The sequence below is a fragment of the Labrys sp. 22185 genome, assembly GCF_052045555.1.
Classification (GTDB): domain Bacteria; phylum Pseudomonadota; class Alphaproteobacteria; order Rhizobiales; family Labraceae; genus Labrys; species Labrys neptuniae.
Genome location: NZ_JBQEPH010000025.1, coordinates 1 through 55,327 on the forward strand (window position 1 = coordinate 1; position 55,327 = coordinate 55,327).

General features: G+C 63.3%; 52 protein-coding genes and 1 pseudogene. 22 read left to right on the forward strand and 31 right to left on the reverse strand.

The features are described 5' to 3' along the window. Positions 1 to 72 precede the first annotated feature (72 nt). Positions 73 to 836, forward strand: a protein-coding gene (locus tag ACTJKX_RS29890; protein ID WP_440727486.1) for an IS5 family transposase whose coding sequence is annotated in 2 segments (ribosomal slippage) — positions 73 to 408 and positions 411 to 836 — 762 coding nt in all. Because the reading frame shifts where the segments join, the coding sequence is not laid out codon by codon here. Positions 837 to 951: 115 nt separating this feature from the next. On the opposite strand, the gene ACTJKX_RS29895 is transcribed toward ACTJKX_RS29890, so the two are convergent. Beyond that, positions 952 to 2,013, reverse strand: a complete 1,062-nt coding sequence (locus ACTJKX_RS29895; RefSeq protein ID WP_440727487.1) for a calcium:proton antiporter — start codon at positions 2,011 to 2,013, stop codon at positions 952 to 954. Positions 2,014 to 2,225: 212 nt separating this feature from the next. Here ACTJKX_RS29895 and ACTJKX_RS29900 point away from each other — a divergent pair, with 212 nt between their 5' ends. Together ACTJKX_RS29900 and ACTJKX_RS29905 are read left to right on the forward strand one after the other, a co-directional pair. Then, complete coding sequence (locus ACTJKX_RS29900) at positions 2,226 to 2,873, forward strand: YiiX/YebB-like N1pC/P60 family cysteine hydrolase (RefSeq protein ID WP_440727488.1); 648 nt, start codon at positions 2,226 to 2,228, stop codon at positions 2,871 to 2,873. 103 nt (positions 2,874 to 2,976) lie between these two features. Next, positions 2,977 to 3,729, forward strand: coding sequence for an SDR family NAD(P)-dependent oxidoreductase (locus tag ACTJKX_RS29905; protein WP_311944382.1), 753 nt, complete (start codon positions 2,977 to 2,979; stop codon positions 3,727 to 3,729). A gap of 12 nt (positions 3,730 to 3,741) precedes the next feature. Here the strand turns inward: ACTJKX_RS29905 and ACTJKX_RS29910 are convergent, their stop codons facing one another. Next, complete coding sequence (locus ACTJKX_RS29910; RefSeq protein WP_311944383.1) at positions 3,742 to 4,392, reverse strand: TIGR02466 family protein; 651 nt, start codon at positions 4,390 to 4,392, stop codon at positions 3,742 to 3,744. Between the two features lie 92 nt (positions 4,393 to 4,484). Then, positions 4,485 to 4,730, reverse strand: coding sequence for a DUF1127 domain-containing protein (locus ACTJKX_RS29915; protein WP_440727489.1), 246 nt, complete (start codon positions 4,728 to 4,730; stop codon positions 4,485 to 4,487). Between the two features lie 138 nt (positions 4,731 to 4,868). Here ACTJKX_RS29915 and ACTJKX_RS29920 point away from each other — a divergent pair, with 138 nt between their 5' ends. Next, a complete protein-coding gene (locus ACTJKX_RS29920) occupies positions 4,869 to 6,377 on the forward strand; it encodes a winged helix-turn-helix domain-containing tetratricopeptide repeat protein (RefSeq protein WP_440727490.1) in 1,509 nt (502 codons plus the stop codon). A 30-nt stretch (positions 6,378 to 6,407) separates the two neighbouring features. Here the strand turns inward: ACTJKX_RS29920 and ACTJKX_RS29925 are convergent, their stop codons facing one another. The 4 genes from ACTJKX_RS29925 to ACTJKX_RS29940 form a co-directional block, all read right to left on the reverse strand. After that, positions 6,408 to 6,800, reverse strand: a complete 393-nt coding sequence (locus ACTJKX_RS29925) for a GFA family protein (protein WP_394307865.1) — start codon at positions 6,798 to 6,800, stop codon at positions 6,408 to 6,410. 1,022 nt (positions 6,801 to 7,822) lie between these two features. Beyond that, positions 7,823 to 8,713: a LysR family transcriptional regulator gene (locus ACTJKX_RS29930; protein WP_068291406.1), complete on the reverse strand. Its 891-nt coding sequence runs from the start codon at positions 8,711 to 8,713 to the stop codon at positions 7,823 to 7,825. A gap of 176 nt (positions 8,714 to 8,889) precedes the next feature. Beyond that, a complete protein-coding gene (gene trxB / locus ACTJKX_RS29935) occupies positions 8,890 to 9,852 on the reverse strand; it encodes a thioredoxin-disulfide reductase (RefSeq protein WP_440727491.1) in 963 nt (320 codons plus the stop codon). A gap of 13 nt (positions 9,853 to 9,865) precedes the next feature. Then, on the reverse strand, positions 9,866 to 10,810 hold the full coding sequence (locus ACTJKX_RS29940) for a mitochondrial fission ELM1 family protein (protein WP_440727492.1): 945 nt from the start codon (positions 10,808 to 10,810) through the stop codon (positions 9,866 to 9,868). A gap of 211 nt (positions 10,811 to 11,021) precedes the next feature. Here ACTJKX_RS29940 and ACTJKX_RS29945 point away from each other — a divergent pair, with 211 nt between their 5' ends. Further along, the gene (locus ACTJKX_RS29945) at positions 11,022 to 11,393 is read left to right on the forward strand and encodes a septal ring lytic transglycosylase RlpA family protein (RefSeq protein WP_082979910.1); all 372 of its coding nucleotides are present in this window, start codon (positions 11,022 to 11,024) and stop codon (positions 11,391 to 11,393) included. 97 nt (positions 11,394 to 11,490) lie between these two features. Here the strand turns inward: ACTJKX_RS29945 and ACTJKX_RS29950 are convergent, their stop codons facing one another. Continuing rightward, positions 11,491 to 11,949: a MarR family winged helix-turn-helix transcriptional regulator gene (locus ACTJKX_RS29950; RefSeq protein ID WP_367623339.1), complete on the reverse strand. Its 459-nt coding sequence runs from the start codon at positions 11,947 to 11,949 to the stop codon at positions 11,491 to 11,493. 78 nt (positions 11,950 to 12,027) lie between these two features. On the opposite strand from ACTJKX_RS29950, the gene ACTJKX_RS29955 reads away from it, so the two are divergent. From ACTJKX_RS29955 to ACTJKX_RS29965, 3 genes are all read left to right on the forward strand, one after another. Beyond that, the gene (locus tag ACTJKX_RS29955; RefSeq protein WP_440727493.1) at positions 12,028 to 13,644 is read left to right on the forward strand and encodes an FAD-dependent monooxygenase; all 1,617 of its coding nucleotides are present in this window, start codon (positions 12,028 to 12,030) and stop codon (positions 13,642 to 13,644) included. Continuing rightward, positions 13,641 to 13,997, forward strand: a complete 357-nt coding sequence (locus tag ACTJKX_RS29960; protein ID WP_394307855.1) for a hypothetical protein — start codon at positions 13,641 to 13,643, stop codon at positions 13,995 to 13,997. Before ACTJKX_RS29955 ends, ACTJKX_RS29960 begins: the two co-directional genes overlap by 4 nt. 174 nt (positions 13,998 to 14,171) lie before the next feature. Continuing rightward, positions 14,172 to 14,933 (forward strand): SDR family oxidoreductase, encoded by a 762-nt coding sequence (locus tag ACTJKX_RS29965; protein WP_440727494.1) that lies wholly within the window; start codon positions 14,172 to 14,174, stop codon positions 14,931 to 14,933. 88 nt (positions 14,934 to 15,021) lie between these two features. Here ACTJKX_RS29965 and ACTJKX_RS29970 read toward each other — a convergent pair whose 3' ends face one another. Beyond that, the gene (locus tag ACTJKX_RS29970; protein WP_068291391.1) at positions 15,022 to 16,224 is read right to left on the reverse strand and encodes a pyridoxal phosphate-dependent aminotransferase; all 1,203 of its coding nucleotides are present in this window, start codon (positions 16,222 to 16,224) and stop codon (positions 15,022 to 15,024) included. 437 nt (positions 16,225 to 16,661) lie between these two features. Here ACTJKX_RS29970 and ACTJKX_RS29975 point away from each other — a divergent pair, with 437 nt between their 5' ends. The 5 genes from ACTJKX_RS29975 to queC all read left to right on the forward strand — a co-directional run bounded on the left by ACTJKX_RS29975 (position 16,662) and on the right by queC (position 21,888). Then, a complete protein-coding gene (locus ACTJKX_RS29975; protein ID WP_311944394.1) occupies positions 16,662 to 16,826 on the forward strand; it encodes a hypothetical protein in 165 nt (54 codons plus the stop codon). 161 nt (positions 16,827 to 16,987) lie between these two features. Beyond that, on the forward strand, positions 16,988 to 17,731 hold the full coding sequence (locus ACTJKX_RS29980; RefSeq protein WP_440727495.1) for an NAD-dependent epimerase/dehydratase family protein: 744 nt from the start codon (positions 16,988 to 16,990) through the stop codon (positions 17,729 to 17,731). Between the two features lie 142 nt (positions 17,732 to 17,873). Continuing rightward, the gene (locus ACTJKX_RS29985; protein WP_440727496.1) at positions 17,874 to 19,931 is read left to right on the forward strand and encodes an elongation factor G; all 2,058 of its coding nucleotides are present in this window, start codon (positions 17,874 to 17,876) and stop codon (positions 19,929 to 19,931) included. Between the two features lie 184 nt (positions 19,932 to 20,115). Beyond that, positions 20,116 to 21,051 carry an oxygen-dependent tRNA uridine(34) hydroxylase TrhO gene (gene trhO / locus ACTJKX_RS29990; protein ID WP_440727497.1) on the forward strand — a complete coding sequence of 312 codons (936 nt, stop codon included), beginning with the start codon at positions 20,116 to 20,118 and terminating at the stop codon, positions 21,049 to 21,051. A gap of 132 nt (positions 21,052 to 21,183) precedes the next feature. Further along, positions 21,184 to 21,888: a 7-cyano-7-deazaguanine synthase QueC gene (queC, locus tag ACTJKX_RS29995; protein ID WP_440727498.1), complete on the forward strand. Its 705-nt coding sequence runs from the start codon at positions 21,184 to 21,186 to the stop codon at positions 21,886 to 21,888. Between the two features lie 15 nt (positions 21,889 to 21,903). Here the strand turns inward: queC and ACTJKX_RS30000 are convergent, their stop codons facing one another. Together ACTJKX_RS30000 and ACTJKX_RS30005 are read right to left on the reverse strand one after the other, a co-directional pair. Then, positions 21,904 to 22,593, reverse strand: coding sequence for a lysozyme inhibitor LprI family protein (locus ACTJKX_RS30000; protein ID WP_440727499.1), 690 nt, complete (start codon positions 22,591 to 22,593; stop codon positions 21,904 to 21,906). Further along, positions 22,590 to 23,444 (reverse strand): hypothetical protein, encoded by an 855-nt coding sequence (locus ACTJKX_RS30005; RefSeq protein ID WP_440727500.1) that lies wholly within the window; start codon positions 23,442 to 23,444, stop codon positions 22,590 to 22,592. Before ACTJKX_RS30005 ends, ACTJKX_RS30000 begins: the two co-directional genes overlap by 4 nt. A gap of 189 nt (positions 23,445 to 23,633) precedes the next feature. Here ACTJKX_RS30005 and ACTJKX_RS30010 point away from each other — a divergent pair, with 189 nt between their 5' ends. Next, positions 23,634 to 24,344 carry a GNAT family N-acetyltransferase gene (locus ACTJKX_RS30010; RefSeq protein ID WP_440727501.1) on the forward strand — a complete coding sequence of 237 codons (711 nt, stop codon included), beginning with the start codon at positions 23,634 to 23,636 and terminating at the stop codon, positions 24,342 to 24,344. Positions 24,345 to 24,560: 216 nt separating this feature from the next. Here the strand turns inward: ACTJKX_RS30010 and ACTJKX_RS30015 are convergent, their stop codons facing one another. Further along, positions 24,561 to 24,935: a lysozyme inhibitor LprI family protein gene (locus ACTJKX_RS30015; RefSeq protein ID WP_440727502.1), complete on the reverse strand. Its 375-nt coding sequence runs from the start codon at positions 24,933 to 24,935 to the stop codon at positions 24,561 to 24,563. 155 nt (positions 24,936 to 25,090) lie between these two features. Here ACTJKX_RS30015 and uvrB point away from each other — a divergent pair, with 155 nt between their 5' ends. Beyond that, positions 25,091 to 27,808 (forward strand): excinuclease ABC subunit UvrB, encoded by a 2,718-nt coding sequence (uvrB, locus tag ACTJKX_RS30020; RefSeq protein WP_440727503.1) that lies wholly within the window; start codon positions 25,091 to 25,093, stop codon positions 27,806 to 27,808. 102 nt (positions 27,809 to 27,910) lie between these two features. Further along, positions 27,911 to 29,503 (forward strand): hypothetical protein, encoded by a 1,593-nt coding sequence (locus ACTJKX_RS30025; RefSeq protein ID WP_440727504.1) that lies wholly within the window; start codon positions 27,911 to 27,913, stop codon positions 29,501 to 29,503. Between the two features lie 303 nt (positions 29,504 to 29,806). Here ACTJKX_RS30025 and ACTJKX_RS30030 read toward each other — a convergent pair whose 3' ends face one another. From ACTJKX_RS30030 to ACTJKX_RS30040, 3 genes are all read right to left on the reverse strand, one after another. Then, entirely contained in the window at positions 29,807 to 30,706 is a 900-nt protein-coding gene (locus ACTJKX_RS30030; RefSeq protein WP_440727505.1) for an AbiTii domain-containing protein, read from the reverse strand. A 140-nt stretch (positions 30,707 to 30,846) separates the two neighbouring features. Then, on the reverse strand, positions 30,847 to 31,221 hold the full coding sequence (locus ACTJKX_RS30035; RefSeq protein WP_440727506.1) for a hypothetical protein: 375 nt from the start codon (positions 31,219 to 31,221) through the stop codon (positions 30,847 to 30,849). Positions 31,222 to 31,296: 75 nt separating this feature from the next. Next, positions 31,297 to 32,427 (reverse strand): hypothetical protein, encoded by a 1,131-nt coding sequence (locus ACTJKX_RS30040; RefSeq protein ID WP_440727507.1) that lies wholly within the window; start codon positions 32,425 to 32,427, stop codon positions 31,297 to 31,299. Between the two features lie 275 nt (positions 32,428 to 32,702). Here ACTJKX_RS30040 and ACTJKX_RS30045 point away from each other — a divergent pair, with 275 nt between their 5' ends. Further along, entirely contained in the window at positions 32,703 to 33,233 is a 531-nt protein-coding gene (locus ACTJKX_RS30045) for a DUF3455 domain-containing protein (protein WP_440727508.1), read from the forward strand. A gap of 86 nt (positions 33,234 to 33,319) precedes the next feature. On the opposite strand, the gene ACTJKX_RS30050 is transcribed toward ACTJKX_RS30045, so the two are convergent. Further along, complete coding sequence (locus ACTJKX_RS30050) at positions 33,320 to 34,003, reverse strand: hypothetical protein (protein WP_440727509.1); 684 nt, start codon at positions 34,001 to 34,003, stop codon at positions 33,320 to 33,322. Between the two features lie 136 nt (positions 34,004 to 34,139). Next, positions 34,140 to 34,631 (reverse strand): hypothetical protein, encoded by a 492-nt coding sequence (locus tag ACTJKX_RS30055; RefSeq protein WP_440727510.1) that lies wholly within the window; start codon positions 34,629 to 34,631, stop codon positions 34,140 to 34,142. Positions 34,632 to 35,084: 453 nt separating this feature from the next. Between ACTJKX_RS30055 and ACTJKX_RS30060 the strand changes: the two genes are divergently transcribed. Next, a complete protein-coding gene (locus tag ACTJKX_RS30060; RefSeq protein WP_440727511.1) occupies positions 35,085 to 37,085 on the forward strand; it encodes a peptidoglycan-binding domain-containing protein in 2,001 nt (666 codons plus the stop codon). A 113-nt stretch (positions 37,086 to 37,198) separates the two neighbouring features. On the opposite strand, the gene ACTJKX_RS30065 is transcribed toward ACTJKX_RS30060, so the two are convergent. From ACTJKX_RS30065 to ACTJKX_RS30075, 3 genes are all read right to left on the reverse strand, one after another. After that, positions 37,199 to 37,438, reverse strand: a complete 240-nt coding sequence (locus ACTJKX_RS30065; RefSeq protein ID WP_394307817.1) for a hypothetical protein — start codon at positions 37,436 to 37,438, stop codon at positions 37,199 to 37,201. A gap of 139 nt (positions 37,439 to 37,577) precedes the next feature. Next, positions 37,578 to 37,811, reverse strand: coding sequence for a DUF6429 family protein (locus ACTJKX_RS30070; protein WP_394307816.1), 234 nt, complete (start codon positions 37,809 to 37,811; stop codon positions 37,578 to 37,580). Positions 37,812 to 37,846: 35 nt separating this feature from the next. Next, positions 37,847 to 38,068 carry a hypothetical protein gene (locus ACTJKX_RS30075; protein WP_440727512.1) on the reverse strand — a complete coding sequence of 74 codons (222 nt, stop codon included), beginning with the start codon at positions 38,066 to 38,068 and terminating at the stop codon, positions 37,847 to 37,849. A gap of 93 nt (positions 38,069 to 38,161) precedes the next feature. On the opposite strand from ACTJKX_RS30075, the gene ACTJKX_RS30080 reads away from it, so the two are divergent. Next, the gene (locus ACTJKX_RS30080) at positions 38,162 to 38,575 is read left to right on the forward strand and encodes a VOC family protein (RefSeq protein ID WP_440727513.1); all 414 of its coding nucleotides are present in this window, start codon (positions 38,162 to 38,164) and stop codon (positions 38,573 to 38,575) included. 182 nt (positions 38,576 to 38,757) lie between these two features. Here ACTJKX_RS30080 and ACTJKX_RS30085 read toward each other — a convergent pair whose 3' ends face one another. From ACTJKX_RS30085 to ACTJKX_RS30115, 7 genes and pseudogenes are all read right to left on the reverse strand, one after another. Continuing rightward, the gene (locus ACTJKX_RS30085; RefSeq protein WP_068291536.1) at positions 38,758 to 38,946 is read right to left on the reverse strand and encodes a DUF2171 domain-containing protein; all 189 of its coding nucleotides are present in this window, start codon (positions 38,944 to 38,946) and stop codon (positions 38,758 to 38,760) included. A 210-nt stretch (positions 38,947 to 39,156) separates the two neighbouring features. After that, positions 39,157 to 39,417 (reverse strand): annotated as a pseudogene (locus ACTJKX_RS30090) (general stress protein); the annotation flags it as partial. A 218-nt stretch (positions 39,418 to 39,635) separates the two neighbouring features. Then, on the reverse strand, positions 39,636 to 40,694 hold the full coding sequence (locus ACTJKX_RS30095; protein ID WP_394307810.1) for a methyltransferase: 1,059 nt from the start codon (positions 40,692 to 40,694) through the stop codon (positions 39,636 to 39,638). Between the two features lie 752 nt (positions 40,695 to 41,446). After that, the gene (locus ACTJKX_RS30100) at positions 41,447 to 42,670 is read right to left on the reverse strand and encodes a multidrug effflux MFS transporter (protein WP_440727514.1); all 1,224 of its coding nucleotides are present in this window, start codon (positions 42,668 to 42,670) and stop codon (positions 41,447 to 41,449) included. A 79-nt stretch (positions 42,671 to 42,749) separates the two neighbouring features. Further along, on the reverse strand, positions 42,750 to 43,040 hold the full coding sequence (locus ACTJKX_RS30105) for a hypothetical protein (protein WP_440727515.1): 291 nt from the start codon (positions 43,038 to 43,040) through the stop codon (positions 42,750 to 42,752). Further along, positions 43,037 to 45,355 carry an FdhF/YdeP family oxidoreductase gene (locus ACTJKX_RS30110; RefSeq protein ID WP_440727516.1) on the reverse strand — a complete coding sequence of 773 codons (2,319 nt, stop codon included), beginning with the start codon at positions 45,353 to 45,355 and terminating at the stop codon, positions 43,037 to 43,039. Before ACTJKX_RS30110 ends, ACTJKX_RS30105 begins: the two co-directional genes overlap by 4 nt. 665 nt (positions 45,356 to 46,020) lie before the next feature. Continuing rightward, on the reverse strand, positions 46,021 to 48,072 hold the full coding sequence (locus ACTJKX_RS30115; RefSeq protein ID WP_440727517.1) for a caspase family protein: 2,052 nt from the start codon (positions 48,070 to 48,072) through the stop codon (positions 46,021 to 46,023). A gap of 459 nt (positions 48,073 to 48,531) precedes the next feature. Here ACTJKX_RS30115 and ACTJKX_RS30120 point away from each other — a divergent pair, with 459 nt between their 5' ends. Further along, positions 48,532 to 49,818 (forward strand): aminotransferase class V-fold PLP-dependent enzyme, encoded by a 1,287-nt coding sequence (locus ACTJKX_RS30120; RefSeq protein ID WP_394307801.1) that lies wholly within the window; start codon positions 48,532 to 48,534, stop codon positions 49,816 to 49,818. 23 nt (positions 49,819 to 49,841) lie between these two features. On the opposite strand, the gene ACTJKX_RS30125 is transcribed toward ACTJKX_RS30120, so the two are convergent. Continuing rightward, positions 49,842 to 50,657, reverse strand: coding sequence for a hypothetical protein (locus ACTJKX_RS30125; RefSeq protein ID WP_440727518.1), 816 nt, complete (start codon positions 50,655 to 50,657; stop codon positions 49,842 to 49,844). 179 nt (positions 50,658 to 50,836) lie between these two features. Next, a complete protein-coding gene (locus ACTJKX_RS30130; RefSeq protein ID WP_440727528.1) occupies positions 50,837 to 52,228 on the reverse strand; it encodes a cytochrome P450 in 1,392 nt (463 codons plus the stop codon). Positions 52,229 to 52,323: 95 nt separating this feature from the next. Between ACTJKX_RS30130 and ACTJKX_RS30135 the strand changes: the two genes are divergently transcribed. After that, entirely contained in the window at positions 52,324 to 52,968 is a 645-nt protein-coding gene (locus ACTJKX_RS30135) for a TetR/AcrR family transcriptional regulator (protein ID WP_440727519.1), read from the forward strand. On the opposite strand, the gene ACTJKX_RS30140 is transcribed toward ACTJKX_RS30135, so the two are convergent. Beyond that, a complete protein-coding gene (locus ACTJKX_RS30140; protein WP_394307794.1) occupies positions 52,965 to 53,399 on the reverse strand; it encodes a class I SAM-dependent methyltransferase in 435 nt (144 codons plus the stop codon). The genes ACTJKX_RS30135 and ACTJKX_RS30140 overlap by 4 nt on opposite strands. Positions 53,400 to 53,406: 7 nt before the next feature. Beyond that, positions 53,407 to 54,642, reverse strand: a complete 1,236-nt coding sequence (agp, locus tag ACTJKX_RS30145; protein ID WP_440727520.1) for a bifunctional glucose-1-phosphatase/inositol phosphatase — start codon at positions 54,640 to 54,642, stop codon at positions 53,407 to 53,409. 198 nt (positions 54,643 to 54,840) lie between these two features. Between agp and ACTJKX_RS30150 the strand changes: the two genes are divergently transcribed. Continuing rightward, entirely contained in the window at positions 54,841 to 55,308 is a 468-nt protein-coding gene (locus ACTJKX_RS30150) for a hypothetical protein (protein WP_440727521.1), read from the forward strand. Positions 55,309 to 55,327: the final 19 nt, after the last annotated feature.

Below are 55,327 nucleotides of genomic sequence, written 5' to 3' on the forward strand. Positions count from 1 at the left end.
TAGGAGTTGTGGACTCTTGGGATTCCCAAGAGTGGGGGATATGTGATTCAAAGCTGTCTTTTGGAGGCAGCGATGGGTGTTTTGGACCGTCTGATTCTACGCGACGATCAATGGGAGCGTATTTCGGCGCATATTATCGGCGATGAACGGACGCGCGGTTCGTCTGGTCACGATAACCGGATGTTTGTGGAAGCGGTGTTGTGGATCGTGCGCACCGGTTCGCCCTGGCGTGACCTGCCCGAGGTCTTCGGTGAGTGGAACAGTGTCTTCCGTCGCTTCAGCCGTTGGAGCCATAAGGGTGTATGGTGGCGCATCTTCACGGCGATGTCGGACGATCCGGACTTCGAGTATCTGATCGTTGATTCCACCATCATCCGTGCCCATCAGCATGCTTCGGGCGCCAAAAAAGGGGGTCTGAAGATCAGGCCCTTGGCCGTTCTCGCGGCGGCCTGAGCACCAAGATCCATATGGCTGTCAGAGGTCTTGGCTGCCCGGTGCGCTTCACCCTGACCGCCGGCCACAGAGGCGATTGCCCCCAGGCCTATGCCTTGATCGACGGCTTACCCGCCAAGGTCGTGATGGCCGACGCCGCTTACGACGCCGATCGCCTGCGCCAGGCAATTGCAGACAAAGATGCTGTGGCTGTCATCCCAAGCAACCCGTCGCGGGCTCGAAAATACCCTGTCGACAAGCACCTCTACGCCCAGCGCCACCTCATCGAGTGTTGCTTCTCAAAGCTCAAGCAGTTCCGACGGGTCGCTACTCGTTTCGAGAAAACCGCTAGAAATTATCTCGCCGTCATAACCCTTGCCGCTACAGTTCTATGGATCAGATAAGTGTCCACAACTCCTAGAGCGTTTTTCAGAAAAGTTGATAGACTTTTCGATTAATAAAACGCGCCAAAACAAAGAGTTAGAGAGAAAGTGCGATTCAGAGAAATCGCACTTTACTCTAGCCCCACCAGAAAATGGCGGCGATGATGACGTAGAGGCCGACGAGCGCGGCGCCGTCCGCCATGTCGGCCCGGCCATCCGCGGTGACAACCACGCCGATGATGGCCGACAGCATCAAGGCCACGGCCAGCATCGGCGGGATCACCAGGGTGAAGGGCGTCCCGCCCATGGCATAGCTGACGAAGACCAGCACGGGGATCAGGGCGAGCGCCACCTGCAGCGAGGAGTTCAGGATCACGCTGATGGCGAGTTCGGCCTGGTTGCGCAGGGCGAATTGGATGCCCACGACATTCTCCACCGCATTGCCGACGATCGCCACGATGACGAGGCCGGCAAAGGCCTGCGATATGCCGAGCGTCTCGATGGCCGGGTTCAACGCTTCGACGAACCAGTCGGACACGAACAGGGCGGCAACGCCGGCGATCGCCAGGATCGCCAGTGACAGCCAGAGTGGCCAGCCGCCCTCCTGCTGGCCATGCGCCTCGGCCGGCACGGTGCGTTCGCTGCCGCCCAGCATGACCCTGACGGAAACCAGGAAGACCAGGAGCAGGACGCCGGCGCAGACCAGGGCCAGCTTGTCCTCATGGGCGCCAGCAGGCAGATGCATCACCGAAGCGAGCGTCGGGAGCATCAGCGCGGAAACCGCCAGCAGCAGCAGCGCCGCGATCATGCGTGGCCCGGCCGCATCGAAGACCAGCACCTTGTGGCGGGCACTGCCGGCGATGAAGGCGATACCGAGCACCAAGAGGCTGTTGCCGAGGATCGAGCCGATCAGAGACGCCTGCACCACCTCGATCAAGCCGGCCCGCAACGCGAAGATACACACGCAGAGTTCTGGCAGGTTGCCGACCGCCGATTGCACGATGCCGGTGGCGGCCGGGCTGAGATAGCGCCCGAGATGATCGGTGGCCTCGCCGATCAGCGAGGCCAGTCCGGCAAGAGCCACGGCACCGATGACGAAGACGAGGATTTGGGAAGAGCCGGTCCAGCTGGCAATACCCGTGGCAGCCGATGCCCCGCCTGCGATGGCGAGCGTCACGAAATCACGTTTCGACAGCATGGAACCTCCCGCGGAGCCGTGCGGGTTTCATAGCCCGGCGCGAAGACGCAAGGGAAGGTCAATCTTGTCCCGAAGACCAGGCTCCCCAGATTGAAGAGCCGTCGCCATTCGCCCGGAAGCAATGGAGCCATGCACGGATTTTCCATGCCACACCGGCTCGACAGGCAATGTTCCCCTGCCCTACCCTTCATGCTCGCAATGCCGGAGGGTCCATGCGCGCAACTATCCTTTTTACGATCGCGCTTGCGCTGATGGCAGCCCAGGCCCGGGCGGAGAACCTGCCGCGCCTGCGCCAGGGCGACCTCGTCTTCCAGCAATCGAAGAGCCCCCAAAGCGAGGCGATCCGCCTGGCCTCGGGCAGCACCTACACGCATATGGGCATCGTCTCCCTCACGCCCGCCGGACCAATGGTGATCGAGGCAGCCGATATCGTACGGCAAACACCGCTCAAGACCTTCCTGGCCCGCGGCACGCAACGCCGCTTCGCCATCTATCGGGTACGCGGGCTCGATCAAGCCAAGGCGGATGCCGCCATCACGGCGGCACGGACCTATCTCGGCCGACCTTACGATCTCTATTTCCGCCTCGATCCGAGCGCCATCTACTGCAGCGAGCTGCCCTATGAGGCTTTCAGGAGCGTTGGGATCTCCCTCGGACGAATCGACCGTTTCGGTGACCTGTCGGTGCGAAACCCCACGGTGAAGGCGCTGTTCGCTCAGCGCTGGGCCAGCCATCCCGATTGCAAGGGCACGGCCGGCGATGCCGCAGCCTGCTGGACCCGCATCCAGGACCAGGGGATCGTCACACCTGTCAGCATCGCCCATGACAACCGGGTCGAACGTGTCGGCGGTGATCTCTAGAGCCCCCCAAGGCTGGAAATCACCGCATTTCCGGCTTGCCCGACGGCTGCGCTGCAATAGGATGTCATAAAAGCCGTCGTCACCATCGGGAGAAAGCGCTGCCATGGCCCTCTTCGCCGATCGTTTCAAAGGCCGTAGCGCCGTCATCACCGGCGGAGCTTCCGGCATCGGCCTCGCCAGCGCCCGGCGCATCGCCGCCGAAGGTGGCCGGATCATGATCTGGGACGTCGATGCCACGCGCATCGATGCCGCGAAGGCGCAGATCGGCCCCGGCACCTTCGGCCTGGTGGTCGACGTCACCAATCCGGAGGCTGTCGAGACCGCCGCCAAGACCTCCGAACGCCATCTCGGCCAGATCGACGCCCTGATCTGCTCGGCCGGTGTCGCCGGGCGCAATGCGCCGGTGATCGACTATCCGATCGAGGAATGGAAGCGCATCTTCGAGATCAATGTGAACGGGTTGTTCTATGCCAACCGTTTCATCGCGGCGATGATGAAGAAGCGCGGCTATGGCCGCATCGTCAACCTGGCCTCGATCGCCGGCAAGGAGGGCAACCCCACCGCCTCCGCCTACTCAGCCTCGAAGGCCGCCGTGATCGGCTTCACCAAGGCGCTGGGCAAGGAACTGGCCAAAAGCGGCGTCACTGCCAACGTCATCGCGCCGGCCACGATCGACACGCCCATCCTCAAGCAGGTGGCGCAGGCCCATATCGACTACATGCTGTCCAAGATCCCAATGGGCCGCTTCGGCAAGGTTGACGAAGTCACCGCCATGATCGCCTGGCTCGCCAGCGAGGAATGCTCCTTCGCCACCGGCGCGGTCTTCGATGCTTCGGGTGGCCGCGCCACCTATTGAGCGACTGTCGCTTCAGCGCCAGCGATAGTTGAAGCTGACGCTGATTCGCTCCTCGTCCGCCTGGTTGATCGGCACCTCGTGGCGCAGCCAGCTCTCCCACAGAAGCACCGTGCCGGCCTGAGGCGCCTCATAGACGAAGGGCCGTTGTTCCTGGGCGGCCTTGGCCTTGCGCGGGGGCGCCGCCATCATCAGGCCGAGCCGCGGATCCTCCAGCTTGAGCGCGCTGGAGCCCTTGGGCGTTGCCACGTAATAAGTGCCTGATATCACCGAGCGCGGATGGATGTGCGAGGTGTGCACACCGCCTTCCGGCAGCACATTCACCCAGATGTCGTCGAGCTTGAGCTTGTCACGGCCGAGATCGAACTCGAGCTCCTTGGCAAAGGCGGCAACATGGCCGTCGAGCACCTTCACCAGCTTCTTGATGGCCGGAAAGCGCCAGGGCAGGTCGTTCAGCGATGCGTAGGAGGTATAGCCGGGATAGCCATGCTTGTGGCACCAGGCCTGCCCGGCCTCGTCATCCTCGGCAAGGGAGCGGCAAGTCGCGTCGATCTCGGCGAGCGGCGCCTGCGCCTCGTCGAGTTCAGCACGGTAGAGCTTGGTAACGAAAAGGGTCTTGATCTCGGCCATGGCGAGGAAGTGGCCGAGCCAAGCCTCGCCTGTCAAGCCGCTTGTCGCTTCGTCTCGGCTTCGGCAGCCAGGGCTCGCAAGCCCGACGACCTGCGGTGAGGCCCGTGGGCAATGCCGAAACCCTTCCCCTATCGCTGCCAGAAGGGCTTGGCGATCTCCGCCTCGACCTGCCACTTCTTCATGCCGATATCGTCGATCAAGTGAGGATTGGCTTTTGCCATTGCCTCAAGGTCCCTGCGAAAATAGATCCGCTCGCGCCAGATCGTGATCATTCTTGGCAGCATCGCCAGGCCGTAGAGCCGGCGCGATGCTTCATCTCCTCTCGACCAAGCCTGATGGCGGCAGGTCGACCCAAGGGCGGGAAAATCGTTCATGGCAACCTCCATAAAGTTCGAGGTCCAACAGGGTCCCCGATCTGATTGAGGCTGGATTCTGCAAGATATGAACGGCGCCGTACTTAAGCTCTTCCAAATAGTTCTCAAAACTTCCAAATGGGCTATAGATTGCGCCCCATGCAGGGATCGCGCTTTGCCTTCGGTTCGTTCGTGTTCGATTCAGGCGCGGGAACGCTTGTTCGGGACGACGCTCCCGTTGCCGCCGGCTATCGCGGACTGAAGCTGCTTGCGGCGCTGGTCGAAAAGCCCGGCGAGATCCTGGGCAAGGCCGTACTGATGGACGCCGCCTGGCCCGGTACGGCCGTCGAGGAAGGCAACCTCACCGTCCAGATCGCGCAACTGCGCAAGCTCCTCGGCTCGGCCCCCGATGGCGGCGAGTGGATCGTCACGGTTCCGCGCATCGGCTATCGGTTTACCGGCGCCGTCGAAGAGCTCGGGCGCGAGCAGCGAAAGCCGTTGCCGCTGCCCGGCAAGCCGTCGATAGCCGTGCTGCCCTTCGTGAATGTCAGCAACGATCCCGAGCAGGAATCCTTCGCCGATGGGCTGACCGAAGACCTGATCACCGATCTGTCGAGGATCTCGGGCTTGTTCGTCATCGCCCGCAACTCGGCCTTTGCCTATAAGGGCAAGGCGATGGATGTGCGTGGCATCGCACAGGATCTCGGCGTACGCTATCTGCTGGAGGGCAGCGCCAGACGCGCTGCCGGGCGTGTTCGTATCAATGCGCAACTGGTCGACGCCGTGAGTGGCGACCATTTATGGGCAGAGCGCTTCGACCGCAGCCTGGACGACATCTTTGCCGTCCAAGACGAGGTCACCGGCAAGATCATGGAAGCGTTGCTCGGCCGGCTGCGCACTCCATCGCCCCGCAATCCGCCCCGGAATCTCGAGGCTTACGACCTTTGCCTGCGCGCACGCCGATTGATGGACGATTCGCCGCAGACCGCGCGGGAGGCTCATCTGATGCTGACGCGCGCGACCCTGCTCGATCCGGATTATGCCGAGCCCTATCGCTGGCTTGCCATGAACCATTGGATGGGATGGGTGCATTCGGGCGGGCCGACCGAAACCTCCCGCAGCGTCGCGCTGGAGCTGGCGCGCAAGGCGGTCGCACTCGATCCAAACGATGCCGGCTGCCGCTGGGTCCTGGCCTATCTGCTGGCCTATGATCGCAGCTTCGCCGAATCGGACATGCAATTCGCCAAGGCGATCGACCTCGATCCGAATGAGGCCGACATCTGGGCTGTCCTGTCCGACATCTCGGTCCTAGCCGGCCGGGTCGAGGAAGGTCTCGAACAAATCCGCAAGGCATTCCGGCTGAACCCGTTTCCACCCAGCTGGTATTATCTGACGCTGGGCCAGGCGCAATATGCGGCCGGCGACTATGAAGCCGCCATCGAAACGCTGCGCAGGGACGAGACCTACCGCACCAGCTCACGCCGCTTCCTGGCGGCAAGCCTGGCCCAATTAGGCCGGCTCGACGAGGCGCGCGCGGAGGTCGAACTGTTCCTCGTCGGCAACCCGCATTTCACGATTCGCCACTGGGCCAGGACGGAACCCTTCCGCGATGCCGCCACGCTCGAGCATTTCGTCGATGGCTGCCGCAAGGCCGGCCTGCCAGAGTGAGAAACACGATTCCAGAAAATCGCCTCTTCTCTAATCTTCGGACCGGTCCGTAGCATCACGATCGCGTTCGTAGTGGCTCTTGAGCGGAAACGGCGGCAACCACGATTCGCGGCGGACGGTCCAGCTTTCATAGGTGGGCATCAACTGATCGGGGGCATCGAGGGTGCCCAGATGCACTTCGATTTCGTCAGCGCTGCGTGCGAAAACAGACGAGCCGCAACGGGGACAGAAAAACCGGCCGGCATAGTCGCGTGTCTGGCCCTCGATCGTCACCGCCTCCTGGGGGAACACTGCGGAGGCATAGAAGAGCGCCCCATGATGCTTGCGGCAATCGAGACAGTGACACAGGCCGACCCGGTATGGGCGCCCCGATGCCACGAGCCGGACATCACCACACAAACAGCCGCCAGTGAATCGGTCCATGCTGCGCATCCCCTGCGATCAAGCGATCAAATGGTTACAACGAACCGGCCCGTCATTGCCACGATCCCTCAGGGCGGTCCTAAGACCGATTCGCGCTTTTTGCCGATCGCCCTGTCTCGTTGCATTTTCATACGTCGAAAAGTCAGCCGGCCTTTCGAAGGGCGCCCCGGACCGCTCAAGCCCATGCTGCCTAAAACCTGATCCTGCTGCCGCCGCATTGGCCGGGTCATCGTCTTGCCGAGACCGTCCGGCGGTATATGGATGCCGTCCCGTTTTCAGGCGGCGGTATTCTCTCCTCGACATGAAGAGTCCGAGCCCACCTGGATCGGCGATCGCGGCATCCGTAATCGAGACTTAACCCGGCAACGCTGGAAGGAAAAACTTTCCCTTTCAGCGTTGTTACAAAGTTGTCATGTAGCATTGTGCCGATGAAGCAGGCTGTAGAAAACTACCGCCTTGCACTCTGGACAAAAAAAGACGGCCGGGACGAACCCGGCCGTAGCTTGGACAAAGTCCAAAAGTCACCATCCAGAGGGGAACGTCAGATGCTCCAGGTCGCCACCGGGAGGATGATGGCCCGAACGTCTGACAAGGCTGAGAGTATATTTGCCGGCTCCCTCCTGCAACGCTTTCTTTCACATGCCGGCCCTGCGTGCTGCGCATAGATGCAATTGCCGCCGAAATGGCCACCCTTTTTGCCCAATCCTTGGTCAAGACGGCGCGCAGCACACCTTTGCTGTAAAAATAGGCAAGTTGATCGGAGAACCCAGCCGGAAAGCACCGCAGTTCACGGAAAGGAATGCCCCGGTTCCGATCCGGTTGGCTGGGAGCTGCGCCTGCCGTCGGATAGACGCTGGGTGTCCAGGCCATGCCTGGTCAGATCATGCAAGCTTGCGGGTGCCTGGATAAATCGCGCGGGATCTGCGGCACCCGACCCGATTTCGGAATCCGGCCCGGTGCCCACAGTCATTGTTGCCGCAGCGTTTTGCCGAAAACCGGCATCGTCTTCTTGGCACGAGGTTTTAGAAGGCCCAGCGCTGGGCCTTGCTGACCAGGAAATCCCTGAGAACCTGGATACGGGCCAGATTCTTCATCTCCTCGGGATAAACGAAATAGGTCTCGAGCTGCGGCATTTCCGCATCGGGCAGCACCTGAACCAGGGTCGACTCACGGCCGACGAGATAATCGGGCAGCACGGCGAGGCCCACGCCCCTCTCCACCGCCGTCTTGACGCCGCCGAGATTGTTGACCTCGAACACCGGCTCACGCGGGTCCTTGGGATCGCGCCCGACCGTATTCAGCCAGTTGATCGCCTGAAGGAAGCTGCCGGCCGTGCCACCGAAGCTGATGATGCGATGGCGGTCGATCTCCTCGATGCTGCGCGGCTGGCCGAAACGCTTGATATATTCAGGCGCAGCATAGGCATGAAAATGCACCGTGAACAGCCGGCGCTGGATGAGGTCTCCCTGCTCGGGCTGGCGCATGCGCAGCGCGACATCGGCTTCACGCATACCCAGGTCGAGCTCCTGCTCGGTCAGCAGGAGCTTGAGTCGCATATCGGGATAAAGATCGAGAAACTCGCCGATGCGCGGCGTCAGCCAATAGGTGCCGAGCCCCACCGTGGTGGTCAGGCGCAATTCCCCGTTCGGCTTTTCCCGGCTGTCGCTGAGGGCGCCCATCGCCGCTTCCAGCTTGAGCATGACATCCTGGGTGGTGCGGAACAGCATTTCGCCCTGTTCGGTCAGGATCAGCCCGCGCGCATGACGATGGAACAGCGGCGTGCGCAGATCCCCTTCCAAAGCGGAGACCTGCCGGCTGACGGCCGACTGCGACAATCCGAGCACGTCGCCCGCATGCGTGAAGCTGCCGGCCTCCGCAGCCGCGTGAAAGACCTTGAGCTTATCCCAATCCATGAAGCACCCAGTTCAGCCCCGCTCCAGATTCTGCGCTTCGACCCTTGCTTTGCTTCGGTTCAACGTCGGCCAAGTTCAACGCGTATTCGGCGACGCGCGAAGATCTGATTTGCGCAGAGTATATGATGATTGCCTAAAAGTTTGAAACGGGTGGCAAATTTAGGGCGGAAATCGATTTATTCCGCAGCTTCCCTGTGGACTTCCTCAGTCGCCAGCCATTTCTCCGCCTCAAGCGCCGCCATGCAGCCCATGCCGGCCGCGGTGACGGCCTGGCGATAGACGTCGTCGGCGACGTCGCCGGCGGCATAGACGCCCGGAACGCTGGTCGCCGTCGTGCCCGCAACGGTCTGAATATAACCGCCATTCTTGAAGGTGAGCTGTCCGGCAAAGAGTTCGGAGGCGGGCTTGTGCCCGATGGCAATGAAGACGCCATCGGTATCATGCTTGGTCACGACGCCGGTTTCGACATTGCGCAGATTGACGTGGGTGACACCCAGCGGGATCTCGTTGCCGCCGATCTCGTCGAGCACGCTGTTCCAGACCACCTCGATATTGGGATGCTTGAACAGGCGATCCTGCAGGATCTTTTCGGCACGGAAATGGTCGCGCCGGTGCACGACCGTCACCTTGGCGGCGATATTGGCCAGATAGAGCGCCTCTTCCACCGCCGTGTTGCCGCCGCCGACCACGGTGACGTTGCGGTTGCGGAAGAAGAAGCCGTCGCAGGTGGCGCAAGCCGAGACGCCGAAGCCGCGGAACTTCTCCTCCGACGGCATGTCCAGCCATTTGGCCTGGGCACCGGTGGCAATGATCAGGGCATCGGCGAAATAGACGTCCCCGGTATCCCCTTCCAGGCGGAAGGGACGCTGCGACAGGTCGACCTTGGCGATATGGTCGGACACCATGCCCGCGCCCATATGCTCGGCCTGCTTGCGCATTTCCTCCATCAGCCAGGGCCCCTGGATCACCGAGGAGAAGCCGGGATAGTTCTCGACATCGGTGGTGATGGTGAGCTGGCCGCCGGGCTGAATGCCGGAGATCAGCAGGGGCGACAAATTGGCGCGCGCTGCATAGATTGCCGCGGTATAGCCCGCCGGGCCCGAGCCGAGGATGATGAGCTTGGAGTGACGGGTAGCCATGCCTAGGTTCCAATCAGGATGCCGCCCGAAGGCGCGCGAGGATTTCTTGAGCAATCAAAGGGGTTGAATCTAGGGGTTCATAGGGGTGGTTTTCAAGATGCCCGTCGAACTTCACCACAGCCCCGTGCGCAATCAGGCCGTCGACGAGGCGCATGATCTTGGCTGGCACGCCCTTGGGCAGGTAGACATGGACAGTCTTGCCGGTCGCCGCCGCCTCGCTGACCATGTTGGCTGAATCGGCGGTCACCACGAAAGCATCCGCCAGCCCCAGCATCTGCGCATAGGGGTTGGCCCCCTGCCCATCCCAGATCCATGCCGGCCTGCCCTCCAGAGCCCGCGCGATCGCCTGCGCCATCGCGGGCGGCGTGCGGCGCGACGGGGTGACCATCAGCCCTGCGCCGCTATCGGCCAGCCGCGACAATGCCGATACGAAACCCTCGACATCATCGGGGGTGAAGGCGACGTCCTTGGAGGGACCGCCCGCCAACACGGCGACACGCGGCTGCGGCAAAGCGGTGAGTTCGGCGCGGGCGTCCACGCGCGCCGCCGCCAGCACGGCCGGCGTCTGCCGGTGCGGCGAGGTCAGTGTGGCCAGCACATTGGCCCCGCGCAGACGGTCATGCGCCGGCACCCAGATGAAATCCGCCGCCTTGGTTCCGGTGCGAGGATCCTTGAGAAATACGGTCAGCGTGGCGGGCGAGCGCCGCTTCAGCCAGGACAGGTAGCTCACGGCGCGACGGCCCGAGGCGATCGCCAGGTCGGGCCAGGGTGGCGCCAGCTTGCGCAGGTCGGCCGGGTCGGGCGGCCCCCAGGGCATGGCAAGGGCATAGAGGCGCCGCGGCGACACCTTGTGTTCCACGATGTTGCCGCCGGTCTGCGCCAGCACCGCCTCGGCAACGCCGAGGCACTGCAGAGCGTCGCCCGCCTTGCCGTCCGTGAGGGTCCAAATCAGAGCCATGACGGCGGTCTTAACACGTCCTTTCGCCAGCACGCCACCGGGGTTCAAATCAGATGCGTTTTTTGTTTGGAAATCCAGTCCAGATTAGCTCCTCAGAGCGTTGACAACAGGCCTAAGTCCTTGAGTTCATCGGGGCTTTTTTGTCAATCATATTGAGAACACAATTCACCTTATAACCCGGCGCATCCCCAACTATTGAGAGCTTGACTGAATGACGTCTAAAACGACGAACGCTACATTTTTTGCCGCAGCAATTACTCTACTAACGATGACGGGAACTAGCTATGCTGACTCCGTCGGTGTGGCCTCCTACTACGGCAAGGAATTTAGCGGTCGCCGCACTGCCAATGGCGAACGTTTCAACCCGGGTGGTCTGACTGCCGCGCATCGCTCCCTGCCCTTCGGAACCAAGCTGCAGGTGACGAACCTGCGCAATGGCAAGAAGGTTGTGGTGCGCATCACCGACCGGGGCCCCTTCGCCAAAGGCCGTGTCCTCGATCTCTCCTATGGCGCCGCCCGCGCCGTCGGCATGGTGTCTTCGGGCACTGCCAAGGTGAAGATGGAGCGGCTCGCAGCCCGCTGAGCGAGACAATAAAGAGAAGACGAGCGAATAGGGGCGGCCTCCGGGCTGCCCTTTTTCTTTGCGCCCGCCAGCCTTTGGAGCCGGTGGCGACGCCCTTTCATTCCACGCCTTGGTTCAATTTGGAGAAGATGCGGACCAGTTCCGCCAGATCGACCGGAGCAAGGGCCGCGACTTCGCGCGGCGTGCGATAATATTCTTCCATCAACTCCTTGCGGGTGGCCTCCCCCTTTTCGGTGAGCCGCACCAGCTTCACCCGGCGGTCACCAGGCGCAGGGGAGCGCTCGGCGAGGCCCGCCCGCTCCAGCCGGTCGACCAGCCAGGTGGCCGTCGAGGGATCGGCGCCCCATTGCCGCGCCAGCGTACCGATCGGACGCGCCTCTTCCCGATCCAGCGTGAACAGGACCCTGGAGTCATTGGGCGTGAGGCCGCGGCTTTGCAGGCTCTCCAGGCGCTGCGGCGAGGAGCGCATCAGATAATCGAACATCAGCCGCCAGGCCGCAGAAGCGGGGTCGGGGCTGCGATCCGGCGGCGTCATCAGGGCATCCTCGGCAGACACGAAAATTCGTTCGCTAAAAATATTTGACTATTAAAATATTTTAGTCAATCAAAATAATAGCGAACGGAGGCGATAGCCATGGAAACGATCTCGCAAACCAGAACCTCGGTGCTCATCGTCGGGGGCGGTCTCACCGGCCTGACGGCGGCCGCGCTGCTCGCCCATCGGGGCATAGGCTGCCTCGTGGTGGAGCGGCACGCCGGCACCTCGATCCAATACAAATTCACCGGCATCTCGCCACGCAGCATGGAGATCTTCCGCAGCATCGGGCTGGAGGACGAAATCCGCGCCGAGCGGACCGGCGATCAGCGGGGCGGCGGTATCGCACGGGCGAAGAACCTCGCCGATCCCGACATCCAGTGGAGCGATCTCGGCTGGCCGGACGCCTCCCCGTTCAGCCCCACCCAGCCTGCCACCTGCGACCAGCACGTGTTGGAACCGATCCTGCAGCGCCACGCGATGCAGCACGGCGCCGATATCCGTTTCGACCGCCAGTTTGAGGGCTTCGAGGAAGACGCCACCGGAGCCCGCGCCCGCATCCGCAACCTCGTCAACGGAGAAGAGGAGGTCGTGCTCGCCGACTATGTGATCGCTGCCGACGGGGCCAATGGCGGCATGCGCGAGCGGCTCGGCATCGGTCGCAGCGGTCCCGGCCCCCTGCAGCACTGGGTCAGCATCATCTTCGACACCGATCTGCCGCCAATCCTGCAGGGCCGGCGTTTCACCTCCTGCTTCATCACCGATCTCAACGGCACCGTCACGCCGCGCGCCGGCGGTCGCTGGCTGCTGGCGCTGCAATATTTTCCGCAGAAAGGCGAACGCCCGGCGGACTTCGACGCAGTCCGCTGCCGCGAACTGGCGATCTGTGCGGCCGGCCGCCCCGACATCAAGGCGGAACCGGTCGACATCAGGGCATGGGAGGTCGCCGCCGCCATCGCCGACCGCTTTCGCGAGGGCCGGGCCTTCCTCATCGGCGACGCCGCCCATCTGATGCCGCCGACCGGCGCCTTCGGTGGCAATACCGGCATTCACGACGCCCACAACCTTGCCTGGAAGCTGGCCATGGTGCTGAAGGGTGAGGCCGATCCGCGTCTGCTCGACAGCTATGACGCCGAGCGCCGCCCCATCGTGCAGGCGACATTGGCCCAGGCCCTCGCCCGGCTGCAAAGCTGGTTCAAGGACCCCTCCAAGCGCCTGCCGCCGGCAGTTCCTATCGTGCCGGATTACGACGTCGTGCTCGGCCAGCGCCTCGAAGCCGGCGCCTTCCCGCCGGCCGGCCTCATGTCGAGCACGCCCTTCGAGTCTCATGCCACGCTGGCGGCGAAGCCCGGCACCCGCGCCCCGCATCTTTGGCTCGAACGCGATGGCCAGCGCCTGTCCAGTCTCGATCTCTTCGGCAAAGGTCTCGTGCTGCTGGCAAGCAAGACCGACTGGCGCCAGGCAGCCGAGGAGGCTCGTCGGCGGCTCGACCTGCCGCTCGCCTGCGAGATCATCGGCGCCGAGGGCGATATCGTCGACATCGACGACCGCTGGCCGGCTGCCTATCGCCTCGATCCGGATGGAGCCGTGCTGGTACGGCCGGACGGCTTCGTCGCCTGGCGTTTTTCCCCGGATGAAAGCAAACCAGACACCCTGTATGCCGCCCTGCGTCGCCTTGGCATGGGCACGACCGGAAACGCGGACCAAGTATCATGACCGCTCCGATCGCACGCCTGCTCGCCCCCGAAATTGCGCTTTTTGCCTGTGCCTCCCTGGTGCATGCGGGACTGCTGCCTTTTGGAGAGCCCCATTCGAGAGCTGCCACTGCGGAAGCGATCATCGCCGTCATCCTGGCGCTGGGCTTCGTCACCGGCCTTGTCCGTCCGTCCCTGGCGCGACATGCCGCCCTTGTCGCACAAGGCCTTGCCCTTCTCGGGACGCTGGTCGGCGCCTTCACGATCGCCATCGGCATCGGACCACAGACAGGTGGCGACACGATATTCCATGTCGTCCTGGTGGCCGTGCTGGTGTTCGGCCTGTGGCTCGCCGCCCGAAGCTGGCAACGCTGAAGGGGCTTTTGCCGTTGGGCAGGATCTTCGGCTTTCGTACGGCGATTGCCCCGAGCGACTAGCACCCGGACAAAGTCGCAACAGGCACGCTTTGCGTCGCTTCCCGCCCCCTGCTCGAGGCGTCGACAAGCGTAGCCTCCACAAACTATGGCGGGCGAACCAGGGGGCATCACCATGGACAAGCGCGTTCTGATCACGGCGGGAGGCAGCGGCAGCGGCCGGGCCATAGCCGAGGCGTTTCACAAGGCGGGTGCGCATGTATGGGTCGCGGACGTCGATGCAGGCGCCCTGGCCTCCTGTCCGCCGACCTGGGAACGCGAACAGCTGGACGTCTGCGATGAAGCGGCAGTCGAAGCCTTGTTCGCCCGGCTCCGCGCCGCCTGGGGCGGGCTGGACACCCTGTGTGCCAATGCCGGCATCGCCGGTCCCACGGCTCCGATCGAGACTATCGAGGTCGCGGCTTGGCGGCACTGCCTGGCGGTCAATCTCGAGGGCGCTTTCCTGTTCGCCAAGCATGCGACGCCCCTCATGAAGGCACAGCGCTCCGGCGCCATCATCTTGACGTCCTCGACCGCCGGAATTTTCGGCTATCCGAACCGGGCTCCCTACAGTGCCTCGAAATGGGCCACCAACGGCCTGATGAAGACGCTGGCAATGGAACTCGGCCCCTATGGCATCCGGGCGAATTCGATCTGCCCAGGCGCCGTCGAAGGCCCCCGCATGGAAGCCGTCATGGCCAGGGAAGCTGCGGCCAAGGGCACGACGCGCGATGCGATCTATGCAGGCTATGCCGGCGGAACCTCGATGCGTTCCTTCGTCAGCGCCGAGGACATCGCGGCCATGGCCGTGTTCCTGGCCTCCGACGCCGCCAGGTTGGTGTCGGGCCAGATCATTGCCGTCGACGGGCATACGGAAAATCCGGATCCGAAAGCGTAACCGCGCAAGGCCTGAAAATGCCGGTCACGCCTCAATAAAAAGCCCGCCCCATCTGGGGCGGGCCGAATGAGATCCCGATCCTAGACGATCAGACCAGCGTGTTGCAGAAGCGCTGGATGCGGCGGCCGGCCTCTTCCAGGGCCTCGGTGGAGGTCGCATAGGAGATGCGGAAATTCGGGCCGAGACCGAAGGCCGAGCCATGCACCACCGCCACGCCCTCGGCCTGCAGCAGTTCGGAGACGAAATCCTCGTCCGTCTCGATCACCTTGCCGCTGGGCGTCTTCTTGCCGATCGTTCCGGCGCAGGAGGGATAGACATAGAAGGCCCCTTCCGGCGTCGGACACTGGATGCCCTTGGCCTGGTTGAGCATGCCGACGATCAGGTCGCGGCGGCCCTCGAAGATCTTGCGGCGCTCGGGGATGAAGTCCTGCGTGCCATTGAGCGCTTCGACCGCCGCCCATTGCGCGATTGTGCAGGCGCCCGAAGTCTGCTGGCCCTGGATCATGTCCATCGCCTTGATCAGCTTCTCGGGGCCGGCAGCATAGCCGATACGCCAGCCGGTCATCGAATAGGCCTTGGAGACACCGTTGATGGTGAGGGTGCGGTCATAGAGCTTGGGCTCGACCTGGGCCGGCGAGTAATAGACGAAATCGCCATAGACGAGATGCTCATACATGTCGTCGGTCATCACCCAGACATGGGGATGGCGCAGCAGCACGTCGGTCAGTGCCTTCAGCTCGTCACGGCTATAGGCCGCGCCGGACGGGTTGGAGGGCGAGTTGAAGATGAACCACTTGGTCTTGGGCGTGATCGCCTTTTCCAGCGCCTCGGGCGACAGCTTGAAATTGGTGGCCAGCGTGGTTTCGGCGAAGACCGGCGTGCCGCCGCACAGGGCCACCATCTCCGGATAGGACACCCAGTAGGGCGTGGGGATGACGACCTCGTCTCCCGTGTTGAGCGTCGCCATCAGACCGTTAAACAGGATCTGCTTGCCGCCAGTGCCGACGATGGTCTGCGAGGGCTTGTAGTCGAGGCCGTTCTCGCGCTTGAACTTGGCAGCGATGGCTTCGCGCAGCTGCGGAATGCCGGAGACCGGCGGATATTTCGTCTCCCCGCGCATGATGGCGTCGACGGCGGCCTTCTTGATGTTGTCGGGCGTGTCCATGTCGGGCTCGCCGGCACCAAGGCCGATGATGTCGCGTCCCGCCGCTTTCAGTTCGCGCGCTTTCTGGCTCACCGCGATAGTCGCGGAAGGCTTGATGCGCGAGAGGGCGTCGGCGAGAAAAGCCATGGCTGGGAACTCCTGTAAGCCGTGGGAAATGCGAGTTGAAGCGGAACCTAGCGGCCGCCGCGCGGGCGGCCCCCTGCCCGCCCCGCAGGGCGCGCCTCTGCTTAGGCGCCGCCCGGCCTGCATTCAAGCGCAAAGATTACGTCCAATGCACAACTTGCCGGAGAGGTCGCGCGAGTTCATTGCTTGGTGACATCGACACAACAATGCCGCGAAACTTCCTCACCGCCGCCCGAGAACGTGCAAAAGCCCGCCGTGATCGGCAGCGATGCTTTGATCGTAGCCGATGCGCTTCATGGCCACGCGAGTTCCGGTGGTGTGAGGCGGAGTACCGAGTAACCGAGTTGAGTGCCGCGTGCGTTTTCGCACTTCGTCCCGCCGGGCGAAGGTCTAGACGGAAGGACGTTAGAGGTTTTCCAGTCGAGTGTTTCGAGGAGATCATGATGGCCGTCAATCAAGCAACCGCACGCATGTTCAAGGCCGACACCCGCGCCATGCGCGTTTCGGCGGCCGAGGCGGAACGTCAGCTGACCTTGGCGCTCTGGCTCGTCGGACTCCTCGCGACCGCAACAGTAGTAACAGCGACCATTGGGTTCTTCGCCTAGTCCCCCCGCAAGCGAATTGAACGGGTCGCTTAACGCGCCGGATGGTCCCCCCGCCATCCGGCGCATTTTTTTGGTACAGTCCTTCATACAATTCTTGGCACTTTTCGCTGACCTCATAGCGAGGCTATTTCAGAACCGATCATTCTGAGACGAGGCCAGCCATGTCCCAAACCACTTCACCTCGAACCATCTTTCTGGCCGGTGCGACCGGTGCCATCGGCGCGCCGCTCACGCGCCTGCTTCGTCAGGCCGGCCACCGCGTCGTCGGCACCACGCGTACGCCCGCCAAAGCCGACGCCTTGCGAGAACTGGGGGCCGAGCCGGTCGTGGTCGATGTCTTCGACCGTGACGCGCTGGTCGCCGCGGTAACCGCCGCCAGGCCTGAAATCGTCATCCATCAGCTCACCGATCTGCCCCCAGCCCTCGACCCGGCCCGCATGGCCGATTTCGTGCCGCGCAATGCCCGCATTCGCCGGGAAGGCACTGCCAATCTGGTGGCGGCCGCTCTCGCGGCCGGAGCCCGGCGGATCATCGCCCAGAGCATTGCCTGGGTCTACGCGCCCGGGCCGCTGCCACATGCCGAGACGGCTCTCCTCAACCATGGCGCCGAGGGTCCGGGCGCCGTCAGCGTGCAGGGGGTGATCGCCCTGGAGGACGCCGTGCTCCAGGCGCCGGCCGAAGGCGTGGTCCTGCGCTACGGCTATCTCTACGGTCCCGGTACTGGCAGCGACAGTCCGCGACGGCCAATGTCGGTGCATGTCGATGCCGCGGCATTGGCGGCGCTGCTCGCGATCGATCACGGCAAGCCCGGCGCCTACAATGTCGCCGAGGCGAGCGCCGAACTATCAACCGCCAGGGCTTTGGACGAGCTTGGCTGGCGGGCCGATTTCCGCCTCCCGGCTTGAGCCGGGCATAGTTTGCCGGGCGGCATAGGCTTTGCCGCCTTCGGCAATTCATGTCACTTTTCCCTTGCCTCGACCTGCAATCGGCGCGACGCTTCCCCCAGCCGCCCAGAAGAGCGGCGGCCAGAACAGGAGGGACGCGACAATGACGCAGAACACTCCATCCGGCAGACGATCCAGCGGGCCGCGCTGCATCGCCCTGGTCGGCCCGTTCCAAAGCGGCAAGACGACCCTTCTGGAAGCCATCCTCGCACGCATGGGCGCCTTGCAGCGCCAGGGCACCGTGGCGGCCGGCTCCACCATCGGCGATGCCAGCGCCGAGGCGCGTGCCCATACCATGAGCGTGGAGGCCAACATCGCCTCCGTGGATTTCATGGGCGAGACCTTCACTTTCATCGATTGCCCCGGCTCGATCGAGTTCCTGGCCGAGATGCGCCCCGTCCTGCCGGCGGTCGATGCCGCGGTGGTGGTCTGCGAGGCCGACGAGAAGAAGGTTCCGGCCCTGCAGCTGATCCTGCGAGAACTCGAAGACCAGAAGATTCCGCGCTTCCTCTTCCTCAACAAGATCGACAATTCGCACCAGAGCGTGCGCGAGGCCCTGCCGCTGCTGCAGCCGGCCTCCCGGCTGCCGCTGCTGCTGCGCCAGATCCCGATCTGGAAGAACGGCGTCGCCGTCGGCTATGTCGACCTCGCGCTCGAGCGCGCCTTCATCTACCAGGAGCATGCCGCCTCGCAGGTGGTCGAGATCCCGCCGGACGAACGCGATGAAAGCAAGGATGCCCGCTATTCCATGCTGGAACGGCTGTCGGATCATGACGACGCGCTGATGGAACAACTCCTCGAAGAGGTCGAGCCGCCCCGCGACCGGGTGTTCGACGACCTCGCCCATGAGCTACGCGATGGCCTGGCCGTGCCGGTCCTGATGGGTTCGGCGGCCAATGGCAACGGCATGCTGCGGCTGATGAAGGCGCTGCGCCATGAGGCGCCCTGCATCCATGAGACCGCCGCACGGCTCGGCATCACGCCGGGATCGGAGCCCCTGGGCTATGTGATGAAGACCTTCCATACCGCCCATGCCGGCAAGCTCTCGTTGACGCGCGTACTGAGCGGCGCCTTCCAGGAAGGCATGACGGTCACGACCTCTTCCGGCGAGACCGGCCGCATCGCCGGCTGTGCCCGGCTGCTGGGCCAGACCACCCAGAAGACGACGCAGGCGCAGGCCGGCGATACCGTCGCGCTCGGCAAGGTCGATGCCGCCCATACCGGCGACATGCTGGCTGTCGGCAAGGCCGTGCCCCGGCCGGCCGAGATCGAGGCGCCCCAACCGGTGATGTCGCTCGCCGTCCGGGCCCGCGACCGCAAGGACGACGTCAAGCTCTCGGCCGCCCTGCAGCGCCTCACCGACGAGGACCAGGCGCTCGCCATGGAGCAGAATGCCGAGCTCGGCGACACCATCCTGCGCGGCCAGGGTGAGATGCATCTGCGCGTGGCCGTGGAGAAGCTCGCCTCGAAATTCGGCGTCGCCGTCGACTCCAGCCAGCCGCAGATCGGCTATCGCGAGACCATCCGCAAGCCGGTGACGGGCGTGCGCGGTCGCCACAAGAAGCAATCGGGCGGCCATGGCCAGTTCGGCGACGTGGTGATCGACGTCATGCCCCTGCCCCGCGGCGAGGGCTTCGCCTTCATCGACAAGATCACCGGCGGCGTGGTGCCGCGCAACTACATTCCCTCCGTCGAGGAGGGCGTGAAGCACTATCTCAAGCGTGGCCCGCTCGGCTTCCCGGTGGTGGATGTCGGCGTATCGCTGACGGACGGCTCCTATCACACGGTGGATTCCTCCGACATGGCTTTCCAGACGGCGGCGCGGATCGGCATGAGCGAGGCGATGCCGCAATGCAATCCCGTGCTGCTGGAGCCGGTGCTGGCGGTGGAGATCTCGGTGCCCTCGGATGCCACGGCGAAGGCCAACGCCATCGTCTCCTCCCGGCGCGGCCAGATCCTCGGCTTCGATGCCCGCGACGGCTGGGAAGGCTGGGACGTGGTGCAGGCGCTGATCCCGGAAGCCGAGATCACCGACCTGATCATCGAGCTGCGTTCGGCGACGGCAGGCGTCGGCACGTTCCGGTCCAAATTCGACCATCTGGCCGAACTCTCGGGGCGGCAGGCCGACACCATCGTCGCTTCGCGACAGGCGGCGCAATAGGGAGGGGTCATCCCGGACGAACTGCGGCACATCGTGCCGCGGCGCAGATCCGGGACCGCGTAGGGAGCCAAGCGCCCGTGCCGAAGAACGGTCCCGCATCTGCGGAGCAGCATTGCATGCTGCACCGCGTGCGGGATGACATGAGGAATTTGCCCCCCGCCTCCATTGGCGCTAAAGAGCGGCGATGCCGACCATCGAAATCGCCGCCTTCTATCATTTTGCCCGCCTGCCCGGGTTCGCCGAGCTGCGCGAGCCGCTGGCCAAGCTTACCTGCTCGCTCGGCATCAAGGGCATCATCCTGCTGGCGCATGAAGGCATCAACGGCACGGTGGCCGGTACGCCCGAGGCGATGGCGAGCTTCCATCCGCGCCTGCGCGCGATCACCGGCCTCGATCGCATCGAGAACAAGACCTCCTTCGCCGAGGAGATGCCCTTCCTGCGCATGAAGGTGCGGCTGAAGGAAGAAATCGTCACCATCGGCGACAAGAGCGTCGACCCGCTGGAGCGCGTCGGCACCTATGTCGAGCCCAAGGACTGGAATGCCCTGATTTCCAATCCGGACGTGCTGGTCATCGACACGCGCAACGATTTCGAGGTGCGCATCGGCAGCTTCAAGGGTGCACTCGATCCGAAGACCGAGAGCTTCGGCGACTTCCCTGCTTATGTCAGGGACAATCTCGATCCTGCCAGGCACAAGAAGGTGGCGATGTTCTGCACCGGCGGCATACGCTGCGAGAAGGCGACCAGCCTGATGCTGCGCGAGGGCTTCGAGGAGGTCTATCACCTCAAGGGCGGCGTGCTGCGCTATCTGGAAGAGATTCCGCCCGCTGAGAGCCTGTGGGAGGGCGCCTGCTTCGTCTTCGACAAGCGCGTGGCGGTCGGCCACGGCCTGAGGCCAGAGGATTTCAGCCTCTGCCATGGCTGCCTGTCGCCCCTCTCGGCAACGGACCGGCAATCGCCCGACTACGAGGAAGGGGTGAGCTGCCCCTATTGCGCCGCAACGCTCACCGAGACACAGAAAGCCTCCTCGCGCGAACGCCATCGCCAGGAGACGCTCGCGCGCCGGCGCGGCCACGCCCATCTCGGCCCGCGCCTCGCCACGGCGGTTGAGGAAGGCTGAATAGCTCCGCTATTCCGCGGGCCTATGCCAACTAGTCTTGCGACCAACGCATTAGCGAAAGATAGACCGTGTCATCCCCGGCGCCACCGCAGTGGCGGGGATGACAATTCAAAGTTCAGGATGGAGAGAACCATGTCCAATAAAGCCCTGGTCCTGTTCTCGGCCGGCCAGGATTCCACCACCTGCCTGGCCTGGGCGCTCGAGCGTTTCGACAGCGTCGAGACCGTCGGCTTCGATTATGGCCAGCGCCACGGCATCGAGCTGGCGATGCGTCCCGTGGTTCTCGCCGCCTTTCGCGACGCCTTCCCCGCCTGGGCCGCGCGCCTCGGTGAAGATCATCTGGTCGACCTCGGCATACTCGGCCGCATCAGCGAAACTTCCCTGACGCGCGACGTCGAGATCGCCATGCAGGAGAACGGCCTGCCCAACAGCTTCGTGCCCGGGCGCAATCTGCTCTTCCTGACCTTCGCCGCCACCCTCGCCTATCGGCGCGGCGCCCGCCATCTCGTCACCGGCGTGTGCGAGACCGATTTCTCCGGTTATCCGGACTGCCGCGACGACACCATGAAGGCGATGCAGCTGGCGCTCAATCTCGGCATGGAAAGCCGTTTCGTCATCCACACGCCCCTGATGTGGATCGACAAGGCGCAGACCTGGGCGCTGGCTCGGGAACTCGGCGGCGACCGGCTGGTGGACCTCGTCCGCGAACAGACCCACACCTGCTACAATGGCGATCGCAGCCATCGGCACGATTGGGGCTATGGCTGCGGCACCTGCCCGGCCTGCGAACTGCGGTCCAGCGGCTACCAGCGCTTCATGGCCGAGAGCGTTTCCTGACGTGAATGCCCATCCTCATTTGCTGCGTGATGGTACCTGGAAATAGCTGCCGTCCATCGAGCCGTTCTGGCCGCAATATTCGACCCGGTGCTCGCTCGCATCATCAGGAAACACGGTCTCGACCTTGAGGCTGGCGCCCTCGCGGGTGAGCTTGAGGAAGGAGGCGTCGCCTTCCTGCCTGGCCTCGAAGACGCCGCCGGCCTCCCGGCCGCTGGCATTGATCTCGCAGACCCAGCGCCCCATCACCGGTTCGACGGTATCGCCGGAGACGATCAGGCTGCCATCCGGCTTGGCCTCGATGTCGAACCCACCCGTATTGTTGTGCCAACTGCCCACGAAGCCGTCCTGCGGCTTCGTCCTGATCCCCTTCAGGAAACGCGCCCGCTCCATAAGACGCTCCTTCAGCGTGCGAAAGGCGCCAACACCTTCCTTGCTGGTGCCCGCATCGTCCCGTGCGCCCACGAACCAGCGCTGGTCAGCGGCAAGCGCGGCGGCGGCCTGGGGATCGAGGGTCTTACGCAAGCGGTCATAGGCGATTGCGATCTCGGCATCGGCTTTCGACAGGGCCGGACTGGCGCAGATCGCCTTCTCCACCTCGGTCGAGGCCTTGCGGCAATCGAAGGAGGGCTTGCCGGCGGCCTGGGCGATCGCGGGCATGGCGATGGCCGGCAGGAGGCAGGCGACGGCCAGACCACGCCCGATCATGGCTTTGCCCCGATCTCGATGGTGGAGAACAGGTCCGTCTCGATATCGCCCTTCTCGCCGTGCGGCTTGACACCGGCGGCCGGACGATAATGGCCGTTGTCGTAGATCAGCTCGAACCGCGCCGGCTTGCGGGGCCGCTTGTCGAAGCGGCACTCGCCGGCGACCTTCTTCGAAGTTCCGTGCGTGACGGCCTGCTCGACCGTGAGGTCGCGATAGCCCAGCTCGACCTTGGGCCCGAGCTTGACGGTCCGCGTGACCGAGGTCGACTCGCCCTCGCAATCGCCATTGTTCTCGCCATTGCTGCGCTCGACGATCAGCCCGTCCAGCACGCGCTCGATACGTCCCTTGTCGAAGGTGTACATCCAGAGTGCCTGCTCCTCATAGGGATTGACGCGCGAACTGCCGGATTGCGAGGTGCGCAGGCCAAAGGCGCGCAGCCCGTCGCCGACGTCGTAACGGGCGGTATCGAGGCTCATCGAGCCGAACTGGATGGCGTCCGAGAACGCCATGCCCTTCTCCAGCCGCCGCGCCACGGGATTGCCGGTGGCGACATCGGCGATGATGATCTCGACATCGCCCTTGTTCTCGCCCTCGACCGGCGGCTTGGCCTCGATCAGCGGCACCGCCGCCAGCATCAACTCGGAGCGATAGGGCCACACCTTGCAGACCACGTCGTCCGGGTTGATCGAGCGATCATAATCACCGCCCTTGACCAGCAAGCCGTTCTCGCCCTGCTGGGCGTCGGGATAGGCCTGCTTGAGCAGGGCGTCGGTGATGTCGCAATCGGCCAGGGCCTGGCCGGGCAGCATCAGGACCAGGACAGCGGCGCCGAGGGCAAGCTGAAGCTTCATGTCGCGGTGATTCCATTCCGGAGGGACGAGTCGAGATCTAGCATGAGCCGGAGCCAAGACAATCCAGGCAGGGACGATCCAGGCAGGGACGATCTCTTGCATGGTCTGGCCTGGGGCCTCAGTTTCAGCGGATACAGGACGCTCGCCCCCGCGATTGCCTGTGCGGCGCGGCATCGATAGGCTCGGGCCATGCCTCTCGACACAGATTCCCAGCGGGCCGTGCTGAACCGCCGTCTCGACACGCTCTATGCCACCGACGCCCGCGGGCGCCTGCTGCACAGCAATGAGTGGGATTCCCGCCCGGCACCCCGCTTCCATCTGATGCGCACGCCGGCCGGGCCATTGTTTCGCTGCCGCGCCGACATGCCGGATACCCTGGTCGCCCGCCTCGGCGAGCTCTGCCGCGACGAGGCGCTGGGCGAGGTGCCGAGGGAGCGTCCGGCCCGGGAGGAAGCCTATCTCGATTTGCTCGGCCACCAGGCTGCGGTGACGCAGATCTGGGCCGGGCCGGTCTACCGGGCGGATGCCGTCCCGCCGCCGCCACGGCCGCCCGTCGCCATCCATGAGGGCAATGCCGACCTGCTGCGGTCGCTCTTTCCCGACTGGCTGCCGGACGTGCCGCACAGGCGGCCCTTCCTCGCCGTGGTCGAGGGCGACCGCGCCGTGGCGATCTGCGCCAGCGTGCGCATCTCCGACGCGGTGCATTGCGCCGGGGTCGAAACCCATGCCGATTACTGCCGCCGGGGCCATGCCTCCGCGGTCGTCGCCGGCTGGGCACAGGCCGTGCGGGCGCTGGGGGCCGTGCCCTTCTACAGCACCTCCTGGGACAACCTGGCCTCCCGCGCCGTCGCCGCCCGTCTCGGCTTGCCTTTGGTCGCTACGGACTTCCATGTCCGTTGAGGCGGCGCGAAACCCGGCCACAAATGGCGACAGGTGATCCGGACTAGATGCTCTGTCATCCCCGGCCGAGCGCCTCGCGAGCGTAGCGAGAGAAGGCGAGGGTATCGTCACAAGCTTTGCTTGTGACTGGGATCCAGGGGCTGAATGGCTCGCCCTATGGCCCCTGGATCCCCTTCCCTCGGCCTACGGGCCTCGCCGGGGACGACAGCGTTTTTCTTACTGCCCCTCGCCCAGGGCCGAGGCCCAGTCCTTCTTGACCTGGGCGATGCGCGCCGCATAGGCGCGCTCGATGCAGGGGGCGTCGGTGCAGATGTCGCGCACCGTCTCGCGCCAGCGGGTCTGGTCCTTGCCGAAGGGATCGCTGACCGCGCCGGTCTCGCCGTCGACCCCGCGGGTCTCGCCTTCGATGGCCTGGTAGAGCCGGTTCATCTCGTCATCGAGGCGGGACAGTTTCGGATGGGCGCAGATCAGCTTCTCGACGGCGGTATGCGCCTTGCGGCAGTCGAAGCCGGCGGCCTGGGCCGGGCCTTGCAAAGCAAGGGTCGCGACCGCCAAGGCCGCTGCCATGATAAAACGTGCAGGACGGATCATCCGAAACTCCGAAGGCAATGATCCCCCGTCGCTAGCACAACAGGACCGGCCTTGTCGTGCCGCGGGGAACTTCGCCACCCTGCTGACAGGACGTTGTCAGCAAGTTTCCGACGACGGCTCTTCCCCCCGCGCGTGACTCACCCCATTATCAGGGCATGTCCGATACACCCAAAGTCCCCTCCTCGAGCAAGGCCCCTGCTCCGAAGAAACTCCGCACGCCGAAATCCAAGGCATCGCGGCCGGCCCTGCCCTCGCTCGACGAGCATCTGAAGGCCCTGCTCAATCCCGGCCTGCTCAAGGAAGCCAAGAGCAGCCTGCGCGACGACGAGAAGCCGGGCTTCGGCGAGGGGCCGCAGAGCGGCTTCGACACCGGCGCCGTCACCGGCCTCGACCCCGAGCTTGCCGCCAAATTGGGCGTGCCCAATGACGGCGCACCAGTCGCCGGCGGGGGCGCCGAGATGGAAGGCCGTACGGTCAAGCGCAAGGGGCCCGACAAGAAGGCACGCGCCAAGGATGGCGGCGAGCTCGATCCCGACGGGCTCGACAAGCTCGGCGGTTCGGCCGGCACCATCAAGGCACTCTCCGAGTTGCTGGAGAGCGGCGACCCGCGCATGGTCGGCAAGCCGGTGTGGACACCGCACCGCCCCTCGCGCCCCGACAAGAGCGAGGGTGGCATCCGCCTGGAGCTCGTCTCGGAATATCAGCCGGCCGGCGACCAGCCCACCGCCATCGCCGATCTGGTCGAGGGCCTGCAGAGCCATGAGCGCGACCAGGTGCTGCTCGGGGTCACCGGCTCGGGCAAGACCTTCACCATGGCGCAGGTGATCTCCCGCACCCAGCGCCCCGCTTTGATCCTGGCACCCAACAAGACGCTGGCGGCCCAGCTCTATGGCGAGTTCAAGTCGTTCTTCCCCAACAATGCGGTGGAATACTTCGTCTCCTATTACGACTACTACCAGCCCGAGGCCTATGTGCCGCGCACGGACACCTATATCGAGAAGGAGTCCTCGATCAACGAGCAGATCGACCGCATGCGCCACTCGGCCACGCGCGCGCTGCTCGAACGCGACGACGTCATCATCGTCGCCTCGGTCTCCTGCATCTACGGTATCGGCTCGGTCGAGACCTACACCGCCATGACCTTCGGCATGAGCGTGGGCGAGCGCGTCGAGCAGAAGCAGCTGATCGCCGACCTCGTCGCCCTGCAATACAAGCGCATCAATGCCGATTTCGCCCGCGGCACCTTCCGGGTGCGCGGCGACACCATCGAGCTGTTCCCGGCCCATTACGAGGACCGCGCCTGGCGCATCAATTTGTTCGGCGACGAGATCGAGAGCATTGCCGAATTCGATCCGCTCACCGGCCAGAAGATCCAGGACCTGCAATTCGTCAAGGTCTACGCCAATTCGCATTACGTCACGCCGCGCCCCACGCTGAACCAGGCGATCAAGGGCATCAAGGACGAGCTCAAGGTCCGTCTGCAGCAGCTCTATACCGGCGGCCGCCTGCTGGAGGCCCAGCGCCTCGACCAGCGCACCACCTTCGACCTGGAGATGATGGAGGCCACCGGCTCCTGCGCCGGCATCGAGAACTATTCGCGCTGGCTGACGGGACGCCAGCCCGGCGAGCCGCCGCCGACCTTGTTCGAATATCTGCCGGACAACGCCATCGTCTTCACCGACGAGAGCCACGTCACCGTGCCGCAGATCGGCGCCATGTACAAAGGCGACTTCCGGCGCAAGGCGACTTTGGCCGAATATGGCTTCCGCCTGCCCTCCTGCCTCGACAACCGTCCCTTGCGCTTCGAGGAATGGGACGCCATGCGCCCGCAGACCGTGCATGTCTCGGCCACCCCCGGCAAATGGGAGCTGGAGCATACCGGCGGCGTCTTCGCCGAGCAGGTCATCCGCCCAACCGGACTGATCGATCCGGAATGCGAGATCCGCCCGGCCCGAACCCAGGTCGACGATCTCCTCGGCGAAGTTCAGCAGGTGGCGAAACAGGGCTACCGCACCCTCGTCACCGTGCTGACCAAGCGCATGGCCGAGGACCTCACCGAATACATGCACGACCACGGCATCCGCGTGCGCTACATGCATTCGGACATCGACACCATCGAGCGCATCGAGATCATCCGCGACCTCCGCCTTGGCGCCTTCGACGTGCTGATTGGTATCAACCTGCTGCGCGAGGGCCTCGACATTCCCGAATGCGCCCTGGTCGCCATCCTCGACGCCGACAAGGAGGGCTTCCTGCGCTCCGAGACCTCGCTGGTACAGACCATCGGCCGCGCCGCCCGCAATGTCGACGGCCGCGTGTTGCTCTATGCCGACAACATGACCGGCTCGCTGGAGCGCGCCATCGCCGAGACCAACCGCCGCCGCGAGAAACAGATGGCCTGGAACCAGGCCAACGGCATCACGCCGGAAAGCGTCAAGCGCTCGATCGCCGACATCACCAATTCGGTCTATGAGCGCGACCGCGTTACCGTCGACAAGGGCCTTGCCGACAATGTCGCCACCGTCGGCCACAATTTCGAGGCCGTCACCGCCGACCTCGAAAAGCGCATGCGCGACGCCGCCGCCGACCTCCGCTTCGAGGAAGCCGCCCGCCTGCGCGACGAACTCAAGCGCCTGCGCGAAACCGAAATGGCCGTGGCCGACGACGGCTCGGCCCGCCAGGTCAACGTGCGCGAAAAGGCCGGCGCCTATAAGGGCCCGAAGGCCTATGGCGACGCCGCCAACCTGCCGAAGACGCGCGCGGCCAAGCCGGGGCTGGACAGCATGGGCCCGGGCACGGATCGGGAGGTGCCGCTGGGGGCGGAGGCACGGAAGAAGGGTGGCGGGAAACCTGGGCGAGGGTGGAGGCGGTGATTGCTAAAGCACATCTTAGTGGCACTGGCAGATTAAAATTTTTCGCTGTAATTCTGTTACTGTGGTTCCGATGAAGTTTACCAATTACAAAGATATCCAGCAGTGGCAAACACCAGCGAGCGTACGAACGATCCAAGCAAAATCACACATGAACCAGCAAGGCCAGCGGTTGTTCGCAACGTGGGTTCAACCGAGTCAGAAAAGTATCTCGCTCACCTGGGCGAAAGAAGCTTTTTGAATTTGTGGTCCTATCCTAGCCCATTCATCGATAAGAAGGCCGATGGGAAGGGAGACGGAAAAGAACTTTGCGACCTGCTGGTCGTGTGTGGCGATCATGTCTTGATATTTAGTGATAAGACTATTGCGTGGCCTGACGGCAACGACGAGCAATTATCCTGGAAGCGTTGGTATAAAAGGGCGATAGCGAAATCCGCTGATCAAATTCGAGGAGCAGAGCGGTGGATAAATACTTACCCAAATCGAATTTTCCTTGATCGCCTTTGCACACAACCCCTTCCGGTAAAGATACCACCCCCTTCTCAACGTAAGGTTCATGGCATTGTCGTAGCGCTTGGCGCAGGAGAAGCTTGCAAAGCTTTTTTCGACGAGGGCATCGGCAGCTTGATGATCGCCCCCTCAATTAAGGGCGATGCACATTGGAAGACAGATAGCGTCCTACCCTTTGCAATTGGTGATATTGATCCCACCGGTAGTTTCATCCATGTGCTGGACGACGCTTCATTGGATATTACACTTCGCGAACTCGATACCATCACTGACTTTACCTCGTATCTAGCAAAGAAAGAGACTTTAATCCGATCAGGTAAATTGTATGTAGCGAGCGGCGAGGAAGATCTCGTGGCGTATTACATGACACATATGAATGTGCAGGGTGAACATGACTTCACTAAACCTGACGGTTCTAGCCTTGGACCAGACGACGCAATTGGCCTGCAACCCGGCTTTTATGAAGAGTTTATTCACAATCCGCAGTACCTAGCCAAGAAGAAAGCTGACGGGAATTCTTATGTTTGGGATCGTCTGATCGAGACGTTTACGACTCACATGCTGGCAGGGACAACGATAGTTCCTAATGGGAAGAGCCTTGAGTTGTCGGAACATGAGCGGAGCGTCCGCCAAATGGCTCTCGTTCCTCGTCATATGCGTCGAATGCTCGGTAATGCGCTTCTAGAGGCAATGGAGAAAGGAACTACCACCGATCGATTTACTAGGGCTTTTCTGCCAGGTCCTACAGAACTGGATCAAAGTACCGGCTATTTCTTCATGACTCTCTCGCCGCCAAAATTTGAATTAGACGGTGGCTATGAACAGTATCGGCATGTTCGTCGAAACATGCTGGAAGCATATGCGCTGGTATTTTTGAGGCGATATCCGAAGCTTGAACGGATTGTCGGGATTGCGACCGAACCGCCTGGTGGGCGTGGCAAAACGGGCTCTTCAGAAGACTTGATTTATGTAGAGGTTCCAGAATGGACACCTGAGATACTGGCTGACCTGGAAGAGAGAAAAACGGCATTCGAAATAGCTCAACCAGGCAACTATACTGAATATGCCATACAAGGGAATGAGTTTCCCGATGTGCCGGTGCAACGAGAGCAAAAGCATTACGGAAACCTGAATCGGAAACAACGTCGTGCTAAGCGCTCCGAAGAACGACGAAAGAGTCGAAAATAATATATAAAGCCGCCCGTGAGGTAGGTAAAAAACCGAAATCGGATAAGCCGCTAAGCACTTGTACGGCGTCCCCAAAGGATGCATGCGCCCAAGCCGCAGGCCCGCCATCCGAGGATTACGGTGATGGTGTGAACGGCGCCTTTACGGCATCTTTCTCACGGAGTGGGCCGTGCTAGGATGGCCGATGTCAAACAAACCATCAAAGAGACGCCGTCCGTGGGCGAGTCTATCAGCGATTTATTGGTTTGTGGGTGCGACGATAGTTGAATGCACCGTCATCATGGCTAGTCTCACTAACCTGGGTCAGGCGCCCATAATGGTCCTCAGCGCCGTAACAACACCCTGAATCATCGCGGAGCCGCTGGCCACAAGTAGAGAATCCTTTAGCTTGATCAGAGAACCCTTCAAAATTCCGGCCTTCTCTTCTGGGCTATTGGTTGCTGCCTCTATGGTATCAAGCGCATCTTTTACCTCTTCTATATTTACACCCGCCGCCAATAGCGCCGATTCATTCTGACGCAATTCCGCGATGAGCGCAGAAAGGGCTTTCAAGTCTATGTTATCTAGACGAATATCACCGGATAACTTACCAACACCCAACGCCCCCACACTTCCGCCGATAGAACCGATATTGATGTGATTGTTCACTGTCATGTTAGTTGCCACCGCCGCTTCAACTTCTTTCGGTGAAAAGTCTAAACCGTCCCCTCGGACTCCAGCTTTATGCATGTCGAGCGACCATTCGAGAATAAGGTCCCTAACCCTTGCGCACAACGCCTCAATACTTGTTATATTGAGATGAACTCCCATTCGGGGAAGTTTTATATCAGCACCTTCATTGATTCGTTCGACCATTTCAGGATTATAAGGAAAATAGAAAAATTTGTTTTCTTTATCTTTTAGAGAGCTTTCGATCGAAGGAATTGAGTTATTAATGGGAGCCAAGGATATGTTTCTTATGAACTCAGATGGTCCTGAGATATCGATCCACCCGCGATAGGGGTTGAAAACCTTCGGTTCGCCCCATATTTTTCGATACTCAGGAACCTCGTCGTCATAGCCAACGAGTTCGTTATTTATCCATGCCGCTAGTGGGTGGAGGTTAAGTTTTGCCGCAGCAACCTTCATTTTTCGCAGCAAGGAAGAAACTGACTGACTTTCGTCGAGGCAGCCCATTTCGATAATTTCTATAAGACCCGCCAAATGAGATTCTCCTTAGGCCAATTACTTTAATCAACAGCAACCAAGCGATTCATCAAGCGGAATCCGCGTAAGACTCGTTTAAGTTGATTTGGAATTACAATGACGGCTTAGTGTTACGGTGACAGTGCACTCTATTAATCTCATGGAATCTGGCTCTTGTGGGCCATGATCCAGCGATGACCCTCCGGTTCCTTGGCCGTGGCGCATAAAACAGCTCTTTTACCGCCCGCAACGCCGCCACATTGACGCCAAGCCTCGGTGTATTTGGCTATCTGAGTAGCGCATCTATCCACTTGGTCGGGTGCAGCGTTCTTGAGGCAGTCCTCTCTGGAATCGATGGCATCCCGCTGCATATTCATGCAGCGTCGTTGTGCTGGCGTGAACGGTACCCATGGCGTTGCGCCACATGCCTGAAAGGCATGTTTCGCTTGTGCCTCCGTCACCTGGTTCGGACCTTGCCCAGCGCAGCCAGCCAGCCCCAACACTCCGAAAATCACTGGAATCATCAGACGCATTCTGTTCCCCCTCTATCGCTCCCCATTCATGAGCGCCGTCCGTACCATTACTCCACAGCACTCGTCATTCACCTTTCACGGCGTCTCCAACGGTTGCATGTGCTCGAGCCGCAGCCCGGCCAGATCTGAGGCCTGGGAGAATTCGTCGAGGTCGACGCTGAGCGTCCCCGGCTGCCTGAGGCGATAGAGACCGAGCTTGACATGTTGCGTCCCCGGATCGGCCTGGGGATCGATGGGCGGCCGGGTGCCGAAATCGCCGCTGACACGCACGATCTTCCGGCCGTCGGCCCAGACTTCGAGCAAAGCGCCGACAGGCCTGCCGGACGGGTCATAATGCGAACCCCTGATATGATAGACCATGTCGACCCAGGCATCCCTCGGCGTCGGCAGCGGCCGGTTCGACACCGGCTCGATACGGACCAGGCGACAGCCGAGATAATTTTCGGGAGCGGACAGGAAGGCGAGCCCCTGCAGGTAATCGGCGGCACGGTTCTCCCCGCTGCGCCGGTCCTCCAGTTCCCTGCCCGGCAACGGCGCCGGCAGGGGGGCGTTGGCCGGCAACACGCCGGTCAGAACCTCCGCCTGCCGCTGCTGCCCGATTGTGCCCCGCATCAGCGCGACAGCCTGCTCGCGCACCCGATCGTCGGACGCGTCCAGGGAAGCGAGAAGGCCCTGGGCCTGGAGCACCTCGGCCACGTTGTTGCGATCCGTCGCGACGAGGCAGCGCCCGTTGGCCGTCTCCACGGTAATATGAAAAATGCCGTCATCGTAGCGCTGCGCCACGAACGGGCTGTCATTGCCAGGCCCCTTCCATTGGCCGATGACCGTGCGGTGGCTGCCTGAGACGGCGACCTGCCCCCGGATGCGGAAGCTGAACGCATACCAGCTGTCAGCGCCGTAAGGCAGCGCTGCGCTCTTCGCGACCTGCAATTCGGCCCGCTGGCAGCCGCCCGCCGGCATTTCCTCCAGCGGGCAATCATTGCCGCCATCGGCGTCCGTCGTGACGATCGAGATCGCGCCTGCGGTTCCGCCACTGCCGGGGAAGAGCGGTTGCACCTGCCTGGACGGATAGCCGCCGACGAACTTGCCGAAGCTCCACGACGCCCGGTCGGCGCTGCCGTTGTCGAAACCGTCATGGAGATCGCCGGCCCGGCAGCCTCCGGCCAGACTCGACAAGATCAGCAAGCCGGCAACCAACCACCGCATGCGGTGCCCCCCAATTCCGCGAACATCAGGCAAAGCCAAGGCGGAGTCAAAACAAGGGACCGGAATTACGGTGGCGGTTTACTGATTTTGCTGCCTCCTACACTCCATCGTTCTTGCTGGTCATGGTGAAATTGCGCGTTACGACGACAGTGCGCTCAACTCCGGCCCTGTCGGCGTGGACTGCCTCGCACGGCATATTGCCGGGCCCATGATACCCGTGCCATGTTACCCCGGCCGCGACAGACACCAGCCCGGGATCGGGCCAGGAGATCGGAATGCCCACGCAGAGAACCTATGCATTCGTCGCCGCGGCGATGGTGCTTGCCGGAGCAACGCAGGCTGCAAAAGCGGCGGAGGCCGTGCCGGCCGCGCTGCAGCCGCCGGCCGGCTACACGCTCGCCTTCACCGCCAAGGCCAGGGGTCTGCAGGTCTATACCAGCACTGCGGAAGCCGGCGCGGCGCCCAAATGGGTGCTCGAGGCCCCCGTGGCCGAGCTGGCGGCGAAGCCAGGCGCCGTCCATCATTATGCCGGCCCCTCCTGGGAGGCCACCGATGGCAGCAAGATCGTCCGCGACAAGGATACGGCCGTGGTGACGGTGCCGGCAAAAAAAGCCAGCGCCGACATCCCCTGGCTGCTCGTCAAGGTCACTGCCGATCCGGCGGCCGGCGTGCTGGACAAAATCGGCTATGTGCAGCGCATCGCCACCCATGGCGGCGTCGCCCCCACCGCGCCGCCCGTGCGCACCGGGACGAAAGTCGGCGTGCCCTACACCGCGACCTATGCGTTCTACGCCAAGGCTGACTGAGCCACCACGGGAAGCGGGAGCGCCAATGGCCGACAGACAGGCGCTACCTGCCTCTTCCAGCGCAGTTGCCGACACTACGGTGAAGGTTACCTGATTTCATAGCCTCCCTTCACCAAACGTTCGTGGCGCGTTTGTGAAAAATGAAGATTATCAAGAACAAAGCTATCCTCTTCCGGAAAGTCCTTCCTGATATCCTGGATCTTTTCCTTCAATCGAATGCGGCGAGCTATATCCAGCCCCCTCATTGCCCGTTTGAGGTCTGCTTCATTCCAGAAGTCATTGCTAAGCGGATTTCGAAATGTTGGCTTGCGACTGCCAACGCCTGAGTTGACCAATTGGGAGAACGCTTCGAATGCTTCATCGGATGCATGAACCGCCCACTTGATGGTCGTGACCCGGACATAAAGATCCAGGTCGTGCAGGCATTTTGCCAGGCCGGCTCCAATCGCTTCGTCGTAGCATCCTAAGTTCGTTGCATACCCAACGAAGGCACGTCGGCAGTCGGAAAGAGGGTCATCTGCCAGCGGCATTATGGATACTTTCAAGCCGTCGATCGCCTCACCGAGCTCACCAAGATAGTATGCACCTCGGAGGCGGTCTTGAGAGCGCTCGGACTGGATGAGTTCCACAAGAAAGCTCAGGTCAAACCCCAGCCGCCATCTCTTGAGTAGATCTTGCTCGGCTCTATATCTCAAATCTCCATCCAGATCGTTGCGTATGAGATTTTTGATAATGTCTTCGGTCGAGTATTCGGGCACCTTTTCAGCCATGATATCACTTATTGAAATTACTCTTTATCGTAATTCTATTTAACTTAACTCTTTCGCCTTGACGACAAAAAGCCGATCCGCAATGCACTTGTCAGGTCTCGTCAGCTGCACCATCGCCGCAACCCAACATTGCCGGCTAGGAACGCCGTTTCAGCAGTTCCGCGAAGGTCGTGCGCTGCCGTGGCAGCACGAAAGGCACGGCCCCGCGCTTGTCCAGGCCGAAAGGATCGCCCGCCACGCGCTCGACGACATGCCCCTGATAGAGGGCGATCCCCTCGCATTCCCAGTTGCCGCCATAGTTGAGCGTCAGCGGATTATAGGTGTTGGCGCCGTATTGGAAGCAGATGTTGTCCTGGAAACCGGTGGTCGGATCGGCGCCGACGAGACGCCAGCGACCCGGCAGCACGATACCGTTGCCGGGATACCAGAGGGCGGTGCGGCCGTCCTTGCTGAGGAACTCGACCTGCGTGCCATGGGCGTCGAACGACATGTTGGTCGTGCCGCCCTGGAATGTCTTCCTGGTTTCCGTACTCGGCGGCGTCGTGCTGTTGGCATTGACGCCGACCAAGGGCGCGCAGCCGGCCAGCAAGACCGACATCCCCAATGCCACCATGAAGTTCCGCAACATCGTTACCTCTGCTGTTGAAAATTACTTAATTCTTGTGGTGCTCTGTTTTGACCGGCCAACGGTTCCATTCCGTATAACAGTAAAATGCGCTCGCAATGACAGCCGGCCGTCTTGCTGGAATCCAAGCCAAGCAACCATGAAGGCCGCAACCGTGACAGCCCCGTGAAAACCGGCTCTGGAGCACCAAAACAGTCGTTGAAAACATCGCCCGGCGGTGCGTTACTTATCGGCGAACTATCCATGCCTGAAATACCCGAGTTCGCAGCAGAAAGCCTCGCTCTGCACCGCATCCCTGCGCTTCTATTGTGACTATCGATTTCGGCCAGCAGCCCTTTTCCCGTCGTGAATTCTTGAATCCTTTTCACGCCGCGACGCCGTGCGAGGTCACGGAAGTAAAAACCGCGCGACCATACCTATCCGCCTGAGATCTGCTGTCCAAATGGAGGGGCTGCCATGGCTGATTGCATCGTGATTTCGCAGGCATCGCTTTTTCCGGATCCCGACGATACGTCCGCGGCGCTCGTCAGCCTGGCGGCGGGCGACCGGGTTTCGCAGCTGCGGGCGCTGTCGAACTGGGCCAAGGTCTCGTTCACCGACAAGGCGGTGCAGACCTATCTCGGCTGGCTCCACGCCGACATGCTGAAGGTCGCGCAGGCGACCGCTTTCAAGCTCTATGACGAGCCGCTGGGCACGCCGCGGCCTGTAACCGGCAGCATCATCGAGCAACGCGCCCAGCTGCCGCCCTGGAAGAAGGTGCGGATCCGGCTGGAGGATGGCAGCGCGGCCGAAGGCTGGATCGACACCGGCGACCTGCCGGCCGGCGGCGGCGACGGCACCGACGAACAGGAAGCCGAGGGGCCGGGTTCCGAGGCCGCCGACGAGCTCAGCCTGGGGCCGAACGAGGTCTATCGCGCGCCCCTCCTGAAGGCCCACGGCATCACCGATATCGATGCCGCCGCCATCGCCGCCCTCATCGATGCCGAGGCGGCCAAATTGCCGAGCGGCCAGTGGAACGCCAACTCCAAGGCCGGCACCAGCAGCGCAGCCGGGCTCACGCAGTTCCTCGACAGCACCTGGACCTCGCACGCCACCAACAAGAAGACGCTGCTGAACCAGGTCTGCAAGGCCAAGGGATTCATCGACGCCGGCAACGACATCATGGCCGCGCGCAGGCAGGCCGTGCTCGACCTGCGTTTCGATCCCGAGCTCGCGATCGTCTCGGCGGCCGAATACGGCCTGTTCAACCTGAGCGCCCTGATCGCCGAGGGGCTGGTCGACGACCAGATCGGCGACGACGAGAAGGCCCGCTTCATCTATATCGCCCACCATGAAGGGCTCGGCGGCGCGCAGGCCTTCCTCAAGCAGACGCGATCCTACACCTTCAGCGACCTGGTGACCCAGATCGGGCGCAGCAAGGCGCAGACCTATGTCGATGCCGCCGGCGGCGACACCACGCGGGCCTATCGGGCCTGGCTGAACGACTATGTCGACAGCCATATCGTGCCCGCCAAGTTCCGCAGGAACGGCAGCGCCGCCGCAGCGGCGGGCGGCGGCACGATCGCCCTGTCGCAATTCGACGGCGCCGCCATCCCGGTGGCCGAGCTCGGCGGCAAGACCGGCCTGGTCAAGGCGATCCAGTGGCGGCTGTCGGAGCTGGGCTTCCTCGATCCGCCCGCCGACGGCAAGTTCGGCCCGGTCTCGCTCTGGGCCCTCAGCGAATTCTGCGACCTCAACGGCATCTCGCTCGGCGGCGGCTTCACCGGCGCCCTCGCCCGGCGGCTGCTCGAACCGACGGCGCTCCTGCCCGAGATCACCGCGACCGGAACCTGGTTCGACAAGGTCATCGCCTATATGAAGGCGCAAAAATACTTCATCTGCCGCCATCCCGACTGCAAGAACATCGCCTATCTCGAAGGGGTGAACCCGGACGGCACGCTCAACGACGACAGGCACAACGTCTTCAACGACCTGAGGATCGTCTTCGCCATCGACCGGAGCGGCCGCCCGAATTTCGGGGACTCGCTCTGGGAAGGCACCACCGAGCCGGGCGATTTCTGGACCATCCATCCGATGAACCCCAAGGGGGCGGCCAGGATCGCCTTCAACCAGTACAAGGCCTGGGTGGTCGGTACCCACCATGCCGGCTCGCCGTCGGCCCATGAGGCCCTCGTCCAGGCCGAGCCCCTCAGCGTCTTCCGGGACCTCAACAAGGACTTCCAGCGCACCGGCGACCGGCTCGATACCGGCCTGTTCGCCATCAACCAGCATTGGGGCTATGACGCGCCGCAGGACGATCTCGGCCGCACCAGCGCCGGCTGCCTCGTCGGCCGCACCAAGAACGGCCACCGCCAGTTCATGACGCTGATCAAGGCCGATCCGCGCTATGGCGTGAACCGCGGCTACAAATTCCTGTCAGCCATCATGCCGGGCGACAAGGTGCTGCAAGGCGGGTGAAGCCGGATTCGGTCAGTGAGCCCAACCGAACATCCCGATCCTTGCTCGCCCTGCCCTCAATGCTCGCGTTTGAACTCACCCGATAGCGGCCGGCTCATTGGTCGCAACTGCCCTCAATCGATCGCATGGGCTCGGTGCGCCACCGTGGTGGCAAAGGCGCGGGCGCTGGCGGCGTACCATTCGGGCGGGTGCTTGGCAGCCAGCCCGGCGACCGAATGCACCGTGTCGGACAGCACACGCTTGCCCGCGGCGTTCTTCGCCACGCTGAACCTATAGGAATGCCCCTCCTCATGATGGGCGATCACCACCTCCAGGCGGGATTTCGAGACGATGTCGAAGGCATGAGCTGACATGAGCGCTTTCCCGGGACGATTGTGGTTACGGCGACAGGCTTCTCAATTGGGGTTCTTGTTCGCTTGGGAGGCCTGATCGTCAGCGCCAGTATGGCACCAAGCTGCCCATTAAGCGAACGATCACCTCAGACCTCACCGCTTACGTCTCCGGTCGCGCGAACAAGGTGAGGAAGAACTCCTCGGAACGCCGCAAACCTTCGTCGGTCAGCACCAAGGATTTGTTGCGGTTGACCGGGGCGTCGAACAGGCCCTTTCTGTGCAACCGATCCAGCGCAACCCAGTCGAAGCCTTTCCAGGCGCGGCGACCGTCATGCAAGGTCAGCCATATCAAGCCGAGTACCGCGGCATCGACCTTGTCATCATCGGCTTGCATTTAGGCCTCCCCGTCCGGCGAGGCGTGATATCCCGTCACCTGTATAGATGCACTTGCCATGGCCTCCACCAGGATTGCTTCGCCGCGCGAGGCTTGACGACGCCCTCGATCCCAGCGCTGCGCTGCTGCGCGTCGAAGGCAAGCCTGATCTCCGCGCCATCCATGTCCCGCGTCGCCGAGAGCAGCGCGAACTCCGCCTTCACCGCAAAGCCTCGCAGGCGCAGGAAATTCACGGTCTGAGAGAACATGGCGCCCATCAGCGCGCGTCTGACATTCGCTGCATCGGGCCGCCGGCGTTGAATCGCCGCCCGCTTTTCAGCTACCCTGGCCCGGTCAATGCGGAGACTGCCATGCGCTCGCTGTTCCACCTTGCCTATCACGTCACCGATCTCGACCAGGCCCGCCGCTTCTATGGCGAGGTGCTGGGGTGCGAGGAGGGGCGCAGCACGCAGAGCTGGGTCGATTTCGACTTCTTCGGCCACCAGATCTCGCTGCATCTGGGCACGCCCTTCGCCACCAGCCGCACCGGCAAGGTCGGCGATCACCTGGTGCCGATGCCGCATCTCGGCGTGATCCTGCCGCTCGACGCCTGGCTGGCGCTGGCTGCCCGGCTGGAAAAGGCCGGCATCGCCTTCGAGATCCCGCCGGTGATCCGCTTCGAGGGCGAACCCGGCGAGCAGCGCACCATGTTCTTCCGGGACCCGAGCGGCAACCCGATCGAAATCAAGGGCTTCAAGGATTTCGACGGCGTGTTCGCGCGCTAAAGCGTTTTGTGATTTGAATGAATCACTTCAAATCGCAAAGACGCGTCGAACCAAAGAGTTAGAGCAAAGCGCGTTCGCGCCTGGACGCGCTTTGCTCCAAAGCATTTTCCATAGCTGGCACCGTTCACAAACAACAGGCGCCCTCTCGGGCGCCCGTCGTCAGCAGCCGGTGCCGAACGATTCTACCAGACGGCCTGCACCTCCGGCGCCTTGCGCTTGAGATGCACCTGTTCGTCGACATGGTCGACCCAGTCCAGCGGCACGAAATGATGCACGCCATCGGGCGAGGTATTCTTGGCGAGCCGGATCTGGTCGTCGCCGAGATCGTCGACCGTGCCGATATTGACGCCATCGGAGGTGATGACCTCCATGTTCTCGCGGATGTCGCCCCCGGCGGCGTGTTCGGGAGCAAGCAGCGCGCCATCCGGGGCCACGGCGGCGTAGCCCGGCCAGCCGCTCTTGCGCCAGCTCTCGGCCCGCGCCGGCAGGTCGATCGAGCCATATTCCTCCATGATCATCCGGGCGGTTTCGATCTGGTGGCTTTCGGCCTCGACGGTGAGCAGCGTGCCGCCGCGGCTCAGGCCCTCGCTGTAGAGGTAACGCCGCTCATCGGGAAAGAAGAAGTGCTTGAGCATCGCCCAGAAGCCGCCCTCGTCGCGCTGGTGATCATAGGAGGCGGTGTCTTCGCCGCGCACATAGTCGGAATTCTCGTCCTTCGCATTGAGCGTGATCTGGTCGCGGGCAAACCCGGCTGACAGCAATTGCTCGAGGGCGGCTTGGGCATCGGATCGATTGTCGTAGAAGCCGGTGATGATCTCGGTCATGGCAGTCTTCCTTTGCATCCGACCGTGGAGGCCACGGGTCTTGGGTGAGAGGACATTCCACCATGACAATCCCCGAACGGCCTCTGCGTTCCATCGAAAACGCAAATCGATGCCGGAAAAGACCGGGCGAACAGCCTGAACCCCCGCTCCAAATGGCTGATTTGGCGCGCAGGAGCGCGTTCTGGGCGTGCCGGTCCGCAGCCCGATTTTCGGTTCCGGCGAGAGCCCGCCAGCCCCTATTCCCGCACCGCCTCCACCACGCTGACGGCGGACTCGGTCGGCACCACCTGCGTCAGGCGGAAACCGGCCTTGGCGAGAAGCTGGCGGTATTCCTCTTCCGTGCGCTCCTGGCCGCCGGGCAGCGTCAGCATCACCATGTCGAGCAGCTTGCCGGGATGGGGCGCATCGCCGGCCGGCAGCACCATCTCGACCAGCAGGAGCCGCCCATCGGGCTGCATCGCCTTGCGGACATGGGCGAGGATGGCTAGGCACTGCGCCTCGCTCCAGTCATGGATGACATGGGACAGCACATAGGCATCGCCCCCGGCCGGAACCGTCTGGAAGAAATCGCCGGGCTCGATCGTCACGCGCTCCCGCACGCCGCGCGCCTCGAGCAGGGCAGGCGCCTCGGCCACCACATAGGGCCGGTCGAACAGGACACCGCGCGGTTCCGGATGCCGGGCCAGGATCGCGGCGAGCAGATTGCCGGTGGCTCCGCCTACATCGACAACGCTGCGGAAAGGCGAGAAGTCATAGGCCGCAGCGACGGCCTCCGGCTCCTGGCCATGCACGCCGACCATGGTCTCGCTGAACAGGGAAGCTTCCTCGGGGTGCTGGCCGAGATAGTCGAAGACCGGCATGCCGTGCACCTTCTCGAAGGCGGTCTTGCCGGTCTGCAGCGAATAAATGATCTCGTCGAGGGGGCCGCAGAACCAGGAACTGCCGAAGGTCAGCACCGTGGCCCGCGCCGCGCCCGGCGCGCCGGTCCTGAGCGCCTCGCCCATCTCCGTCAGGGCGAAGCGTCGGCCGGGGCGCTCGCCGAGGATACCCAGGCTCGCCAGGCAGCGCATGAAACGGTGCAGCGAGGGCGCATGCAGGCCGAGCGGGCCGGCCAGTTCCTCGGCGCCGCGCGGACCGGCGGTGAGCTGATCAGCCAGGCCCAGCTTGGCCGCCGCCCAGACCATGCGCGCGACCCAGCTGCCGGTTGCGATCTGGATCAGCTTGACATGCGGGGGAGGTTCCTGGATTGCCGAAGGCATGGGCTGGGCTGAGGCCGCGCGAGTCTTGTCGTCCATGGCACCTCTCCCGGGTGGCTTGTGATGGACCATATCTGCAACCTAAAATAGCATGACCGCTGATGCCTCGCACGCAATTACAGGGTTGAATCCTACCGCTCCGAAGCAAACCTCTTCCCCCGGTTCATGGGCGGGCAAGCGCCGCGAGCCGCGTTTCGACCTAGCCAAAGCCTTGCATTATCTCGGGATTCTCTACGGCAATCGCGGCGAAAAGCCTTGCCTATCCGCGAGACCATCCTGCTTCAAAGTGAGCTCGAAGCTCTGGCAACGAATAGGCCAGGACTGATCCTGCCTCCAGCCAAAAAATGCTCCCGAGCAAACGTTAGCATACGAACGAACATTATTGAGACGTCCTTATGAAATGTTATTTCCTGCAATACTACTTGGATGTACTCCCTTGACCCAGTTGACATTGCAAAAAGTGGGTATAATCTTCCCCACCAACAGCCCTATTACAGGGAAGAATGGAAGTTGGGGATGTCAATCGTCAGCGTCATTGCCGCCCCAGGCAGAGACCAGCGCGACTTTCGACCTTGATGACCGGATAAAACTGAAATCTGAGGGAGGTTTTCGGACCTCCCTTTTTTATTGCCGTAGCGTTATCGCAGAGCATCGCGCAAAAAGTGGCTGGTTCCTGCCAGGAAGAATACGGCAATAGTAACCGGCAGCATTGACCTCTGAGCCTTTCCCAACCAGCGAAAGAGCCTCGCCTTGCTTTTGGCGGCAGCGTTGACGCGGCCGACGTCACCAGGTCAGCCCGTGACGCGTCCCCTCCCCGCCATCAGCGTTACGCAGACTGCCGTCAGGGCGACCATGGCGACATAGCCGATGGCGAGCGGGATCACGGTACCGTTGAACACCTGGCCGATCAGGATGCCGATGGCCGCGCCCGGCACCATCTGCAGGAAACCCTGGGTCGAGGCCGCGGTGCCGGCCACCTCGCCGAGAGGCTCCATGGCCAGGGCGCCGTAATTCGACAGGATCATGCTGAACACCAGGAACTGCACCGCGCTGAGCCCGAAAAACAGCCAGAGCGGCAGGGCCTGCAGCAAGGCAGCGACCAGGATGGCCAAGGCTGCCGCGCCGAACACACCGAGCGCCAGCCAGGACAGGAGCCGCATGCCATAGCGGTTGACCAGCTGCGCATTGACCATGCCGCCCAGCGCAGAGCAGGCCGCGCCGCCGGCGAAGAACAGCGGAAACATCGTCTCGACGCCGAAGACGTCGCGATAGATCTGCTGGGAGGAATTGAGGAAGCCCATCAGCGCCCCGAACAGCGCCGCCATGCCGATGATATAGGCGAGCGAGACCCGGTTGGCGAAGACGATGCCGAAGCCCTCGATCACGGCCTTGAGGCTGAGAGGACGCTTGTGCTCGGGCTGCAGCGTCTCGGGCAGGCGCCACCAGACCCAGCCGATCACGATCGCCCCCCAGCCCGCCATGAAGCCGAACAGGCCGCGCCAGTCCATCACCGTCATCAGGCCCTGGCCGAGCGAGGGCGCAAGGATGGGCGAGAGCATCAGCACGGTGAATACCAGCGACATGATCTTGGCCATCTGGTTGCCGGCGAAGACATCGCGCACCAGGGCAGTGGCGATCACGGCGGAAGCGGCTGCGCCACCGCCCTGGACCAGACGCAGGGCCACCAGGGCATTGAAGTCCGTGGTAAAGAAGGCGCACAAGGCCGCCAGGCAATAGATGCCGAGCCCGACCAGCAGCGGTCCGCGCCGGCCGAAGCGATCGGACAGCGGCCCGAACACCAACTGCAGCAGGCCGAAACCCAGCAGATAGGCCGGGATCACCAATTGCCGCCGATTGGGATCGGGCTCGCCGAGACTGGCGCCGATCTGCTGCAGGCCCGGCAGCATGATGTCGATCGCGAAGGCATTGACGGCAACGAGGCTGGCCACCAGCACGATGAATTCCGTGCGCCCGAGCTTGCCCACCACGGGCGAGTGGCTTGTCGTATCGGTCATGATGGGATTCCTATGAGGCGCTTTCATAGGATGATTCCAGGGGTTGCCGATAGGGTTTGGCCGCGATTCGCCGGCGTCCCTACAGGTCGGCCAGCCGTGCCCTGCCTGCCTCGCTGATCGCCACCTTGGTGCGCTGCGTGCGCGCCTGGCGTTCGACCACGTCGAGCCAGCGCCCCTGCTCGGTGAGCTCATGGGCAGCGCGGATCACCAGGGCATGCTCCACCTCGAACAGCCTGGCGAAGCTGCGGGTATCGTCGGCAATATCCAGGGTCACGGCGGCAAGGATGACGCCGTCGAGCGGCGAAAGGCGCGAATCGAGCCGCCGGATCGCCTCGATCGTCGCCAGCAGATCTTCTTCTTCCGCGCTCATGCGGCCACCGCCACCCGGCGCCGGAGAGAAACCAGCACCGATTTGGAGGTCGGCGTGTCGCTTTCCTCGCCGGCGCTCGACAACGGCACCAGCACATTCGCCTCGGGGTAATAGCCCGCAATGCAGCCGCGCGGGATGTCATAGGAAACCAGCCGGAAATTCTCGGCGATGCGGGTGATGCCGTCGTCATGCTCGCCGACGAGATCGATATGCTCGCCGGGCATGGCGCCGATGGCGGCGATGTCGTCGGGATGGATGAAGATCACCCGGCGCTCACCCTTGATACCGCGATAGCGGTCGTCATGGCCGTAGATCGTGGTGTTGTACTGGTCGTGCGAGCGGAAAGTCTGCAGCACGAAGACGTCCTTGCGTCCGCGGGCCTGCTGGAAGGCGGTCGCCTCCGGCAGCGGCACGGCCGCGAAATTGGCACGGCCGGTCGGCGTGTTCCATTCGCGCTCGGCAGCGGCGTTACGCAGATGGAAGCCACGCGGCTTGCGCACCCGCGCATTATAGTCCTCGAAGCCGGGAATGGTGCGGGCGATGCTGTCGCGGATCAAATCGTGATTGTCGGCAAGCGCCGCCCAGTCGACCTTGTCCGAGCCGACGGTCGCGGCGGCGATGCCGGCAATGATCGCGACTTCCGAGCGCAGCTCCTTGGAAGCCGGCGGATTGATGCCGCCCGAGCCATGCACCATGCTCATCGAATCCTCGACCGTGACGATCTGGATCTTGCCGGCGCTGTTGCGGTCAACCTCGGTACGGCCGAGGCAAGGCAGCAGATAGGCAGCACGCCCGGGCATCAGATGCGAATGGTTGAGCTTGGTGGCGATGTGGACGGTGAGGTCGCAGGCCCGGAGCGCCTTTTCCACCAGGGGTGAGTCCGGCGTGGCGCGGGCGAAATTGCCGCCGAGCCCGATGAAGGCCTTGGCGCTGCCGTCGAGCATGGCGCCGATGGCAGCGAGCACGTTGTGGCCGTCGGCACGCGGCGGCTCGAAGTCGAACTCGCGGGCCAGCGCGTCGAGAAAGGCCGCCGGCGGCTTTTCGCTGATGCCGACGGTGCGGTCACCCTGCACGTTGGAGTGTCCGCGCACCGGGCACAGCCCGGCGCCGGGACGACCGACATGGCCGCGCAGCAGCAGGAGATTGGCGATCTCGCGGATGGTGGCCACCGAATGGAGATGCTGCGTCACGCCCATCGCCCAGGTGCAGATCACCTTCTCGGCCGACAGATAGATGTCGGCGGCCGTCTCGATCTCCACCTGCGTCAGGCCAGACTGGTCCTCGATCTCCTCCCAGCTCGTGGCCTCGACGGCAGCGCGATAGGCGGTGAGCCCGTGGGTGTGCTCGGCCAGGAAGGTTTCGTCCAGCAGGGTCGGCCGGCCGGCGGCGCGCTCGGCGTCGTCGCGGGCGAAGACCGTCTTGGCCATGCCGCGGAAGGCAGCCATGTCGCCGCCCAGGCGTGGCTGAAAATAGTCGCTGGCGACGGGCTTGGAGCCGCCGCGCAGCATTTCGAGCTTGTCCTGCGGATCGGCAAAACGTTCGAGACCGCGCTCGCGCACCGGGTTGAACACGACCACGCGGGCACCGCGCATCGCTGCACGCCTGAGGTCGCCGAGCATGCGGGGATGGTTGGTGCCGGGGTTCTGGCCGACGACGAAGATGGCGTCCGCCTCCTCGAAATCCTCCAGCAGCACCGTACCCTTGCCGACGCCGATGGCCTGGCGCAGGGCAACGCCGCTGGCCTCGTGGCACATGTTCGAGCAGTCCGGGAAATTGTTGGTGCCATAGAGCCGCACGAAGAGCTGGTAGAGGAAGGCCGCCTCGTTGCTGGCCCGGCCCGACGTGTAGAACTCGGCCTGGTTGGGATCGGCCAACGCGTTGAGATGGGTGCCGATCTCGCGGAAGGCCTCGTCCCAGCCGATCGCCTCGTAGCGGTCGCTGGCCCGGTCATAGCGCATCGGATGGGTCAGCCGGCCCTGGGCTTCCAGTTCGTAGTCGCTCCAGCCGCTCAGCTCGGCGAGCGTATGCTCGCGAAAGAACACCGGCGTGGTGCGCTTGTCGGTCGCCTCCCAGGCCACGGCCTTGACACCGTTCTCGCAGAATTCGAAGGAGGAGCCATGCTCGGGGTCACCCCAGGCGCAACCTGGACAGTCGAAGCCATCGGGCTGGTTCGCCTTCAGCATGGTGCGGGCGCCCGTCAGGGGCGAGCCGCTCGCCAACAGATGCCGGCCGCAGCTCTTGAGCGCTCCCCAGCCACCGGCGGCCGCCTTGCGAAGCCCGGTCTTGCTGGCTTCGGTCTTCGTGGTCTCGGTCATGGAGGGCTCGCGACGATCTGAAAAACTGCCCCTGCGACATATGGACGACAGCCAGCTTTATCAAATCGAAATATTCTATCACGCGATAGGATATTGCCTTCATTCAGTATTTATATGCATCCATGTTCATATTTATATGAATTACAAACTGGGTACGCGGTCCATTTCCAGTCATACTGCGCAATAACATGTCGCTATAGACGTATCTGTGGCACGAAAGCGAGCTTCCTGCCTATTTCAAAGGCATCAACTCTCACTCGAAAAGCAGATCTGCATGTATTGCATGGCGCATCAGCGCCGGGGTCATATCGAGCAAACCGTTTGCCCGAAAACCTGCAAGGGGATGCGCTACTTGGAGCGCCCTCCCTTTCGGAGCCTTCGCAAGGTGCTTGAAAGTGAATGAATTTGTAGGCGGTGGTGCTGCCCCTCACCTTACCTCTCCCCGTAAGAACGGGGCGAGGAGGCGCAACGTTGCGATTGATCCTCGAAACTTTCATCTCGCCCGACCGTTGGGCGAGATGAAGGGTTTTCGACATAAAACTCGACATGAAAGTCCCCTCGCCCCGTTCTTACGGGGAGAGGTAAGGTGAGGGGCTCCGCGACCTCAACAACGAGGGAGTGCAATTCCGATTCGATGGCCTGCCAAGACCTTGAAAGGGATACGCTTAAGGCGTAGCCGCCACCGGTGCCGTCGGCATCGGAGCGAGCTTGCGCAGCTCTTCCGTCATGCCGGGCGAGAGTTCGCCATCGGCCTTGCCTTCGATGAGGTTGCGCTTGAGCAGTTCCTGCTGCAGCACGACCCGGTATTCCCTGGGCCATTTGCCGAAATTGGCTAGGATGTCGTCGACGCTGCGCGGATCGCCGCCGACAGCGGCATCGCCCATCATGCGGGCGGCAGCGGCATAGTTCTGCGGCACGCCAAGGCCATCGAGATACATCAGGGCGAGCTGATAGGTGGCGTAGCTGTTATCAGCCTTCTGCGCCTTGCCGAACTCCTCCAAGGCATCCTTGACGTCCTGCCGGACGCCGTAGCCGGTCTTCAGCATCAAGGCGAGATGGATGCCGGTATCTTCCGGGCGCGGCAGGCGAGCCTTGTCGAGCGCCGCCATGCCCTTGGCATAGTCCTTCGGCACGTTGAAGCCGAAGAGATACATGTAGCCGATCCAGGCATTGGCCGCCTGGTCGCCGGCCGCGGCCGCCTTGCTCAGTTCGCGCGTGACGCCGGCCTTGCCGCGCAGGCGCTCGAAGGGCTCGACGAAGCCGCGCTTAAAGAAGAAGGAACCGAGCGGCTGCTGCCAGGCCATGGTGAGGGAGATGGAGCTGTTGCCATCCGGATTGCTGGCTCCTCCGGCTCTTGCCTTGAACAGGCGGCCGGAGCTGATCCAGCCGCCCTGGCTGCCGGCGATGCCGGCGCGCAGGTTCATGCCCAGGGCCTTGTCGTTCTGGCCCGCATCGGCGAGTGCATCGCCGAGCTGGTGCATGAAGCGCCGCTCGCGCGGATATTGCTTGAGCGCCGCCTCGCAGGCCGCAACGATCTCCTTGGGCGAGGCCGCACGGGTACGGCGCATCACGGTGTCGGGATCGAGCGGTGCCGCTCCGATCCGATCGCATTCGGTTTCGGGCGCCGGGATGCGCTCGCCGGCCGGCGGCGGCAGCGGATCGAGTTCACTGACACCCAGGAGTTGCTTGAGCCGTTCTTCCGCCGCGCCGGCATCCCGGGAATCGCGATAGCGGTCGCGGAATTCCTCGATCACATCCGGCATGTCGACATCCTTGACCACCTGCCAGACACGCGGATCGGTCATGCGCAACATCGCACCACTGCCGGCCCCGCCATTCTGGAACAGCGAGGGTGGCACCGCCAGCGGCGTGAACTTGGTCTGCTTGCGCGGCGGCGGCTCGACGGGCGGCGGCGGTTCGGCCGGCGGCACCATGGCCACCTGCCCGCCGCCTGCCGCTGCCAGGGTAATGACGTCGCCGCCCAGCGATCCGTTGAAGAAGGGTGTCTGCTGGCGATCGGTGGCGCTGAGCACGTCGTCGCGCACCTTGCCGAGGGCGAGGCGGATGTCGAGGCCGGGCTGGGTGAGATAGCGGGCCAGAGCCTGTGCATAGGGGCTGTTGATGCCGTTGCCATCCAGCGCCACGCTGCCCTCGCGGGCGGCATAGGCGACGAGCACATTGTCCCCCTCCGGCTCCACCCGTGCCAGGCCCTTGCCGACGGAGCGCGTGCCGCGCGTGCGCGCCATCCTGGCGAGGAAGGGATTGTTGCGGCAGGCATCGAGGATCACCAGCTTGAGCTGGCCGGCGCCGTCGGTCGACTCGACCACGCGCGACAGAGCCAGGGTCTCGTCCTGGACATCGCGATCGCTGGACAAATGCGCATCGGTCGGTACCAGATAGTTTTCGCCGCCGATCTCGATGCCGTGCCCCGAAAAATAGATCACGGCGATGTCGGCGCCCGAGGCGCTCGCCTGGAAGCGGCGCAGAGCCGCGATCATGCCGGCCCGGTCGGCGTCGACGACGGTGTCGACCGCATCGAAACCAGCCTTCTGCAGCGTCTGCTTCAGCAACCCGACGTCACGCCCGGGATTGGCGAGGCGCGGCACCTTGGCATAGTCGCTATTGCCGATCAGCAGCGCCACGCGCCGGCCGGCAAGCGCGACCTCCGGCACGAAGGCGACGGCAAGGAAGAGCAACAGGGCAAGGCAGCGTTTCATCGAGCAATCGAACCGTTCTGGAGACTCCATGGCCGCCAACGGGCGGCTCGCCTATCTCCGATGGAACAAGTGAGCACGAATGTCCATGGGCTGCGAACAACAAAGCCTCACCTGAACCTTTCGAAAACGCCTGGCGCGGAAGTCGTCAGCCAGCATGGCTACCCGTGTAAAATTCGTCCATATTGAGTCTGCCGAAGCCGTTGTGGAATTTAGAGAGATGACTACTCGCGCTGTTCGCATAATGTATCCAATCGAGACTATGAAGTTTGGCGTGCGCGAGTTCGGACTGCTTGACGACAATGGCTATCAATTGTCCTTCGCTCAACATGTTGCAGTGGGCTGACCTTAACTCGAGCGAGCCAGGAATCGACTTCCAATAATGCCCTCGCTCTTCATTCCCCCGTCATACCCCGGCCCTATCCACGCCGGCAGTTCGACATGCAACATTCGGGGGCTACCATGATCCAGCGTCGCAATTTCCTGATCAGCGGGCTGCTGACCACCGTTATGGCCGCGACGCGGCCGGCGCAGGCGGCCGAAAGCGTTGCCCTGCCGGCGCCGGACCCGAGCAAGCTCGCCACCGATGCCGGCTTCTGGTCCGGTGTCCGCGACCTCTATGACGTCGACCGCTCCACCGCCAATCTCGAAAACGGCTATTGGGGCATCATGGCCCGGCCGGTGCTGGAGACCTATGTCGAGAACATCCAGCGCGTGAACCGCCAGAACACGGTCTATGCCCGCAAGTCCTTCGATGCCGACTTCGCCGCCGTGCGCGACCGCGTCGCCGGCGCGCTCGGCGTCTCGCCCGAGGAGATCGCCCTCACCCGCGGCGCCACCGAGGCGCTGCAGACGCTGATCGCCGGATACAACAAGCTTCAGCCCGGCGACACCGTGCTCTATGCCGACCTCGACTATGATTCCATGCAATATGCCATGGGCATGCTCGAGAGCCGCCGCGCCGTCACGGTCAAGAGCTTCGCCATCCCCGAGCCGGCCACGCGCGAGGCCGTGCTGGAGACCTATCGCAAGGTCCTGGAGGAAACGCCCAAGGCCAGGCTCCTGCTCCTCACCCATCTGTCGCATCGCACCGGGCTGGTGATGCCGGTGCGCGAGATCACGGCGATGGCGCGCGCCAAGGGTGTCGACGTCATCCTCGATGCCGCCCATAGCTGGGGCCAGTTGCCGCTCGACATGACCGATCTCGGCGTCGATTTCGCCGGCTTCAACCTTCATAAATGGATCGGTGCGCCTGTCGGCCTCGGCTTTCTCTATATCCGTAAGGGCCGCCTCGCCGACATCGACACCCATATGGGCGACAAGGACTGGCCGGCCGAGGACATCCGCTCGCGCATCCACACCGGCACGCTCAATTTCGCCGCCGCGCTCACCATCCCGGCGGCGCTCGATTTGCACCAGGCGATCGGCGTCGCGGCCAAGCATGCCCGGGTCAGCCATCTGCGCAATTACTGGGTCGAGCGCGTCGCCGGCATCGGCGCCATCGAGATCCTGACGCCGAACGATCCGGCCCTGCACGCCGGCATCACCTCGTTCCGGATCAAGGGCAAGGTGAGCAAGGACGACAATACCGCCATCGTCACCCGGCTCAGGGACGAGTTCAAGGTGCTCACCGTGCGCCGCGCCGGTGTCGCCGCCGGCCAGTGCATCCGTGTCTCCCCGGCCGTCTACACCACCGAGGCCGAGCTCGACCGCCTCGTCGTCGCCCTGACGGCCGTGGCCGCGGCCTGAAGCAAAACGCTCCGGTCCGGCCCTCACCAGCGCATGCTGCGGTCGAGCCGGATGTCATCCTGGACCGGCGAGACCGCAGCATGGACGGCGGCGCGTTCCTCGTCGGTAAGATCGAGCATTTCGAGCCCGGCATCGAGCAGGATCGGCGTCGAGGTCGTCTGGGGCACAACTGCCAGCACCTGGCGCTCCTCGGTGTCGAGGAAGAACGGTATCTCGTTCTTCTTCAAGATGCTGGTCGCCTTGCGGGTCTTCCCATCGAGCGAATATTCATACTTGATCGTGTGGTTCAGCCAAGTCCGGGTCTGCGTCAGGACCTTGGCCACGACGGGCCTCATGACAACCGGTTTTGCCACGGCCCGCCTGAGCCTCGATGCCTTGAACAGCATCGCAAGGCCTGCGATGCCCAGGACGGCAAAGCCACCGACAAATGCGAGAAAGGTGAGGATGCGATCGCTGATCTTCTCGACGCCCAGTTCCAGGGTGAGCAGCCGTGGATCCTCGCGCGAGCGTACAACCCCCGTTTCATAGCCTCCGGTCTGCATATCCACGAACATCATCTCGACCCTGCTGCTGGCGCCGTCGGCAGCGATGATGGTGGCCGAGCAATCGGTGAAGATGAGCTTGCGGGTCTTGCACTCGCCATTTGAAATCCGCGCATCGTCGGCGATCTCGTAACTGCGGCTGATCTTGTAATCGCGCCACAGATCCTCGGCCTGCCACCAGGCCATGCCGCCGGCGAAGGCGAAGCCGACCAGGACGACGAAACACCCCGTGAGGCGGCTGATGCCGATACGGTTCGCCCGCAGGGGGCGGGTGGGAAATGCGTCGAGCACACTCATGGGGCCGCTTGATCCGGATTGACGATGGGCTCGTCTTATCGCCGGGCAGCGAGCGTGTCATCAGATCAAGCCGGTTTCTTCTTGAGAAATTACAGTCGAGTTTCGCTGGTTACACCGACATGACTTCGGCAAGCCGCGATCATCACCGCGCGCGGCCCAGAAACGCTTTCGTTACCGCGTTATCGCCGCTGCACACCCTTCATCCGCAATTTGCGATCCGGCCGCAGTGTGATGCGCAACTTCGGCTTGGGTTCGGACATATCGACGGAACGCAGCGAGAAGCCCTTCAGCAATACGGCGAGAATGGCTACCGCCTCCAGCATGGCGAAGGCGCTGCCGATGCAGGTGCGCGGTCCGGCGCCGAACGGCATATAGGCATAGCGATGGCGCCCTTTCGCCTGCTCCGGCGCGAAGCGATCGGGATCGAAGCGCTCCGGCTCCTCCCACAGGCTGGCATGACGGTGCACGGCATAGATCGGCACATAGATCGCAGCGCCGGCGGGAATGGTATGTTGGCCGAGCTTGAAGTCGACCAACGCCACGCGCGGAATGATCGCCGCCGGTGGGTAGAGCCGCATCGCCTCCTGGAACACCTGGCGCGTATAGGCCAGGCTGGCAACATGTTCCGGCAGGACAGCGCCGGCCTCCCCGGTGACGGCCTCGATTTCCGCCAGGACGCGCGCCTCAACGTCGGGATGGGCAGCAAGGAGATGGAAAGTCCAGGCAAGGCCGAGCGCCGTGGTTTCATGGCCGGCCATGACGAAGGTCAGGAGGTTGTCGACCACCTGCTCATCGCTCATGCGGCGCCCGCTTTCCGGATCGGCGGCCGACAGCAGCAGGCCGAGCAGATCCTGCCTTTGCTCGGACGACTCGCGGCGGTCGGCCACGACGCGCGACAGCGTGGTGCGCAGATAGCCGGCCGATCGCGTGATGCCGCTGCGCCCGGGATAAGGCAGCCATTCCGGCGCCTTGAGCAGGCCCATGGCGAAGGTCCAGCCCGACCCTTCAAGGTAGCGCGTGACGCTGCGCTCCACCGCCTCGGCATCGATGGCCCCTTGCCCGGACATCATGGTCTCGACGATGATGTCGAAGGTGGTGTGCATCATCTCGTGGCCGATATCGAGTTCAGCACCGGGAGGCGTTTCGAGCCAACGAGCGCCGGTGCGCTCTGCGGCAGCGATCATGGTGGGCAGGAAGGCGAGCAGTTTCTCGTGGCGAAAGCCCTGCGCCACCGACTGGCGCTGCCATTTCCAGTGCTCGCCATCGGCCGTGAGCAGCCCCTCCCCGAGCGCCGGGCCAAGACCGCGCCTTGTGTCCTCGCCCTTGCCAAGAGCAGCGCTGTTGGTGGTCAGCGCCTCGTGGATCAGCACGGGATCGGTGAGGAAGATCCTCAGCTTGCCGCCGCTGCGCGTGACCACCAGCGGCTCCCTGAAGGCCTCAGGCGGAATGACCTTGAGCGGATTGGTGATCATGGCCGAGAACACCGCCAGCAGGGAACTGCGACTGACGGCGACGCCTTCGCTCGCTTCGGAAATCACGGGATCGACTGCAATGTTCACGCCGGCCTCCATCGCTTGGATTGTACCCACACCAGCAATCGACTTAAGGTAATGACCTTAGAGTTGGGCAGCATTAAGGTGAACACCTTAAATCTGGACGGAGACGCATGGCGATCGGGACGAAGCGAAGTACGGCAGCAACCAGCAAGGGCGGCGAAACGCGCGGGCGCATCGTCACGCTCGCGCTCGGCCTGTTCAACGAGAACGGGCCCGATCGCGTCACCACGGCGCAGATCGCCGCCACCGCCGGCATCAACGAAGGCAATCTCTATTACCATTTCCGCACCAAGGAAGCGCTGGTCGCGGCCGTGCTCGACCGTTTCGAGGCCGATGCCATGGCGTTGCTGGCGGAAGGAACCGCTGATGTGGCCGATCCGGCGGCGTCCTTCGGGTTGCTGGAGCGCTGGTTTGCCCTGATCTGGGACTATCGCTTCCTGCTGCGCGACATGATCGGCCTGCTGGCGCTCTCCCCGGAGCTGCGTCTGCGCGTGCGGGGTCTGAGCACGCATCTGCGCGAGGCGGTCGAGGCGCTGGCCCAGCGCTTGCGCGAGCGGGACCTGCTGATCGTGCCCGACGAGCAGTTCCAGCCATTGCTCGCCAATCTATGGATCGTGGCGACGTACTGGGCTCTTTATCTCGACCTTCACGAGGGTATCGACGCCCTCACACCGGACCATCTGGCCTGGGGCCTCGGCCAGGTCCGCAGCCTGCTGCGCCCCTATCTCGCTGCCTCCCTCCAGGCCCTGATCTAGGCCGAATCGAGCCGAACTTCCCGCAGCGGATCGCCACCATCGATGAAAAGCCGGCCCTGTGGCGTCAGTGCAGCCGCGAGGCGCAACCGCACCTTCTCGCCGGCCGCCGGATGCCGCCCGTCGAGCGCACCGACGCGAATGGCCACGGCCAGGTCATAGGGCATCTCGCCCCGTTCCAGCACGAAGGCCTCGGCGGCGGCCTGCCGGAAGCTCAGCCATCCCGCTGCGATCTCGGCCTTGGAGCCCACGACCGCCTGGGCGATCGCACGGGCCGAACGGTCGATTGCCAGGACATGGCCCCCGCCGATACGCGCCGCCATCGCCCGCGCCAACGCGCCCGGGCCACACCCGATCTCCAGCACCCGCAGGCCCGGGCGCAGCGGCAGGGCCTCGAGGATAGCGCGCAGCCGATCGGACAACTCGCCTGTCATTGCCGAGCTAGGGCATCGTCTTGGCGAAATCGCTCCAGGCACAAAAGCCATCCTTGTCGGCGGGACAGCCCTTGAGCTTCAGCGTCACCCGGCGCGGCGGGTTCTTCGGCGTGAGCTTGGTGCCTTGGCGCAATTGCTCCTTGGTCTGATAGACATAGTCGAGCCGGAACAGGTCGCGATTGCCCTTGGTGTCGCGCCAGCGCTGGAACTGGATGACGCCGCCGATAGGCGTCTTCTCGTCCTGCCCCGACAGCGCATAGGGCTCGGCCTCGAGCGCAGCGAGGACGGAGGCGACATTGGAATCATGGCCGAACAGCACCGTCACCGGCACGGCCTTGCCGGCCTCCGGCTTCACCAGGGCACCGGCAATATAGGCCAGCATCGGCCCGGCAACGTCACGGGCCACGGCGGGCGAGGTGAACAGGGCTTCCTGGTAGCCGTTCTTGATGGCGGCGAGCGAACGCCACTGCCCTTCGTTGCGGATCTTGCCCCAGGCGACGTCACCGGATGGAAAGCCCTCGTAATATTGCAGGGTGAAGGCGTCGACCACGGCATTGCCGAGCTTGAGCGGCCCCTTGGTGCCCGGCTCCTCGCCGGCCTTGGCGGTGAAGCTGTCCTCGCCCTTGGTCAGATCGCACAGCTTGTCCTGCGTGCAGCTTTGCGAGGCTTTGAAACCGAGAATGCCGTCGAGCAGCCGATAGCCCGATGCCAGTGGCGTGGCCTTGGCCTTCTCGGCCATCGCCGCGACTGCCTGATCCCTGAAGCCATCCTGGTTGTCGCGGATGGCGGGATTAAAGGTGGGATCCATCGTGCCCATCTTGTCCTGGTGGTGCACGGCGACATCACAGCCGGCAAAGGCACCGGCGACGAAGAACTGCGCCGTCGCCACCGTGCGCTGCAGGCTGTTGGCATAGATGTGCACGCTGCCGGATGCCGGGCAGGCATCCTTGGGGACCAGGCCGTTCTCCGCCAGCCAGCCGCCGATCGAGCGGCCCATATAGGTCTCGAGAATGCCGCCCTTGACCGTGAGATTGCCGCCCGGCACCTCCCATTCCGGCCATTTCTTCTCGGTGACCTTGGCGAGCGCACTGCCGCTATTGGCCAGCGGGGCGCGCAGATTGTGCCTGCTGAGCATCAGCACCTGCTCGAGCTTGTAGCCTTCTGGCACAGATCCAGCCGACGCCTGCGTCGCCGGAAAGGCGCAGGCTGCCGCGGCCAGCAATACGGCATATCGTGCGATCATAGCGATTCCTCCCCCTTGCCTGCCCCAATCAGTGGCACAGGCGGAGGATGTTGTCGCCCCCGGTTGTGCGCTGATCGCACATCGCTGCGATGCTGGCGGAACGACACGCCGTACGGAACCCTGTAACAACGGGGATAGGGATTGCCTGCACGTACGATAGGATGGCGTGACGACATCAGTCCTCGGAATGTTTCGACCATGACCACCACCCGCAGAACCGCAATGGCCCTGCTGCTGACGGGAGCGATGGCCGCAGTCGGCCTCCCGGCGCTCGCCGCGATCCCCGACATGTCCCCGGCCACCCTCACCGCCGAGGCGGATCTCATTCTCACCGGCCGCCTGGTGGCCGTCACCACCACCAGGAAGGTGCCGGAATGGGTGAAGAGGCGCGATGACATTTCCTTCTTCGAACGAGGCGCGTTCGTCGACGAGGTCTTCACCCTGGCGATCGAGGTCGGCACGGTCGAGAAGGGGTCGCGCGGGCTTGCCGGCAAGACCATCGCGGCGCATGGCTGGCGCGCCCATGGGCGCCCACCGGGCTGGGCCGGCCCGGGCGGCACCATCCGCGACCTGCCGGCCGAGGGCACACGGATCAAGGTCTGGCTGCGTCGCGAGCAGGATGGCTGGGATTTGATGTCGCCTTCCGGCCTTGTACCCGCGCCATGATCGGATGGGCAGGCGGCAC

Excerpts from the sequence above, each read along its gene's own strand:
- ACTJKX_RS30065 (WP_394307817.1), bottom strand. The coding sequence starts at position 37,438 with ATGTCAGCTCATGCCTTCGACATCGTCTCGAAATCCCGCCTGGAGGTG.
- ACTJKX_RS29970 (WP_068291391.1), bottom strand. The coding sequence starts at position 16,224 with ATGGCTTTTCTCGCCGACGCCCTCTCGCGCATCAAGCCTTCCGCGACT.
- ACTJKX_RS30130 (WP_440727528.1), bottom strand. The coding sequence starts at position 52,228 with ATGGAGGCCGGCGTGAACATTGCAGTCGATCCCGTGATTTCCGAAGCG.
- agp (WP_440727520.1), bottom strand. The coding sequence starts at position 54,642 with ATGATCGCACGATATGCCGTATTGCTGGCCGCGGCAGCCTGCGCCTTT.
- ACTJKX_RS30080 (WP_440727513.1), top strand. The coding sequence starts at position 38,162 with ATGCGCTCGCTGTTCCACCTTGCCTATCACGTCACCGATCTCGACCAG.
- ACTJKX_RS30070 (WP_394307816.1), bottom strand. The coding sequence starts at position 37,811 with ATGCAAGCCGATGATGACAAGGTCGATGCCGCGGTACTCGGCTTGATA.
- ACTJKX_RS29925 (WP_394307865.1), bottom strand. The coding sequence starts at position 6,800 with ATGGACCGATTCACTGGCGGCTGTTTGTGTGGTGATGTCCGGCTCGTG.
- ACTJKX_RS30125 (WP_440727518.1), bottom strand. The coding sequence starts at position 50,657 with ATGAGTGTGCTCGACGCATTTCCCACCCGCCCCCTGCGGGCGAACCGT.
- ACTJKX_RS30000 (WP_440727499.1), bottom strand. The coding sequence starts at position 22,593 with ATGATCGGGCGTGGTCTGGCCGTCGCCTGCCTCCTGCCGGCCATCGCC.
- ACTJKX_RS30045 (WP_440727508.1), top strand. The coding sequence starts at position 32,703 with ATGCCCACGCAGAGAACCTATGCATTCGTCGCCGCGGCGATGGTGCTT.
- ACTJKX_RS30100 (WP_440727514.1), bottom strand. The coding sequence starts at position 42,670 with ATGACCGATACGACAAGCCACTCGCCCGTGGTGGGCAAGCTCGGGCGC.
- ACTJKX_RS29985 (WP_440727496.1), top strand. The coding sequence starts at position 17,874 with ATGACGCAGAACACTCCATCCGGCAGACGATCCAGCGGGCCGCGCTGC.
- trxB (WP_440727491.1), bottom strand. The coding sequence starts at position 9,852 with ATGGCTACCCGTCACTCCAAGCTCATCATCCTCGGCTCGGGCCCGGCG.
- ACTJKX_RS30105 (WP_440727515.1), bottom strand. The coding sequence starts at position 43,040 with ATGAGCGCGGAAGAAGAAGATCTGCTGGCGACGATCGAGGCGATCCGG.
- ACTJKX_RS29915 (WP_440727489.1), bottom strand. The coding sequence starts at position 4,730 with ATGAACGATTTTCCCGCCCTTGGGTCGACCTGCCGCCATCAGGCTTGG.
- ACTJKX_RS29975 (WP_311944394.1), top strand. The coding sequence starts at position 16,662 with ATGATGGCCGTCAATCAAGCAACCGCACGCATGTTCAAGGCCGACACC.
- ACTJKX_RS29980 (WP_440727495.1), top strand. The coding sequence starts at position 16,988 with ATGTCCCAAACCACTTCACCTCGAACCATCTTTCTGGCCGGTGCGACC.
- ACTJKX_RS30015 (WP_440727502.1), bottom strand. The coding sequence starts at position 24,935 with ATGATCCGTCCTGCACGTTTTATCATGGCAGCGGCCTTGGCGGTCGCG.
- ACTJKX_RS30005 (WP_440727500.1), bottom strand. The coding sequence starts at position 23,444 with ATGAAGCTTCAGCTTGCCCTCGGCGCCGCTGTCCTGGTCCTGATGCTG.
- ACTJKX_RS29900 (WP_440727488.1), top strand. The coding sequence starts at position 2,226 with ATGCGCGCAACTATCCTTTTTACGATCGCGCTTGCGCTGATGGCAGCC.
- ACTJKX_RS30135 (WP_440727519.1), top strand. The coding sequence starts at position 52,324 with ATGGCGATCGGGACGAAGCGAAGTACGGCAGCAACCAGCAAGGGCGGC.
- ACTJKX_RS29920 (WP_440727490.1), top strand. The coding sequence starts at position 4,869 with ATGCAGGGATCGCGCTTTGCCTTCGGTTCGTTCGTGTTCGATTCAGGC.
- ACTJKX_RS29960 (WP_394307855.1), top strand. The coding sequence starts at position 13,641 with ATGACCGCTCCGATCGCACGCCTGCTCGCCCCCGAAATTGCGCTTTTT.
- trhO (WP_440727497.1), top strand. The coding sequence starts at position 20,116 with ATGCCGACCATCGAAATCGCCGCCTTCTATCATTTTGCCCGCCTGCCC.
- ACTJKX_RS30150 (WP_440727521.1), top strand. The coding sequence starts at position 54,841 with ATGACCACCACCCGCAGAACCGCAATGGCCCTGCTGCTGACGGGAGCG.
- ACTJKX_RS29930 (WP_068291406.1), bottom strand. The coding sequence starts at position 8,713 with ATGGATTGGGATAAGCTCAAGGTCTTTCACGCGGCTGCGGAGGCCGGC.
- ACTJKX_RS30085 (WP_068291536.1), bottom strand. The coding sequence starts at position 38,946 with ATGGAGGTCATCACCTCCGATGGCGTCAATATCGGCACGGTCGACGAT.
- ACTJKX_RS30055 (WP_440727510.1), bottom strand. The coding sequence starts at position 34,631 with ATGTTGCGGAACTTCATGGTGGCATTGGGGATGTCGGTCTTGCTGGCC.
- ACTJKX_RS30075 (WP_440727512.1), bottom strand. The coding sequence starts at position 38,068 with ATGGGCGCCATGTTCTCTCAGACCGTGAATTTCCTGCGCCTGCGAGGC.
- ACTJKX_RS29940 (WP_440727492.1), bottom strand. The coding sequence starts at position 10,810 with ATGGCTCTGATTTGGACCCTCACGGACGGCAAGGCGGGCGACGCTCTG.
- ACTJKX_RS30115 (WP_440727517.1), bottom strand. The coding sequence starts at position 48,072 with ATGAAACGCTGCCTTGCCCTGTTGCTCTTCCTTGCCGTCGCCTTCGTG.
- ACTJKX_RS30040 (WP_440727507.1), bottom strand. The coding sequence starts at position 32,427 with ATGCGGTGGTTGGTTGCCGGCTTGCTGATCTTGTCGAGTCTGGCCGGA.
- ACTJKX_RS29965 (WP_440727494.1), top strand. The coding sequence starts at position 14,172 with ATGGACAAGCGCGTTCTGATCACGGCGGGAGGCAGCGGCAGCGGCCGG.
- ACTJKX_RS30010 (WP_440727501.1), top strand. The coding sequence starts at position 23,634 with ATGCCTCTCGACACAGATTCCCAGCGGGCCGTGCTGAACCGCCGTCTC.
- ACTJKX_RS29945 (WP_082979910.1), top strand. The coding sequence starts at position 11,022 with ATGACGTCTAAAACGACGAACGCTACATTTTTTGCCGCAGCAATTACT.
- ACTJKX_RS30110 (WP_440727516.1), bottom strand. The coding sequence starts at position 45,355 with ATGACCGAGACCACGAAGACCGAAGCCAGCAAGACCGGGCTTCGCAAG.
- ACTJKX_RS30120 (WP_394307801.1), top strand. The coding sequence starts at position 48,532 with ATGATCCAGCGTCGCAATTTCCTGATCAGCGGGCTGCTGACCACCGTT.
- ACTJKX_RS29955 (WP_440727493.1), top strand. The coding sequence starts at position 12,028 with ATGGAAACGATCTCGCAAACCAGAACCTCGGTGCTCATCGTCGGGGGC.
- ACTJKX_RS30140 (WP_394307794.1), bottom strand. The coding sequence starts at position 53,399 with ATGACAGGCGAGTTGTCCGATCGGCTGCGCGCTATCCTCGAGGCCCTG.
- ACTJKX_RS30050 (WP_440727509.1), bottom strand. The coding sequence starts at position 34,003 with ATGGCTGAAAAGGTGCCCGAATACTCGACCGAAGACATTATCAAAAAT.
- ACTJKX_RS30095 (WP_394307810.1), bottom strand. The coding sequence starts at position 40,694 with ATGGACGACAAGACTCGCGCGGCCTCAGCCCAGCCCATGCCTTCGGCA.
- uvrB (WP_440727503.1), top strand. The coding sequence starts at position 25,091 with ATGTCCGATACACCCAAAGTCCCCTCCTCGAGCAAGGCCCCTGCTCCG.
- queC (WP_440727498.1), top strand. The coding sequence starts at position 21,184 with ATGTCCAATAAAGCCCTGGTCCTGTTCTCGGCCGGCCAGGATTCCACC.
- ACTJKX_RS29905 (WP_311944382.1), top strand. The coding sequence starts at position 2,977 with ATGGCCCTCTTCGCCGATCGTTTCAAAGGCCGTAGCGCCGTCATCACC.
- ACTJKX_RS29895 (WP_440727487.1), bottom strand. The coding sequence starts at position 2,013 with ATGCTGTCGAAACGTGATTTCGTGACGCTCGCCATCGCAGGCGGGGCA.
- ACTJKX_RS30035 (WP_440727506.1), bottom strand. The coding sequence starts at position 31,221 with ATGCGTCTGATGATTCCAGTGATTTTCGGAGTGTTGGGGCTGGCTGGC.
- ACTJKX_RS30060 (WP_440727511.1), top strand. The coding sequence starts at position 35,085 with ATGGCTGATTGCATCGTGATTTCGCAGGCATCGCTTTTTCCGGATCCC.